The organism is Variovorax sp. KBS0712 (assembly GCF_006323185.2).
Classification (GTDB): domain Bacteria; phylum Pseudomonadota; class Gammaproteobacteria; order Burkholderiales; family Burkholderiaceae_C; genus Variovorax; species Variovorax boronicumulans.
On the sequence record NZ_VCCD02000002.1, the window covers coordinates 1 to 54,018 of the forward strand.

Below are 54,018 nucleotides of genomic sequence, written 5' to 3' on the forward strand. Positions count from 1 at the left end.
TGAACAGGCCCTAGTCGGCCTTCTGCGTGGCGCGGCGCAAGGCCGCACGCGCCAGCAGCCGCGTCGAATCCAGCGTCGGCAACGGCGAATTCGCGTCGTTCATGATCAGCGGGATCTCGGTGCAGCCGAGCACGACCGCATCGCAGCCCTCCTCGTCCTTCAGGCGCTGCATCACGCGCTGGAAGGTGGCCACGGCCTCGGGCTTGAAGATGCCGCAGACCAGCTCGTCCATGATGATCCGGCCGATCTCGGCGCGCTCTTCGACGGTGGGGCGCACGTATTCAAGGCCGCGCGCCGAGAGCTTCTCGGGATACACCTCGCTGTCGGTCAGCCAGCGCGTGCCCGTGATGCCGATGCGGCGAAAGCCCCGGCGCACGACCTCGTCGGCCACCACCTCGGCGATGTGCAGCCAGGGCCGTGGCGAACGCGGCGCCACGTGGTCGAAGGCCTGGTGGATGGTGTTGTCGGGGCAGATCAGGAAGTCCGCGCCCGCAGCGGCGAGCTTGTGCGCGGAGCCGAGCATCAACTCGCCCACGCCCGCCAGGTCGCCCGCATCCAGGCAGCGCGTGTACTCCGCGAGCGAGGGCGTGTGCATCGACACCTCGGGGTGCGCATGCGGGCCGAGCAGCGCCGCGCCCTCGATGCAGATGGTCTTGTAGCAAAGGGCCGCGCCTTCGGCGGAGCAGCCGACGATTCCGATGTGCAGGGTCATGGGGCGCATCCTACAAAAGCCGGCGCGGTTTATCCGGCCTGCGGATATGCAAGCGCGCAAATCTTCGTTCGCGGCGCACAGCGTGCGTCCTAGAGTGCCCGACTCCCCTTGCCGTCTCCCGGAGTTGTCGCCATGCCTTCCCTTTCGCGCGCGCCCTCGTGGCTGCGCCGCCTTGCCCCGCTGTCCGGCGGGCTCGCACTGAGCCTGCTGCTGCTGGCACCCGCCCACGCGGACGACCTGCGCATCGGCTTCATGCCGGGCCCCTACCGCGACGCCTTCACCCACGGCATCGAGCCCCAGCTGAAGAAGCTGGGCTACAGCATCAAGTACGTCGAGTTCAGCCAGGGCGTGCAGCCCAACGACGCGGTGGAACGCGGCCAGATCGACGCCAACATCTTCCAGCACTCGCTGTACCTGAACGCCACCAACAAGCAGCAGGGCTTCGACCTCGTGCCCGTGGTGCATGTGCCGACGCCGCCCATGGGCCTGTATTCGCGGCGTCACAAGACGCTCGACGCCGTGCCCGACGGCGCCACCGTCACGCTGCCGGCCGACCCGGTGAATGCGGCGCGCGCGCTCAACATCCTCGCGGCCATCGGCTGGGTCACGCTCAAGCCGGGCGTGAGTCCGCTGAGCGTGTCGGAGCGCGACATCGCGAGCAACCCCAAGCGACTGAAGATCGTGCCGCTGGACGCCGCGCAGGCGCCGCGCTCGCTGGCCGACGCCGACCTCGCGGCCGTGCAGGGCAACTTCGCCGTGGCCTCGGGCCTGAAGCTCACGGAGGCGCTCAAGCTCGAAGACATGACGCTGCCCTACGTCAACGTGGTGGCGGTGAAGCGCAGCAACGAAAACGCGAAGTTCGCGAAGGACATCGCCACCGCCTACCAGTCGCCCGAGTTCCAGAAGTTCTTCAAGGCCAACCCCGTGTGGGCGGGCTACCGGCTGCCGGACTACTTCAACCAATGAGCAACCACAACACCACCGCGCCGCGCCGGCAGCTGCACCTCAACGTCAACATCCTGCATTCGGGCTTCGTGCCTTCGGCCTGGCGCCTGCCCGAGAGCGACCCGTGGGCGTTCGCCGACATCCAGCACTACATCCGCACCGCGCAGATCGCCGAGGCCGCCAAGCTCGATGCCGTGTTCCTGGCCGACAACGCCGCCATCGTCGACCAGATCCATTTCCGCCCGATCACCGCGCTGGAGCCCACCATCCTGCTGGCCTGCGTGGCCGCTGCGACCACGCACATCGGCCTCATCGCCACCGCTTCCACCAGCTACAACGAGCCCTACAACCTCGCGCGCCGCTTCGCCACGCTCGACCACGTGAGCGCCGGCCGTGCCGGCTGGAACATGGTGACCACGGCCGACCTGCCCTCGGCGCGCAACTTCGGCCTGGACACCACGCCCGACCACGCGAAACGCTACGCCCGCGCCTCGGAGTTCGCCGACATCGTCAAGGCGCTGTGGGACAGCTGGGAAGACGACGCCTTCGTCGGCGACAAGGCCGCCGGCCGCTTCATCGACCCCGCCAAGGTGCACGCCCTCGCACACCGCGGCGAGCACTTCGCGGTGCAGGGCCCGCTCAACCTGCCGCGCCCGCCGCAAGGCCACCCGGTGCTGGTGCAGGCCGGCGCCTCGGCGGATGGACGCGAGCTCGCGTCGCGCCATGCCGAAGCCGTGTTCTCCGCCTCGCAATCGTTCGAAGAATCGCAGGCCTACGCACGCGCCCTCAAGACCCGCGCCGCCGAGCTGGGCCGCGGCCCCGACGCGGTGAAGGTGCTGGCCGGCCTCACCACCATCGTCGGCGCCACCGAAGCGCAGGCGCTTCGCCGCCGCGACGCGCTGGTCGATTTGATCCCCTGGGACTACAGCCTCACGCGCCTGGCCGGCACGCTGGGCATCACGCCCGACCGCCTCAAGCTCGACGAGCGCCTGCCCGACGACCTGCCGCTGCCCGGCAATGGCAACGGCAACCACACCTTCTTCAACGCCGTGGTCGCGGCCGGGCGCACGCACGGCTACACGGTGCGCCAGCTGATCCGCGAGCTCGCGGGCGGCGGCGGGCACCGCGTGATCGTCGGCACGCCCGAGCAGATCGCCGACGACATCGAACGCTGGTTCAAGGGCGGCGCGGCTGATGGTTTCAACCTGATGCCCGATGCGCTGCCGCACGGGCTGCAGGACTTCGTGGAGGGCGTGGTGCCGATCCTGCAGAAGCGAGGCATCTTTCGCACGGAATACGAGGGGCGCACGTTGCGCGATCACCTCGGGTTGGCGCGGCCTGCTGGGCGGGCGGCACAACGGCTGGCAGCCTGAGGGTTCCGCTCCCCCACAGCGTGCCCTGTGCCCAGGACACTGGGTGCTTCCCGCAGCGAAATCAAGGAGGAGGCCGCAGGCCGGGGGACATTCGCGGAGGGAAGTACCCGGTGGCCTGGGCACGCGCCCCGAACAGTCGGCTCAGGCTTCCCACCACCCCTCGTCGAACCGCCCCTGCAAGAAGGCCACGAACCCCGACACCTTCCCCGGCACCAACTTCGGTGAGGGAAACACCGCGTGGATCTCCTGCTCCGGCAACGCATGGTCCCCCAGTACGGCGTTCACCTTGCCCGCCGCCAGCGACTCACTCGCCACATAGCGCGGCATCAACGCAATCCCCAACCCGTCGCGCGCCGCAGCCAGCACAGCCGACAGGTTGTTCGACCGGAAGCGCCCCGACACCGGCACCGTCACCGGATCGCCCTTGGGCGTGTGCATGCGCCAGAACTCGTCGCCCACCACGCTGCTGTAGATGAGCGCTACATGTGCGCTCAGGTCCTGCGCGCGTTTGGGCGTGCCGTGCTTCTTCAGGTAGGCCGGCGACGCCACCATGACCCACGGGTTCGCGCCGAGGTAGCGCGCGCCCAGTGACGAATCGGCCAGCTTGCCCATGCGGATCGCCACGTCGATGCCCTGCGCGATGAGGTCGACATAGCGATCCTCGAAGCTCAGGTCCAGCTGCACCTGCGGATGCCGGCGCATGTACTCCAACGCCAGCGGCACCACCACGCGCCGCCCGAAGGCCACCGACGTGCCCACGCGCAAGAGGCCCTGCGCCTGGTTCTGGCGCAGCTGCACGATGCTGTCGGCCTCCTCGGCGTCGCGCACGATGGTCTTGCACTTCTCGTAGTACAGCGCGCCCGGTTCCGTGAGGCTCACGCCGCGCGTGTTGCGGTTGAGCAGCCGCACCTTCAGGCGCGCCTCCGTGGCCGCGACCTGCTTGGTCACGGTAGGTTGCGTGGTGTTGAACTCGCGCGCCGCTTTCGAGAAGCTCCCCGTCTCGACGACCCGCACGAACATTTCCATAGCCAGTAGACGGTCCATGGCCGGATGGTAGTCACTTATTCCGCCATGGAATAGGTTTTATGGCCCCCAGCCGTCTTCTTGGAATGCGCCCCGCTTCCTACAGTGAGGCCACCTCAAGGAGACTTTCAAATGGCAAAGATGACAGCGGTCCAGGCCGCAGTTCTGGTGATGGAAAAAGAAGGCGTGACGCAGGCCTTCGGCGTGCCGGGCGCAGCAATCAACCCGTTGTACTCGGCCCTGCGCCAGCGCGGCAGCATCTCGCACATCCTCGCGCGCCACGTCGAGGGCGCCTCGCACATGGCCGAGGGCTACACCCGCGCCGTGGCCGGCAACATCGGCGTGTGCATCGGCACCTCGGGCCCGGCGGGCACCGACATGATCACGGGCCTGTACTCGGCCTGGGCCGATTCCATTCCCATTCTCTGCATCACCGGCCAGGCACCGCGCGCCCGCCTGTACAAGGAAGACTTCCAGGCGGTCGACATCGAGTCGATCTCCAAGCCCGTCACCAAGTGGTCGGTCACCGTGCGCGAACCCGGCCAGGTGCCGCAGGTGTTCCAGCAGGCCTTCCACCTCATGCGCTCGGGCCGCCCGGGCCCCGTCCTCATCGACCTGCCCTTCGACGTGCAGATGGCGCAGATCGAATTCGACATCGACGCCTACGAGCCCCTGAAGCCCTACAAGCCGGCCGCCACGCGCGCCCAGATCGAGAAGGCCATCGGCATGATGCAGGCGGCCGAGCGCCCGCTGATCGTGGCCGGCGGCGGCATCATCAACGCCGACGCCTCCGAGCTGCTCGTGCGCTTTGCCGAAGCCACCGGCGTGCCGGTGATCCCCACGCTCATGGGCTGGGGCGCCATTCCCGACGACCACCCGCTCATGGCCGGCATGTGCGGCCTGCAGACCAGCCACCGCTACGGCAACGCCACCGTGCTCGCTTCGGACTTCGTGCTGGGCATCGGCAACCGCTGGGCCAACCGCCACACCGGCTCGGTCGACGTCTACACCAAGGGCCGCACCTTCGTGCACGTGGACATCGAGCCCACGCAGATCGGCCGCGTGTTCACGCCCGACTTCGGCATCGTCTCCGACGCCAAGGCCGCGCTCGAACTCTTCGTCAAAGTGGCCGAGGAAATGAAGGCCGCAGGCAAGCTCACCGACCGTGGCGCCTGGGCCGGCGAATGCCGAGAGCGCAAGAAGACCTTGCTGCGCAAGACCAACTTCGACACCGTGCCGATGAAGCCGCAGCGCGTGTACCAGTGCATGAACAACCACCTGGAACGCGACACCTGCTACGTGAGCACCATCGGCCTGTCGCAGATCGCGGCCGCGCAGTTCCTGCACGTGTACAACCCGCGCCACTGGATCAACTGCGGCCAGGCCGGCCCGCTGGGCTGGACCATTCCCGCCGCGCTGGGCGTGCGCGCCGCCGACCCGACGCGCAAGATCGTCGCGCTCTCGGGCGACTACGACTTCCAGTTCATGATCGAAGAGCTGGCCGTGGGCGCGCAGTTCAAGCTGCCCTACCTGCACATCGTGGTCAACAACTCCTACCTCGGCCTGATCCGCCAGTCGCAGCGCGGCTTCGAGATGGACTACTGCGTGCAGCTGGCCTTCGACAACATCAACGCACCGGCCGACGCCGGCATCGAAGGCAGCTACGGCGTCGATCACCTCAAGGTGGTCGAGGGCCTGGGCTGCAAGGCGATCCGCGTGCACAAGCAGGAAGAGATGGCGCCCGCCATCGCCCGCGCCGAAGCGCTCATGGCCGAGTTCCAGGTGCCGGTCGTCATCGAGGTGATGCTGGAGCGCGTGACCAACATCGCGATGGGCACCGAGATCGACGCCATCAACGAATTCGAACCGCTGGCCGAAAGCACGGCCGACGCACCCACCGCCCTCGCCGTGGCGATGCTGGATTGATCGAGGAGACGAAAGACATGCCCAAGTTCGCAGCCAATCTCACGATGCTCTTCACCGAGCTGCCGTTCATGCAGCGCTTCGAGGCGGCCGCCAAGGCCGGCTTCAAGGCGGTGGAGTACCTCTTCCCCTACCCCTTCGACAAGAAGGAACTCGCGGCCGCCCTGCGCGCCAACGACCTGCAGCAGGTGCTGCACAACCTGCCGGCCGGCGACTGGGACAAGGGCGAGCGCGGCATCGCCTGCCACCCGGACCGCACCGGCGAGTTCCGCGAAGGCATCGCGCTGGCCATCGACTACGCCACGGCGCTGGGCTGCCCGCAGCTCAACTGCCTGGTCGGCAAGGTGCCGGCGGGCGTGAGCGCCGACGCCGCGCACAAGACCGTGGTCGAGAACCTGCGCCTGGCAGCGCGCGAGCTCGAAGCCGCGGGCCTGCGCCTGCTGATCGAGCCGATCAACACTTTCGACATCCCCGGCTTCTTCCTCACGCGCACCGACCAGGCACTGGCGCTGATCGACGAGGTGGGCTCGGACAACCTGCGCGTGCAGTACGACATCTACCACGCACAGCGCATGGAAGGCGAGCTGGGCAACACGCTCACCAAGCAGCTGGCGCGCATCGGCCACATCCAGCTGGCCGACAACCCGGGCCGCGGCGAGCCGGGCACGGGCGAGATCAACTACCCGTGGCTGTTCCAGCACATCGATGCGCTGGGCTACGACGGCTGGATCGGCTGCGAATACAAGCCCCGCGCCACCACGGTGGAAGGCCTGGGCTGGCGCGAAGCCCTCACGAAGAAGCAATGAACGTTCACGAAGGAAACAGAGACATGACCACTGCAGCAGCACAAAAAATCGGATTCATCGGCCTGGGCATCATGGGCGCCCCCATGGCGGGCCACCTGCTCGACGCAGGCCACGAGCTCTTCGTGAACACGCACGGCAACACGCCGGAGCCCTTCGTCTCCAAGGCCACCATCTGCGGCTCGGCCGCCGAAGTGGCGCGCAAGGCCGACATCGTTTTCATCATGGTGCCCGACACGCCGGACGTGGAGAAGGTGCTGTTCGGCGCACCCGGCGCGGAAGGCGTGGCCGACGGCCTGAAGGGTTCGCAGGGCAAGATCGTGGTGGACTGCAGCTCCATCGACCCGATCGCCACCAAGGAATTCGCGCGCCGCATCGTGGCGCTGGGCGCCGGCTACATCGACGCGCCGGTCTCGGGCGGCGAAGTGGGCGCCAAGGCCGCGAGCCTGACGATCATGTGCGGCGGCGACGAAGGCACCTTCGGCCGCGTGAAGCCGCTGCTGGACAAGATGGGCAAGAACGTGACGCTGGTGGGCGGCGCGGGCGATGGCCAGGTCTGCAAGGTGGCCAACCAGATCATCGTGGCGCTGAACATCGCCGCCGTGAGCGAAGCCCTGGTGTTCGCCTCGAAGGCCGGCGCCGACCCAGCCAAGGTGCGCCAGGCGCTGATGGGCGGCTTCGCCAGCTCGCGCATTCTGGAAGTGCACGGCGAACGCATGATCAAGCGCACCTTCGCGCCGGGCTTCCGCATTTCGCTGCACCAGAAGGACCTGAACCTGGCGATGCAAAGCGCCCGTTCGCTGGGCGTGGCGCTGCCGCAGACCGCGAACGCAGCGCAGCTGATGAACGCCTGCGCGGCGATGGGCTACGGCCAGCTGGACCACTCGGCGCTGGTGAAGGCTTTGGAAGCCCTCGCCCAGCACACGGTCACTCCAGACTGAACCTAGCTCTTTGCAGCTTCCAGCGATTCCTTCAGATTGCGTCGGCGCCATGCCCAGGTCTTCACGGCCTGCGGCAGGATGCCCAGGCACGACGCGTAGTACGTCACCTTGAAGCCCCAGAAGCGCGGCCCGATGGGCGTGTTGCGGAACAGGTCGCCGGCCAGGATGGACAACAGCGCCTCCTGCATGCGCCAGATGTTGCGCGGCGCCATGAACAGGCGGCGGATGGCGGGCGAGGTGATGCGGTAGATGAACCACGAGAACATCTTCGGCCCGTGCTTCATCACCTTCTCGTAATGGCGGAAGGCCTTCTCGGCCTCCTTCGCCTCGCCCTTGAGCCAGTGGTCGGCGCAGGTCGCGGCCTCGAAGCCGCTGTTCATCGCCAGGTACACGCCCGAGGAGAACATCGGATCGACAAAGGCGTAGGCGTCGCCCACCATCATGAAGCGGTCGCCGCGGCAGAACTTGGAGTCGTAGGCGTAGTTGCCGGTGGTGGTGGCGCCTTCCATGAGCGTGGCGTTCTTCAGCCGCGCGGCCAGCTTGGGCGCCAGCGCGATGGTCTGCATCAGGAAGTCCTCGAGCGAGGCGCCCTGGCGCCGCTTGAAATAGGCCGGCGAGGCCACGGCGCCCACGCTCACGGTGCCGTCCTTCAGCGGGATGTACCAGAACCAGCCGTGGTCGAACCAGAAGAGCGAGATGTTGCCCTCGAAGCGGCCCGGCCGGCGCTCGGCGTTGGCGAAGTGGCCGTACAGCGCCGCGCTCGCATGCTTGCGGTTGCGCTGCTTGGCGTCGAACTGGTTCGACAGCAGCGTGTCGCGCCCGCTGGCGTCGATCACGAAGCGCGGGCGCCATTCGGTCTCGGTGCCGTCGTCGGCCTTGACCTTCACCAGCGCCCGGTTGTCGGGCGTGCCCTTGCCCGCGTCCATGTCGACGCCGGTGACGCGCCGGCCCTCGAAGGTGCGCGCACCGCGCTTGCCGGCGTGGCGAAACAGCAGCTCGTCGAATTCCGAACGGCGCACGTGCACCGCATAGGGAAAACTCTTGTCCATCGCCTGGCCGAAGTCGAAGTGGCTGCTGTGGTCGTGCCAGGGCGAGACGAACTCGGCGCCGTGCTTGCGCAGGCCGATGGCCTCGACCTCGGTGCGCACGCCGAGCCGGTCGAACAGCGGCATGTTCATCGGCAGCAAGGATTCGCCGATGTGAAAGCGCGGGTGCTGCGCCTTCTCGAGCAGCACCACGTCGTGGCCCTTGTCTGCGAGCAAGGCAGCCACCGTGGAGCCCGAAGGGCCTCCGCCGATGACCACGACATCCGGCTCGGTGCCGGTGAAAGGTCCGGGTGTCATTCGATGTCCCTCCGTGTTGTTCTGTGGTTGTGGACGTTGGTTCGCCGCACCGCCCGTGCGGCACGGATTTGCCCCCCGGAAACGGGGGTGTTGAAGTTTAGCGAGTCGGCAGACCCTCTCGATCAGGCGGAAGATAGAGGGTCTCGTCGTTCCCCCCGAGAGAAGAGGCCGCGCTTTTGCGGTAGCCTCATTGCCCGCCAGAACCTAGGAGACTTTTCAAATGGCTGCATCCCTGTCCCCCGCTGAAGAAGCACTTCGAGAAGCAGCGCGCGAATACCACCGCTCGCCCGTCAAGGGCAAGATCTCGATCACCCCCACCAAGCCCCTGCTGAACCAGCGCGACCTGTCGCTGGCTTACTCGCCGGGCGTGGCCTACCCCTGCCTCGACATTGCGGAAGATCCCGCGCTCGCGGCCGAATACACCGCCCGCGGCAACCTCGTGGGCGTCATCACCAACGGCACCGCCGTGCTGGGCCTGGGCAACATCGGCCCGCTGGCGTCCAAGCCCGTGATGGAAGGCAAAGGCTGCCTGTTCAAGAAATTCGCCGGCATCGACGTGTTCGACATCGAGCTGGCCGAGAACGACCCCGACAAGCTGGTCGACATCATCGCGGCGCTGGAGCCCACGCTGGGCGGCATCAACCTCGAGGACATCAAGGCGCCCGAGTGCTTCTACATCGAGAAGAAGCTGCGCGAGCGCATGAACATCCCCGTGTTCCACGACGACCAGCACGGCACGGCCATCATCTCGGCCGCAGCATTGCTCAACGGCCTGGAACTGGTCGGCAAGAAGATCGAAGACGTCAAGATCGCCGTCTCGGGCGCGGGCGCCGCCGCCATCGCCTGTCTGGACGTGATGGTCGGCCTGGGCGCCAAGCCCGCCAACATCTACGCCTGCGACTCCAAGGGCCTGATCTACATGGGCCGCGCAGGCGGCTTCGACGAATCGAAGGCCCGCTACGCCCAGAAGGACACCGGTGCGCGCACCCTGGCCGACGTGGTGAAGGACGCCGACGTGTTCCTGGGCTGCTCGGCCCCCGGCGTCATGAGCGCCGAGATGGTCAAGACCATGGGCACGCAGCCGATCATCCTGGCGCTGGCCAACCCCGAGCCCGAGATCCGCCCCGAGCTGGCCAAGGCCGTGCGCCCCGACTGCATCATCGCCACGGGCCGTTCGGACTACCCGAACCAGGTCAACAACGTGCTGTGCTTCCCGTACATCTTCCGCGGCGCACTCGACTGCGGCGCGAGCAAGATCACGGAAGAAATGAAGCTGGCCTGCGTGCGCGAGATTGCCGACCTCACCAAGGCCGACATCAGCGAAGAAGTGGCCACCGCCTACGCCGGCCAGGAGCTGGCCTTCGGCCCCGACTACATCATTCCGAAGCCCTTCGACTCGCGCCTGATCTTGCGCATCGCGCCGGCCGTGGCCAAGGCGGCGGCCGCCTCGGGCGTGGCCTCGCGCCCGATCGAGGACATGGAGGCCTACCGCCAGCACCTGACGCGCTTCGTCTACCAGACGGGCATGTTCATGCGCCCGGTGTTCAGCGCCGCCAAGATCTCCACCACCAAGCGCGTGGCCTACGCCGAGGGCGAGGACGAGCGCGTGCTGCGCGCCGCGCAGTGGGCGGTCGACGAAGGCCTGGCCCAACCCATCCTGGTGGGCCGCCCCGCCGTGATCGAGGCACGCATCCAGAAGGCCGGCCTGCACATCCGCCCCGGCACCGACTTCGAGATCGTGAACCCCGAGGACGATCCGCGCTTTCGCACCTACTGGGAGAGCTTCCACAAGCTCATGGGCCGCCGCGGCGTCACGCCCGAGGCCGCCAAGACCATGGTGCGCCGCTCCAACACCACCATCGCCGCGCTGATGCTGCACCTGGGCGATGCCGACGCGATGATCTGCGGCCTGGTCGGGCGCTTCGACGTGCACCTGGAGCACATCCGCAACCTGATCGGCCTGAAGCGCGGCGCGCCCGGCTTCGCCACGCTGAACGCGCTCACGCTCGAGAAGCGCACGGTGTTCATCACCGACACCAACGTGAACGAAGACCCGAGCGCCGAACTGCTGGCCAGCATCGCCGTGATGGCCGCCGAAGAGGTCCGCCGCTTCGGCCTGCCGCCGAAAGTGGCCTTCCTGTCGCACTCGAACTACGGCACCTCCAGCCGCGGCTCGGCGCGCAAGATGCGCCTGGCGCGTGACCTGTTCTCGCAGATGGCGCCCGACATCGAGTGCGACGGCGAGATGCACGGCGACGCCGCGCTGTCCGACGAGATCCGCCGCACCGCCCTGCCCGAGACCACGCTCACGGGCGAGGCCAACCTGCTGGTGTGCCCGAACCTCGACTCGGCCCACATCCTCTACAACGTGCTGAAGATGACCGGCGCGAACGGCATCACGGTGGGCCCGATCCTGCTGGGCGCCGCGAGCTCGGCCCACGTGCTGACGCCCTCGGCGACGGTGCGCCGCATCATCAACATGACGGCGCTGGCCGTGGCGAAGGTGAAGGCGCAGGACTGACGTCGACGTTTCTTCCATGAAACACAACGCCCCGTCGCGGTCTCCGCGGCGGGGCGTTTTTCATGGATGGCCGTGTTCAGGCGTGGACAGGCGACACGACGGGAACGTCCGCCGGATCGAACACGTTCCAGGCCAGCAGCTCCCTGTCTTCGGGCGGCGGCTCGCAGCCGCCGACGCGGCTGGGCTTCCAATCGAAACGCTGTTTCGTATCGGCCAGCGCCTCGGCGCGCTTGAAGGCGGCCAGCGCCGAATCGATGACGGGCACGCCCAGCGCGTCCTGCAGCTGGCGGTAGAAGCCGAACTCGAGCGTGCAGCCCAGGATGAGCGCCTCGGCGCCGTCCTCGTCGATGGCGCGGCGGCCCTGCGCGATCATGCGGCGCACGGTTTCGTCGCGGTCGCGCTGGAAGTCTTCCACGCCGAGTTCCAGCGCGCGGAACGAGGCGATCAGGTGCGCATGGCCGTACTCGCGCACGCGCGCCTCGATGCGCGGCACCCACTTGCGCCGCCCGACGATCACCGACACCTTCTGCGCCAGGTTGGACGCGACCTCGAACGAGGCCTGGCAAGGCGCGACCACCACCGTCTGACCGGAGATCTCGCGTGCCTCGACCAGCACCGGGTCGTAGAAGCAGCCGACCACCACGGCGTCGAAGCCCTGCTGCGCGGTGTCGCGCACGGCGCGCACGATGTCGGCGCCCAGCAGCGCCTCGTAGCTCTGGTACTCGACATGGTGCTGCACCGACGCGTTGCGCAGCGACACCACCTCGACCTCGGTGCCGGGGTTCTTCACCTCGGCGAACTCCTGCGCGAAGCGCGCGTTGTAGGTGTCGTTGCCGACGGCCCGGATCCAGCGGATGCGCAGTGCCATGTGGTTTCTCCGTTCAGGCCGGTGCGAAGGCTTCGCCCAGCGACTTCTCGAGCGGCCGGTACAACTCGGGCATGAACATAGTGCGCGACAGCAGCAGCCGCGCGCGCGGTGCCACCAGCACGCGCAGCCGCGCGCCCTGGCGCACATGGGCCGACACCACGGGCTGGCCGTCTTCCGAGAAGGTCATGATCAGGTCGGGAAAGCGCGCGATGCGCTCGCCGCCCTGCGCCAGCAGCATGTACTCGTTGATGAAGCGCAGCGTGGTGCCGGCCGCATCGTCGAGCTCGACCACGCCGACGTCCAGCCCTTCCTGCTGCTCGCAGCGGTAGCTGCGCACCGTGCCCTCGGCCACGAGGCGCCCGTCGAGCGAACGGGCCACGGCATCGACGCCGCCGTCGAGAAAGGTCTGGCCCAGCGCGATGGCGTGGCTGATGGCGCCCGGTGCGCCGTGCTGGCGCGCATAGCCCACGGTCACGGGGTTGCGCGCCACGGCCACGAGGCCGCCCGCCTCCACCGAGGCGCGGCGCACCACGGCCGAGGTCTGCTCGAGCCGGCCCGACACCACGCCTTCGACGTAGCGATGCGGCTCGCCGCCCGCGTAGGCCTGCACCGAGAGGTAATCGGGCTCGGTGTGCAGGCCCAACGCGCCCATCACGCTCGAGGGGTGGGCACGGCCGTTGCACGCGAGGTCGATCACGGGCAGGCCGGTCATGGCGGCATGGAACCAGCCGTTGACCGTGGTCTCGGCGCCGTTCTCGTTGGCATGCAGCGCGACCAGCTTCTGGCCCGCCGGCAGCTCGCACCGCAGCAGCTCCAGCGTGCGCAGCAGGTGCGCCGGCTGCACATGCGGGTCGGGCGCGGCCGGCGCGCCCACGAGGGCCATGGTGGCGGTGAGCGCGCCCTCGTCGAACTCGTCGACGCTCCACAGCTGCGGCGTGCCGACCTGCAGCGCCAGCCGCGCGGCGCGCTCGCCGGCCGCGATGAGCCCGCCGCCCCCGCCGCCGAGGATGGCGCCGCCCCAGATGGCCGCGCGGACGTCGTCGCTGGTCAGATTGCGTTTCATGGATTCGATTCCTGTGTGTGTGATGAAAGGAAAGAAGGAGAACTACTTGCGCAGGCTCTTCACCGCGCCCGAGAAGAAGCTGTACAGCGCATCGCCCGCGATCACGCCGCCGGCGAACACCTCGAGCCGTTCGCGCGCAGCGGCGCCGAGCACGGCATGCACCGCGAGCCGGCAGGCGATGCCGGCCGCGACCATCCAGCCGGCCATCGGGCTGGCGATGAGCAGGCCGGTGGCGAACAGCACACCGAGTTGCTGGCGCGGGCCGCCCGCCAGCTGCAGCAGCGCGCCGGGCACGGCCCACAGCGCGAGGTTGCGCGCGGTCTCGCCCGAGATGCCGGCCTTGATCGCGGCCACGTAGGCGGCGTTGATCGGCGCGGTCTGGTGGTTGGCGAAGAACAGCGGGTAGGCGCAGGCCACCACCACGATCGCCACACCGAAGCCGACCATGCCGGCGATCATCTGTTCGCGCCGGCCTTCGAGTTCGAAGGCCGAGCCCGAGGCCTCGCCGCGCAGCAGGTGGCCGGCCTTGAGGTCGTAGCCCATGTCGGCAAAGGCCGGGCCGGTGGCGGCCGAGAAGCCGGCCAGCACCACCAGAGCCTCGGGCGGAAAACCGATCAGGATGCCCAGCAGCAAAGAGATCAGCGCCACCGCGAAGGCCGGGAACCAGCCCGAGTGCATGGCCGCGATGCCCACGATGAGCTCGTGCACGAAGGCCGCGAAGGTGCCGTACACGATGAACAGGGCCAGCATGCCCGGCGACATGCCGGTGTAGATGCCGGTGCCCGCGCACAGCAGCACCATGATCGCGAGGTAGCCCGCGCCGCCCAGCTTGAGCGAGCGGCCGAGCACGCTGGCGCCGCGCGCCTCGGCCAGCGCCTCTGTCGTCGCGGCGGTGCTGTCGGTGTCGGCCGCGCGCCCGTGCTTCTTCAGCACCACGCGCGCCACCTGCACCAGCGCGACGAGACCGGCGCCGATCATCATCCCGTGCGGCACATAGCGCGTGCCGATGTCGAAGCCGAACAGCGGCGCCGAGTAGCCGCGCACCAGCAGCCCGATGCCGAAGGCGGTCATGGCGCCGAGCCCGCCGATCAGCGCCACGCCGAAGGCCGACATCGGCAGCTTGAACACCGCGCCCGCCACGCCGGTGGCCAGCCCGCCCAGCAGCAGCCAGGCCTGCTTGCCGCCGCCGTCGCCCGCCTTGATGGCCTCGGCCGCGGCGATGCCCAGCGGCCACGGGTTCTTCGCCGGGAAGGCCGGCGTGTCGAACATGCGGTACAGCAGCCACGCATCGAGCAGCATCGCCAGGCTCACACCGACGAGCATCGGCACCACCATCTGCGGCAGGCCGAACAGGAAGGGAATGCCGATCGGCAGGAACAGGCTGTTGGCCGCGCCGAAGGTGGCCGATGAAATGCTCGTCTGCGCCAGGTTCTGCGCATGCACCGAGCGGAAGCCCCGGAACATGGCCAGCGGCACGCGCGCCAGCGTCATGGCCGCGAGCGCGCCGATCAGCGAGGTGCTCGGCGTGATGCCCAGGCTGGCCAGCATCTGGATGCCGACGATGGCGCCGAACACGCTCAGCACCACCGTGAGGATCAGGTTGGCGGGCGCGAGCGCCTTGGGATGCAGCGCGGCCGGCGGCAACGCGGTGTGCCCGGCGCCCTTGTCTTCCAGCGGCGCGACGGCGGTCACTTCATGGTGCATGGTCATTCCTTGTTAGTTCCATATTTTGGAACCATGTCCAATAAACTTGGACTGAATGATAAAACCGTACTTTCGGCTGTCAAGCGGGCGTTCACCCGGGTCGGCCGAAAAGACGCACCGGCGCCGAACCTATGATTCCCACCCCAACCTACCGAACACGATGAGCACCCTTGCCAACGCCATGGACGTCCTGAAGCTGATCGCGCGGCTGCGCCGCGACATCACGGTGACGGACGTCGTGACCGAGCTGGGCCTGCCCAAGAGCTCGGCCTCCCGCACGCTGAGCATGATGGCCGGCTACGGCTTCCTGGACCGCGACGCGGCCACGCGCGCCTACCGCCCGGGCGGCGTGATCATGGAAGCCTCGTACCACTTCCGCGCCTCGCGCAACACGGCCTCGCTGGTCGAGGAGGCGCTCGACGCGCTGGTGCGCGAGACGGGTTACACGGGCTACATCAACGTGCTCGATGGGGCCGACACGCTCGTGATCCAGATGCGCACCGGCGCCGGCGCGCTGCAGATCTACACGCCGCCGGGCAGCCGCGCACCCGCCTATTCCAGCGCCATGGGCCGCGCCCTGCTGGCCCGGCTGGACGACGACGAAGTGGGCGCCCTGATCGGCAGCCGGCTCGACCAGGGCCGCGGCCACGCACCGAAGACACGCAAGGACCTGCTCGCGCGCCTGGCCGTGATCCGCGACACCGGCTGGGCCCTGTCGCGCGGCGAGTACGTGACCAACGTGGCGGGCATCTCGTCGGCGGTGCTCGACCCCGCCACGCGCCAGACCTACGCCTTCGGCATCGCGTTGCCCGCGGAGCAGCTGTCGGAGGCGCTGGTGGAACGCTTCGGCGCCACCGTGCGCGATGCCGCCAGCAGCGTGGGCAAGCGCGTGGGCGATCCGTACTGGCTGGGCTTCGGAGCGACGATGCCGACCTGAGCACCGCGCCGGCGCCAGCCGCACGCCCCGCCGCGTTCGCCGCTGCGGGGCTTTTTTTCGCCTGCCGCACCGTGAGGCGCCTCGGTGCGCGGGGTGCGCCAAGGCGGTGCTTCCGGGCGCCCAAACGCCCTTTCCAGAAGCCTCCAACCACCATTTCGGCTGGCATGCAATCTGCTAATACCCTGAGCAGATATTTTTCATATCTTACTAATATATTTAAAAACCAAGCCTTCAAGCCCTGGTTTCGACCGCTGTCCGCAGCGCCCTTTTCTTCTTTTTTTCGAGGTACGCACCCATGAGCAATCCCCGCTGGCAAGGCATCTTCCCCGCCATCACCACCAAGTTCCACGCCGACGAAAGCATCGACGCCGAGGGCACCGCCCGCCACATCGACTTCCAGATCCGCAACGGCATCCACGGCCTCGTCACCTGCGGCTCGCTGGGCGAAGCCAGCACGCTGACGCTGGAAGAAAAGCTGCAGGTCGCGAAGATCGCCCTGGAAGCCGCCGACGGCCGCATCCCCGTGCTGGCCAACGTGTCGGAGACCAGCACCCGCGAAGCCCTGCGCTACGTGGACGGTGCCAACAAGCTGGGCGTGGCCGGCTACATGGTCATGCCCTCGGTGATCTACGTGGCCGACGCGCGTGAAGCCATGCTCAACGTGCGCACCATCGCCAACGCAGCCCAGAAACCCATCATGGTCTACAACAACCCGGTGGCCTACCGCGTGGACCTCAAGCCCCAGCACATGGTCGAGCTGGCCGATTGCGAATGGATCGCCGCCATCAAGGAAAGCACCGACGACATCCGCCGCATCACCGACCTGCGCAACACGGTGGGCGACCGCTACCAGCTGTTCCTGGGCGTGGACGACCTGGCCTACGAAGGCCTGGCGCTGGGCTGCGACGGCCTGCTGGCCGGTGTGGGCTGCGCCTTCCCGCGCGAGACGGTGGCGCTGTACGACCTGATGAAGGCCGGCAAATTCGCAGAGGCCCTGAAGCTCTACCAGTGGATGACGCCGATGCTGCACCTGGACGTGTCGACCAAGCTGGTGCAGAACCTCAAGCTCATCGACCTGCTGGTCGGCGTGGGCACCGAGCACATGCGCCGCCCGCGCCTGCCGCTCATCGGCGAGGAGCGCGCCTTCATCGAGAAGGTCGTCGCCAAGGCGCTGGCCACGCGGCCCGCGCAGTACCAGTCGGTCATGTAATCGCCGCACGCACGACGCACCGCAAGGCCCAGAACACCATGCAAGAAAACGCCTTGAAAGGAAGCGGCGGCCTGTCCCGCCGCGTGCTCGACGCGTCGGACCTCGTCCTGCGCTGCGAGCGCCACCTGCTCAGCAGCCTCATGGGGCTGCTCATCGTGCTGGTGCTGCTGAACGTGGTCACGCGCTACGGCGGCTTTCCGCTGTACTGGGTGGACGAGGCCTCGGTGTACTGCGTGGTCTGGCTCACCTTCATCGGGGCGTCGGCGATGACGCGGCTGCGGCTGGACTTTGCGGTGACCCTGCTCACCGACAAGCTCGGTACCCGGGCCGCGCGCATCGCCAAGGCCAGTGCCTCGGGCGGCGTGCTGCTGCTCGGGCTGGCCCTGCTCGCGATGTGCTGGCTGTGGATGGACCCGGCCGGCATCGTGCGCCACGGCTTCGACGCGAAGGAGTTCGCGGCCGAGAGCTTCAACTTTCTCTACACCGAGCGCACGCAGACGCTCGACTGGCCGACGTGGGTGGTGCAGCTCATCCTGCCGATCTTCGCGCTCACCCTCAGCGTGCATGCGCTGGCCAACCTCTTCGAAGACCTCGGCCTGCAGCCCAAGCGCACGCACGACGAGTTCCATGTCGCCAACGCGGACGCCGTGAACTGAAATGCTGACCTCTGCCTTCTTCCTGCTGATCATGCTGGTCGGCGTGCCGATCGGTGCCTGCCTGTGCCTGTCGGGCATCGTCTACATCCTCAACTCGGGCGACACGGTGCTGTTCCAGTCGTTCCCGGTGCAGATGTTCGGCGGCGTCGACAGCTACAGCCTCATCGCGATTCCGCTGTTCATCCTCATCGGCGAGATCATGAACGGCGGCGGCATCACGCGCCGCCTCGTCGACCTCGCGCTCGCCTTCATCGGCTCGGTGAAGGGGGGTCTCGCATACGTGAACATCCTGGCGAACATGCTGGTGTCGTCGATCATCGGCTCGGCCACCGCGCAGGTGGCGATCATGAGCCAGATCATGGTGCCCGAGATGGAGAAGCAGGGCTACGACAAGACCTTCGCGGCCGGCATCACGGTGTACGGCGGCATGCTCGGCCCGATCATTCCGCCCTCGGTGATGTTCGTGGTGTACAGCGTGCTCGCGCAGGTGGCGGTGGGCGACATGCTCATCGCGGGGATCATCCCCGGCGTGATCCTCACGGTGCTGTTCTTCATCGTGATCGCCGGCATGGGCGTGATCTACAACTACCCGCGCACCGAGAAGCGCACCGCCCGCCAGCGGCTGCACACGATCCTCACGGCCTGCCCGACGCTGCTCATTCCCATCGTGATCGTCGGCTCGATCCTCGGCGGCCTGGCCAACCCCACCGAATCGGCGGCGGTGGGCGCGGTGGCGGCGGTGCTGGTGGGGCGCTACGTGACCAAGGAATTCCGCTTCGCGATGATTCCGCAGATCCTGCTGAAGTCGGCGATCTACTCGGCGGTGGTGCTGTTCCTGGTGGCGGCGGCCGCGGTGTTCTCGTGGCTGCTCATCTACGGCAAGGTGCCGCAGGCCACGGCCGCGTGGATACAGACCGTGGCGAAGGACCCGATCGCCTTCCTGCTGCTGGTGAACGTGATCCTGCTGGTGATCGGCACCGTGATCGACGGCATTCCCGGTCTCATCATGACCGTGCCGATCCTCTTGCCCATCGCGACGGAAATCTACGGCATCGACCCGCGCCACTTCGGCGTGGTGGTGGTCATCAACCTCGTGCTCGGGCTGATGACGCCGCCGGTGGGGCTGAGCTTCTTCGTGGCGTCGGCGGTGACCGGGGCCAAGCCCGGAAAGATGTTCATCGTCACGCTGCCCTTCTTCCTGATCTGCTGCGTGGCGCTGGTGCTGCTGTCGCTGTTCCCGAGTCTTTCTCTCGCGCTCATCAAGTAAGCGCTGATCCGCGTTCCCGTTCCTTCACCTCACCCCACAGGAGCTTCGCATGCCCCTCTCCCGCCGCCAGTTCGTCCAGGCCGCCGCCGGCACCGCCGCCGCGTCGACCGCCCTCTTCGGCACCGTGTCGCGTGCCGCCGCCGCCAAGGAATTCCGCCTGGGCCTCATCACGCCCGCGGGGCACTCGTGGAACCGCGCCGCGGTGAGCTTCGGCGAGGCACTGAAGAAGGCCACCGACGGCCGCCTGAGCGCCACGGTGTTCCACTCGGGCCAGCTCGGCAACGAGTCGGCCATGATGCAGCAGCTGCAGTCGGGCGCGCTCGACATGGGCTGGATCCAGGCGGCCGAACTCGGCTCGCGCGTGGCGAGCGTGGCGGCCATCAACGCACCGTACCTCGTGCGTTCGACCACCAACGTCGCCTCGCTCGTGCGCACGCCCGCGGCGCTCAAGCTGCTCGACGTGCTGCCGCGCGAGACCGGCACCATCGGCCTGGGCTGGGGCATCACCGGCATGCGCGTGGTGTTCGCCACCAAGGACATCGCCTCGCCCACCGACCTGAAGGGCATGAAGCTGCGCATCAACCCCACGCCGGTGTACCGCGACTTCTACCAGCTGCTGGGCGCCGCGCCCACGCCCATTCCCACGCCGGGCGTGTTCGACGCGATGTCCAACGGCCAGGTCGACGGGCTCGAAGCCGACATCGAGTTCTCGTGGAACCAGCGCTTCGACCGCGTCTCGAAAACGCTGCTGCCGATGAACGCGCTGTTCATGCCCTTCGCCCCGCTGGTGTCGGGCCGCATCTGGCAGACGCTCGACGCGAAAGACAAGGCGCTCATCACCGACCTCGTGAAGCAGCAGCTCGACGCGCAGATCAAGGACATCGTGACCACCGAGCTGGGCCTCATCGACAAGTTCAAGGCCAGCGGCATCGCGATCAAGAATGCCAGCAACTACAACCCCGCGCCGGTCATCGCCGAATTCGACAAGGTCTGGCTGCCCAAGGCGCCGCAGATCGCCGAGCTGCGCAAGATCGGCGCCGCGCTCTGACGGCGGTCCACGGCCCGGATTCCCAGGCGCGGTGCACGCCGCACACGCCCTGGGCGGGCCACGCACCTCGGTGATTCACCGGAAGGGTTCGCACCAATCGCGTGCGGGCACCGTTTTTGCTTGAATGCCGAAGCATTCACCTTCACGGAACCCGCATGAACAAGCGTCAACTGATCCAGTCCTTCCTCGCCGCCTCGGCCCTCAGCTTCGGCCTGTCTTCGGCCATGGCCCAGAGCCCGACGCCGATCAAGTTCCAGCTCGACTGGCGTTGCGAAGGACCGGCCGCGCTGTTCCTGCATCCCGCGGCCAAGGGCTACTTCAAGGCCGCCGGCCTGGACGTGACCATCGACGCCGGCAACGGCTCGGGCGGCACCGTGACGCGCGTGGCCTCGGGCGCCTACGACATGGGCTTTGCCGACCTCGCGGCGCTGATGGAGTTCCACGCCAACAACCCCGACAGCCCGAACAAGCCGGTCGCCGTGATGATGGTCTACAACAACACGCCGGCCTCGGTCATGGCACTCAAGAAGAGCGGCATCACCAAGCCGGCCGACCTCGCCGGCAAGAAGCTGGGCGCGCCGGTGTTCGACGCCGGCCGCCGCGCGTTCCCGATCTTCGCCAAGGCCAACAACATCGGCGCCGTGAACTGGACCGCCATGGACCCGACGCTGCGCGAGACCATGCTGGTGCGCGGCGACATCGACGCCATCACGGGCTTCACCTTCACCTCGCTGCTCAACCTGGAGGCGCGCGGCGCCAAGGCGGCCGACGTGGTGATCCTGCCCTACCCCGACTACGGTGTGAAGCTGTACGGCAACGTGATCATCGCCTCGCCCAAGCTGCTCAAGGACAACCCGGCGGCGGTGAAGAAGTTCCTTTCGGCCTTCGCCAAGGGCGCCAAGGAAGTCATCGCCAACCCGGCGTTGGGCATCGAGTCGGTGAAGGCGCGCGACGGCATCATCGACAGCAAGCTCGAGACGCGCCGCCTGCAGCTGGCGATCGACACCGTCATCAACAGCGCCGACGCGCGCACCGACGGCTTCGGTGCCGTCAACGCGGGCCGCATGTCGCTCATGGCCTCGCAGGTCTCGGACGCCTTCAACACCAAGACGCGCGTGAGCCCCGACGCCGTGTGGACCGCGGCCCTGCTCCCGCCCGCGGCCGAGCTCAGCGGAATCCTGCGCAAGTGATGGCGGCCGGCGCAACGACACCCGACGCGGCCGCCCCCTTCGTCGATTTCCAGGACGTCTGGCTCGCCTACAACGAAGAGCTGCTGCGCGCCAACCACTTCGCGGTCGAGGCCATCGACCTGAAGGTGACGCGCGGCGAGTTCATCGCCATCGTCGGCCCCTCGGGCTGCGGCAAGTCGACCTTCATGAAGCTCACCACGGGGCTGAAGATGCCCTCGATGGGCAAGATCCGCATCGACGGCCAGCCCGTGACCGGGCCGCTGAAGATCTCGGGCATGGCCTTCCAGGCGCCCTCGCTGCTGCCGTGGCGCACCACGGTCGACAACGTGCTGCTGCCGCTGGAAATCGTCGAGCCCTACCGCTCGAACTTCAAGGCCAAGCGCAAGGAATACGAAGAGCGCGCCCGCCGCCTGCTGCAGAAGGTGGGCCTGGGCGGCTACGAGGACAAGTTTCCGTGGCAGCTCTCGGGCGGCATGCAGCAGCGCGCGAGCATCTGCCGCGCGCTCATCCACGAGCCCAAGATGCTGCTGCTGGACGAGCCCTTCGGCGCGCTCGACGCGTTCACGCGCGAAGAGCTGTGGTGCATCCTGCGCGACCTGTGGACCGAGCAGCAGTTCAACGTGATCCTGGTCACGCACGACCTGCGCGAGTCGGTGTTCCTGGCCGACACGGTGTACGTGATGAGCAAGAGCCCGGGACGCTTCGTGGTGAAGCGCGAGATCGACCTGCCGCGCCCGCGCGAGCTGGAGCTGACCTACACCAAGGAGTTCACCGACATCGTGCTCGAGTTGCGCGGCCACATCGGCGCCATCCGCGGCAACGCCACCACAACCTCCGCCGCGGCGGCGGCAGCGCACTGAGGAGGCGGCGATGAAAAACAGCAAACAACTCGAGCGCTGGTCGCCGTGGCTGCTGCTCGTGGCGGTGCTCCTGCTGTGGCAGGTGATCTGCGCGGGCTTCGGCGTGTCGGACTTCATCTTTCCGAGCCCGCTGCGCATCTGGGAGCAGTTCTGGGAGTTCAAGGAAATCATCGCGGGCCACGCGTGGCGCACCTTCTGGGTCACGATGGCAGGCTTCGGCCTGGCGATCGTGGTGGGCGTGCTGCTGGGCTTCGTGATCGGCAGCTCGCGCCTGGCCTATGCGGCGATCTACCCGCTGATGACGGCCTTCAACGCCCTGCCCAAGGCGGCCTTCGTGCCGATCCTGGTCGTGTGGTTCGGCATCGGCATCGGGCCGGCGATCCTCACGGCGTTCCTGATCAGCTTCTTCCCGATCATGGTGAACATCGCGACCGGCCTGGCCACGCTCGAGCCCGAGCTGGAAGACGTGCTGCGCGTGCTGGGCGCCAAGCGCTGGGACGTGCTCATCAAGATCGGCCTGCCGCGCTCCATGCCCTACTTCTTCGGCTCGCTGAAGGTGGCGATCACGCTGGCTTTCGTCGGCACCACAGTGTCGGAGATGACCGCCGCCAACGAGGGCATCGGCTACCTGCTGATCTCGGCCGGTTCGGCCATGCAGATGGGCCTGGCCTTCGCGGGGCTGATGGTGGTGGGCGCGATGGCGATGATCATGTATGAGCTGTTCAGCCTCATCGAGAAACACACGACAGGCTGGGCACACCGCGGCTCGCAGAACGCATAAATAATGGGGGCATGACCCCCGAACAGATCACCCGCGCGTTGCGTCGCGCCGACGCCGTGGCACGACGCGCCATGGCCATGGGCCGCCACCCCTTCGGCGCCGTGCTCGTCGCACCCGACGGCGAGACCATCCTCGCCGAGCAGGGCAACATCGACACGGTGCACCACGCGGAGGCCACGCTCGCGCGCCACGCGGCGCAGAACTGGCCGCCCGAGTACCTGTGGCAGTGCACGCTGGTGACCACCTTCGAGCCCTGCGCCATGTGCGCGGGCACGAGCTACTGGGCCAACATCGGGCGCGTGGTGTACGGCGCGGAAGAATCGGCGCTGCTCGCCCTCACCGGCGACCACCCCGAGAACCCCACGCTGAGCCTGCCCTGCCGCGAGGTCTTCGCACGCGGACAGAAACCCGTCGAGGTGATCGGCCCCGTGCCCGAGGTGGCCGACGAGATGATCGCCACGCACCGGGGGTTCTGGGAATCGCGCTAGTGGACCCGCAGGGCGTGTTCGCGCCTTACCTGGCACGTTGGCATCTCACACCCGACGGCGAGGCCTTCACCTCGCTGAGCGGCACGCTGCTGCCCGTGCGCCAGCAGGGCGTGGCGGCCATGCTCAAGGTGTCGCACGAGGCCGAGGAGCAGGCGGGCAGCCTGTTGATGGCTTGGTGGAACGGCGATGGCGCCGCCCCCGTGCTGGCCCATAGCGACGAGGCCTTGTTGATGGTGCGCGCACAGGGCACGGCCTCGCTCGCGCAGCTGGTTTACGAAGGCCGCGACGACGAGGCCACGCGCATCCTGTGCGCCGCCGCCGCGCGCCTGCATGCCCCGCGCCACACGCCACCGCCCCCGACGCTGGTGCCGCTCGCGCGCTGGTTCGAATCGCTGTGGGCCGGCGCGGCCACGCACGGCGGCGTCTTCGACCACAGCGCACACACCGCACGCGAGCTGCTGGCCGCGCCGCGCGATGGGGTCGTGCTGCATGGCGACATCCACCACGGCAACGTGCTCGACTTCGGCCCGGCCGGCTGGCTCGCCATCGACCCCAAGGGCCTGCACGGCGAGCGCGGCTTCGACCACGCGAACATCCTGTGCAACCCGGACGGCGAGAGTGCATTAGCGCCCGGGCGCTTCGCGCGTCGCATCGAGGTCATCGCGGAGGCCACGGGCATCGAGCGGCTGCGATTGCTGCAATGGGTGCTGGCGTGGGCCGGGCTGTCGTCGGTGTGGATGCTGGAAGATGGCGAAGCGCCTGGGAGCACGCTGGAGGTGGCGAAGCTGGCGGCCGCGGCGCTCGGGATCGCCGGCTAGATTCGGACGCATGTCTCGCCCTCACTCCTACCTCGATGTCCTCGCGCGGGTTCTGGCGCTGCCGGTGTCGGAAGGCCTTGCGTCTTCTGACGAGCGCTTTCATGCGGCATCGGCGGGTGCGGACACGCTGATCGTCGACGTCGAGAAGCGCCGCTACCACCGCGTGCCCGATGCGCGTCCTCTGAGCTTTGAAGACGCGACGCAGGACGGCGTCACGCAGGCCGCGCTGCAGCTTGAACACCGCGATGGCATCCGCACGATCGCGCTGGCCGCGCAGGACGACAGCTTCTGGACACCGCTGCCCGATCCGCGCGTGATCGGCCTGCCGCGCATCGTGCAGCGGCACGACACGGCGTGGACGTCTCCGGCACCGCCACCTTCAGATGCTCCCCAACGGACCCGTCTCACCGACTGGCTGGCATCGCTGGTCGCGCTGGCGGTGCTGGCCTTCTTTGCCGCCTTCGGGTTCAACGCACTGCGCTGGTCGTTGGAAGGAGGCTGGAACCTGCTGTGGCTGCTGGTGGGGCTGCCGGTGTTTCCGGTCTTCACCGTGCTGACACTGTCGACCGCCTACGGCTTTTTCCGAACTGCGGTGCCACCGCGCCAGGCCCTGAACGCGATCGATGTCAGTCGCGACGAGCGCTTTCGCATCGGCGAACCCCTGGCGTTTCGCGTGGATGCCACGGTGCCAGCGTCAGTGGGCGATCAACCCGCGGAACCGCCGCCCCAAGTCTTCGCTCGCTTGGTCGTCCAGACGGTGAACGACAAGGAGGATGGCAGTTGGTCGGTGAACGATTGGGCGTGGGACGCGGACCCCGCCGACTGCGTTTCATCGACGCTCACCGGCACAGGTGAACGCCACGTGCACTATGCCGGCACCGTGACGGCATCGCGCAACATGCCGCGCAAGGCACAGGAGCGCTGGCACCTGACGTTGTCCGCCAACCAGGAAGCGGGAACCGAGCCGTTCTATGTCACCAGCCTCGCCACGCCGCCCTTGATCACGCCCCACCGGATGGTGCAACCGCCGGATCGCCTGGCACAGCTCAATGCCCTGCTGCACGGCGAGGAGCTTGCGTTGGTCCGCACGGCCTACGGCAGAAAAAACAGCAAGGCATTCTTCGAAGACTTCGCGTCGGAGGATATCCAGGCCGTGTTCACGGTCGACGTCGAGGCGCTGGTGGACCACGCGATGGCCGCTGGCTGGCACGAAGGCAAGATCAAGACCGAGCGGGTCGGCGGCGACAGCACCCTCTACCTGCTGAAGGAAGGTCCCGCCTACAAGGTGATGTTCACCGAACGCTGGTGGACCGAGTCACTGTACGAGTCGACCGATCTGCGCAGCACCGTGGCACGCTACCTCGTGGCAACCAACCTCTTTGTCCGACGCCTGCCGGGCGCGCAAGCGCTGGAGATTCCAGCGCCCTACAGCGACATGAGGCCCGACTCAGCCCCGTCGGTTTCCGCGACCGACGAGACGCCTCCTCAATCCAGCCGCAGCGACGCCTCATCCCGCCAATAAGCCACCGCCGCCAGCCACCCTTCCCACACGCACCCATTGCAGCCGCGCCCGCAGCAGGTGGTGGGCTCGGGCGGCGGCGCACGCATCGCCACCCCTTCGGCTTCGAGCATCGCCTGCACGCGCGCGATCAGCGCTTGCGCGCCGGCAAGGTTCGTGGGTTCGGGCAGCCGGTCGATGGCGTTCATGGCGGGCGGGTCTTCTTCAGGCCTCGAGGTTCATCAGTTCGAGCCGCATCTTCGCGCCGCCCGATTCGCTCGAGCCGATGCTCAGCTGGCCGCGATGCAGCCGCGCCACCTCGGCCACGAGGTGCAGGCCCAGCCCGGCGCCGCGCCCGCGCGGCACGAGCCGGTGGAACGGCGCCACCACGCGCTCGCGGTCGGCCTCGGGAATGCCGGGGCCCGAGTCGCGCACCTCGATGCACGAGGGCTCGCACAGCCGCACCTGGATGTCGCAGCCCGGCCCGCCGTGCTCGATGGCGTTCTGGATCAGGTTGGTGAGCGCGCGCTCGAGCGAGGGCGCATCGCCGCGCACCGTGAGCGGTTGCGGCGCATCGACCGACAGCGTGCAGCGGCTGCGGATGGCGAGCGGCGCGATGTCGGCCGCCACGCGCTCGCACAGCGACTTCAGCTCCACTTGCTGATCGAGCGACAGGCCGTGGTCGAGGCGCTGCAGGTCGAGCAGCTGCTCGGCCAGCGTGGCCAGCCGCGCCGAGGCCTGCATGAGCTTCATCTTCAGCGGGTCGTTGGGCAGGCCTTCGAGGTGGATCTGCAGCGTGGTGATCGGCGTGCGCAGCTCGTGCGCGGCATCGGCCAGGAAGCGCTCCTGCCGGTCGTAGCCTTCGTTGAGCCGGTCGAAGGCGCGATTGACCGCGTTGACCAGCGGACGAATCTCGCTGGCCACGTTGGCCAGCGGCAGGCGCGTGGTGCGCTCGTGCACGTCGATGCCCTCGGCATGCTCCGCCGTGGCCACCACGCCCTTCAGGCCGCGCTTCACAACGAACGGCGTCGCCAGGATCACGCCCAGGCAAGTGACGAGCGCCATCGGCGCCACCAGGAACAGGAAGGCGATGCCGGTGCCCTTGAGCGTGTTCTCCACCGTGAGCGGACCGCCGGTCTGCGCCATCACGGCCACCGGGCCGGCGCGCGATTCGATGCGCTCGAAGCGGGCCTTGGGGCGGGTGCCGTCGCTCTCGGGGTCGATGGCCACGCGCTCGGTGTCGTCGAGCGCGTCGAGCAGTCGCAGGTAGGCGGGCGGCACCTCGCCGTGGCGCAGCTGCACGCCGCGCGGGTCGCGCACGATGAACCAGAACTGCGGGTCGGCCTTCTGCAGCCGCCGCAGCGCGCTCGTGGGCTCGACCACCAGCTGGCCATCGGCGCCGCGCATCAAGGCGCGCTGGATGGCCGCCACCGTCTCGTGGCCGGTCTCGTCGACCACGCGGCCCAACGCCCACGCCAGTCCGAGGAAGCCGCCCATCACCAGCAGGCCGACCACCACCTGCAAGAGGATCAGGCTCCAGATCAGCCGCCAGCGCAGCGAAAGCAAGCTGAGGCTCATGCCGACTGCGGCGCGCACATCAGGTAGCCCACCCCACGGATCGCATGGATCTCGACCTGCGCACCCGCCTTGTCGAGCTTGGAGCGCAGGCGCGAGACGTGCGTGTCGAGCGCGTTCGACTGGATGTCGTCCTTGTGGCCGTACACGCGGTCTTGCAGCGCCTCGCGCAGCACGGTGCGGCCGCGGTGTTCGAGCAGCGTCTCGAGCACCAGCAGCTCGCGCCGCGGCAGCGTGAGGCAGGCCTCGCCCACATGGGCCTGGCGCGTGTGGTGGTCGAAGCGCAGCTGCCCGAGCGTCATGATGAAGTTGGCGCGCACCGCGGGGCGGCGTGCCAGCGCACGCACACGGGCCAGCAGCTCGTCCATCGAGAAGGGCTTGGCCAGGTAGTCGTCGGCGCCGCCGTCCAGGCTCAGCACGCGCTCGGCCACGTCGGTCATGGCGGTGAGCACGAGCACGGCGCAGGCGATGTGGTTCTGCGCAAGGAACGCGACGAGCGAGAGGCCGTCGCCGTCGGGCAGGCCGCGGTCGAGCACGACCACGTCGTAGGGCGCGCCGAGCGCGGCCTCCTCGGCCGCGCGCAGCGAGCTCGCCACATCGACCACCGCCTGGTTCTGGCGCAGCGCCGACGCGAGCGCCTGCGCCAGGTCGGCTTCGTCTTCGACAAGCAGGATTCTCATGGGGGGATGGGGAGAGACCGGACAGGCGGGTGATTCTAGAGAGCCCCACATGAGGTAACGCAATGTTCACGCAATGCATGCGCCTACGCTGTGGCGCTTCCCTCTCCTGAAAGCGCACCGGTGACGCTGCCCTCCCGCCCGAACCCCGCCGCCCTCCCCGTCACGCCCTGGCACCTGGCGCTGGGGCAGCGCTTCGCCACGCTGTGGGTCGTGAAGATGATCGGCACCACGCTCGGCATCTCGGGCTTCTTCGTCCTGTACTTCTGGGTGATGCACCACCCGCCCTCGGTGCCCACGGTGATGCCGCTCACCGCGATCGACCACTGGGTGGAGGTGAGCGACGACGCGATGCTGCTGTACAGCTCGCTGTGGTTCTATATCTCGCTCGCGCCGGCCTTCACGAAAAACAAGGCCGAGCTGTGGGCCTGCGCGCGCGGGGCCGCACTCATGGCGGCCATCGGCCTGGCGGTGTTCTGGTGTTTTCCGACGGTGGTGCCGAGCTTTGCGATCGACTGGTCGCAGTACCCGGCGCTGCAGTTCCTCAAGAGCGCCGATGCGGGCGGCAATGCCTTCCCGTCGCTGCACGTGGCCTTCGCCGTGTTCGCTGCCGTGTGGCTCGGCCGCCAGCTGCGCAGCGTGCAGGCGCCCGCGTGGACGCAATGGGTGAACGTGCTGTGGGCCGCGGGGATCGTCTATTCGACGCTGGCCACGCGCCAGCACGTGCTGCTCGACGTGCTCGGCGGTGTGCTGCTGGCGGGCCTGGTGTGCTGGCGTCGCGCGCCGCGTGCCCGCTTGGTGCTGGCCGAGGCGTGAGCGCCGTCGGTTACCAGAAGATCCAGAGGGCGAGGCCGCCGAAGATCGTCCACTTGACCAGGTAGTACGCGCGCTTGTCCCAGGCCTTCAGCCGCTTGCCGATCACGCGGATCTGGTAGATGTACTTGAAGGCGCGGTTCAGGCCGCCCGTCTTGTCGCCTGCGTCGTTGGGCGAGGCGGCGGCGGCCAGCAGGTTCTTGGCGAACCAGCGGTTCACGGCGCTGGCCCAGCGGTACTTCAGCGGACGCTCGATGTCGCAGAACAGGATCACGCGGTCGTGGTCGGTGGTGTTCTCGGCGTAGTGGATGTAGGTCTCGTCGAACACCACGGCCTCGCCGTCGCGCCAGTGGTAGCGCTGGCCGTCGACGTCGATGTAGCAGCCTTCGACGCCCGGCGTCCACAGGCCCAGGTGGTAACGCAGCGAACCGGCGAACGGGTCGCGGTGGCGCACGAGGCGGCTGCCCGGGGGCAGTTCGGCGAACATCGCGGCCTTGATGGTGCCGATGCCCTTGAGCAGCTCGGTGGTGCGCGGGCACAGCACGGCGGCCGAAGGATGCGCATCGTCGTACCACTTCAGGTAGAAGCGCTTCCAGCCGCTCTTGAAGAAGGAGTTGAAGCCCACGTCGTTGAACTGGCTCGAGGCCTTGATGCTGCCGCCGTTGCGCATGGCCAGCGCTTCTTCGCGGATCACTTCCCAGTTTTCCTCGAGGATGCGCATCTCGGGGAACTGCGCGGGCGACAGGTACGGCGTACCGGGCACCTTCGAGAAAAGGTACATGAAGACGTTCAGCGGCGCCAGGAAGGTCGAGTGATCAGAGAGCTGTCTGAAGAACTTGTGCCGGACCTGGCCGCGGAAGTGAACGTAGAGTGCGCTGAGCACGAAGATGGCAAGAATGACCCACTTCATTGGTGAAAGTGTCCTGTAGACGAGCGCCGGGGGAGCCGGCTAGTGTAAATCCTTGCCCCGGAACAGGCCCGGCCGGGGCCTTTTCCCCCGGGCTCAGGCGCCGACGAGCAAGGGCTGCGGCACATCGGCCTGCGCCAGCGGCAGCCGCACCGTGGCCAGCAGGCCGCCGCCCGGGGCCTCCCCCAGCACCGCGTCGCCGCCGTGCCGGTCAACCACCGACTTGACGATGGCCAGGCCCAGACCGCTGCCGCTTTGCGTCTGGTCGGGGTTGCGGAAGAAGCGGTCGAACACGCGCTCGCGCAGCGCGGGCGGAATGCCCGGGCCCGTGTCGGCCACGGTCAGCAGCGCCCGCGCGCCCTCGCGCGCCACGTGCACCGTCACGGTGGCGCCGCAGGGGCTGTACTTGATCGCGTTGTCGATCAGGTTGTCGATCATCGAGACCAGGCTCTCGCGCTCGCCGAGCACCGGCACGGCGTCGTCGCACACCAGTTCGAGCTCCACGCCGCGCGCACGCGCCAGGCCCTCGATCATGGCCAGCCGGTCCTGCACCAGCCCGTCGAGCGACAACATCACGGGCAGCGCATTGGTGGCGACCGCGTCGCTGCGCATGAGCTGCAGCAGCTGCCCCACCAGCCGGGCCGCGCGGTCGTTGCTGCGCAGCAGGTTGGCCATGAGTTCGCGCTGGCCTTCGTCGCTGCTCTGCTCCTTCAGCGCCTCGACGTTCACGCGCATGGCCGCCAGCGGCGTGCGCAGCTCGTGCGCCGCATCGGCGATCAGGCTGCGCTCGCGCGTGGTGCTGTCGCGCACCCGCAGCAGCAGGCTGTTGATGCTCTGCACCATCGGCTTGAGCTCCTTGTGCGGCGGCGTGTACGACAGCGGCGTCAGGTCGTCGGGGCCGCGCTCGGCGGTCTCGCGGCTCACCTGGCGCCACGGACGCAGCGCCAGCCGCACCGACAGCCAGGCCGGAAAGACAAGGAACGGCAGGCTGATCACCAGCGGCAGCAGGTAGTAGCCGCGCGACAGCACGGTGACGGCCAGCCGCCACACGCTGGGCTCGGCCAGCACCACGCGGGTGTCGGCGATGGGCGAGGCCATCGTGCGCGCGCGCCACTCGCGGCCGCCCGCGACCACGGTCTCGTTGCGGTCGGGCACCGAGTTCAGCAGCACGGGCACGCCGGCGCGCGAGTTGTAGATCAGCTTGCCGTGCTGCCACACCTGCATGACCGCCAGGGCTTCGTTGGTTTCGTCGCCGTCGCTGAGCGCCTCGATGAGCGCGGCGTCGAAGGCCTCGAGTGCCTCTCGTTGCCGCTCGGGTTGGTCCTCCAGCTTCTGCGCGATGGAGATCGCCGCCTTGAAGATGCTGGTGAACCGGAGCAGCCCCGGGTCCTTGTACGAGTCGTACAGCAGCAGCCCCACGGCCGAGGTCCACAGCAGCGCGACCACGGCCATCTGCGCCACCAGCAGGCGGCGCATCAGGGACGGCTGGTTCCAGTTCTTCCAGCCGCGCGCCAGCTGGCGCATCATTTCGACGGGCTCCGCACCAGCGACTGGGTGTCGATCACATAGCCGATGCCGCGCACCGTGCGGATGTAGCCCTGCCCGATCTTCTTGCGCAGGTTGGAGATGTGCACCTCGAGCGAGTTGCTGCCGTTGGCCTGGCCGCCGGGCAGCACCTGCTCTTCCATCACGCGGCGCGTGACCACGCGGCCGGTGCGCTTGAGCAGGAGCGCCAGCAGGTCGAACTCGCAGCGCGACAGCTCCACCGGCTCGCCGTCGACGATCACGCCGCGCGTGGGTTCGTGCAGCGCCAGGCCGCGCATGCGGATGGTCTCGTCGTTGAAGCCGTAGCTGCGCCGCGCCAGGGCCCGCACGCGCGACAGCAGCTCGGCCAGCGCGAAGGGCTTCACGAGGTAGTCGTCGGCGCCGTCGTCCAGGCTGCGCAGGCGGTCGTTGAGCGCGTCGCGCGCGCTCAGCACCAGCACCGGCAGGATCTGGCGGGTGCGGCGCAGGCGCAGCAGCAGGTCGAGCCCGTCGCCGTCGGGCAGGCCCAGGTCGAGCAGCACCATGTCGAAGGCGCCGTTGCCGAGGGTGCGCAAGGCGTCGTCGAGCCGGCGGACCCACACCACGTCCAGGCCCTGGTTGGCGAGCGCAATGCGCACGCCGTTGCCAAGATCAAGATCGTCCTCAACAAGCAAAAGATTCATGGGAAGGATTCCAAGCGAACAAGCCCGGTTCCGGGAAGTGGCCGAAGTATCTGCCACACCCCGTCGTTGCGCTTCAGGAAGCCTTCATGAAGGCTGCAGGGCTTCTTCAGGCGGCGTGCCCACACTGCAAGGCTCCTGTTTTCCTCTTCATGCCTGGAGCCCCGACGTGCCTCGCCCCTGTCTTTCCACGGTCCGCCCGCACTGGGCGAACCCGCTTCATTTCCAGCGCCGCGACCTGCTGCGCGCCGTGCTCCTGGGCAGCGCGGCCGGGCTGGCCGCTTGCGGCGGCGGCGGTGGCGGCGGCAACGCCGGCCCCACTCCCATCGGCAACGACCTTCCCGTGGCGGCCACCGACCGCCGCGTGAAAGTGTCGACCACGCCCGACGTCTCGCTGCAGGTGCGCGACTGGCAGCACAGCGACGACGGCGGTCCCGTGCTCGTGCTGCTCGCCGGCCTGGGCGGCAACGCGCGCTGCTTCGACAGCCTGGCGCCCGCGCTGGTCGCGGCCGGCGCCGCCTCGCGCGTGCTGGCGGTGAGCCGGCGCGGCTACGGCCTGTCGGACAAGCCGCTGCCGGTGAAGAGCGCCACGCAGCATTACGAGGTCGACACGCTGGTCGACGACCTGGCCGCGCTGTGCGATGCGCTCGGCCTCACGCGCGTGGTGCTCGGCGGCCACTCGATCGCGGGCAACGAGCTCACGCGCTTCGCGGGCCGCTTTCCCGAGCGGGTGCGCGGCCTGGTGTACCTCGATACCACCTTCGACTACACGAAGGACGCCGACACCGGCGGCGAAGACCCGCCGCTGAACCGCCGGCTCGACGAACCTGCGCCCACGCCCGACGACGGCCGCTCGATGAAGGCGGCCACTGCGTACCTGCGACGCAAGTCCAAGAACTGGTGGCCCGCGCTCGAAGCCAACCTGCGCGACGCGCTCGACGAGCTGGCCGACGGCAGCGTGCGCCCCAACACGCCCGACGCCGTGGAAACTGCGATGGACACCGCGGCCCACCGCTTCTCGCCCGACTACCGGCCGGTGCGCGCGCCGGCGCTGGTGGTGACCGCGCTGCCGTTCGACCAGCGCGACCTGTTCCCCTGGCTCGAACGGCCGCTGGACGCGCAGACCGGCCAGGACGCCGCCGACTTCCTGCGCATCTTCCGCCGCGTGCGCCGCGCCGACGCCGACCGCCTCGCGGCCGCGCTGCAGACCTCGCACCGGCTCACGCTGGACCACTGCAACCACACCGACTTCTTCATGGAACGCGAGGCCGAGGTGGTGCGCGCGATCCAGTCGATGCGCTGGGCCTGATCCTTACTTGCGCAGCAGCTTGATCAGCGCCGCCAGTTCCTCGCCGCCGAGCCCCGCCGCATCGGCGCGCTGGAAAAGGCCCGCGGCAAAGGCCGGGAACTCGGAGTTGATGCCGGCCTCTTGCGCGGTCTGCAGGATGCGCTGCGTGGCCTCGACCGAAATGCGCATCGGGCTCTGCGTGATCGCGAAGTCGCCCGACTGAATCACCGCGCCCTCGTGCTGAAGAAAGCCCGCGAAGGTCGGCATGATGCCCGCCACGATGCGGCCGAACTCGGCCACGTCGAAGCCTTCGTGCTCGGCGATGCGCGCACCGTGCAGGAAGCCGAGCATCGTGCCGTAGATGCTGGACAGCGTGGCGAGGTCCATGGCCGCGGCCGCGCTGGCTTTCTCGCCGAGGTAGACGATGCCGCCGGCCAGCACCTTCAGCAAGGGCTCGGCCTCGGTGAACACGGCCTGCGCACCCGACACCAGCAGCGGCGTGTCGGGCCGGCCCATCTGGTCCGGTGCGGCCTGGATCGCGCCTTCGAGGTAGGCGGCGCCGTGGCGGTGCGCCCAGGCCTCGGCTTCGCGCGCGTCCTTCGGGCTGCCGGTGGTGAGCTGTGCGAGCAGGCGGCCGTCCATGGCGGCGGCCACGCCGTCCATCGCGAAGATCGCGTCGGCGGCGCGGTAGTCGTACACGCACATCACGGCCATGCGACTCGCGCGCAAGGCCTCGGCCGCGCTGCGCGCCAGCACGGCGCCGCGGGCGACCAACGCGTCGGCCTTGTCGGCCGTGCGGTTCCACAGCGTGACCTTGTAGCCCTGGTCGAGAAAGAGCCGCGCGATGACGACGCCCATGGCGCCCAGGCCCAGAACCGAAACTTCCTTGTTGGTGTTGCTCATGGCAATCCGATGCAGTGGTGGTTGATGACGCCTGCATGGTAGAAATTACACTTCCACATGGTCAAGTACCTACGATAAAGTAAGGTACTTACCAAATGGGAAGTATTGGAATCGCAAGGAGCAAGAGATGGCAGCGAAGAAGCCCTACAACTGCGGCATCGGCCCCGCGTTCGAGGTCATCGGCGGCAAGTGGAAAGCCGTCATCCTGTGGGAGCTGCACCTGCAGCCCTACCGCTTCGGCGAGCTGAAGCGGCTGCTGCCCGAGGTCAGCGAGAAGATGCTGATCCAGCAGCTGCGCGAGATGGAAACCGACGGCCTCGTGCACCGCGAGGTGTTCCACGAAGTGCCGCCGCGCGTCGAGTATTCCGAGACCTCGCTCGGCGCCACGCTCAATGCGGCGCTGGGGCCGCTGGCCGACTGGGGCGACCGCTATGCCAAGCGCGTGGCGGCAGCGCGCAAGCAGGCCGAAGCGGCGAAGTAAGACCGGCGCCTCTGAAGGCGCGAAGAAACCGTAGCGAGCGCCCCGAGGTCGCGTCGAGGACCGGAACCGTACTCCCGTACGGTGAGGACCGCAGATGCGAGATCGGGACGCGCAGTAGGTTTATTGCGCCTTCAGTCGGCCCAGCCGGTTTCGATTTCTGTTTTCACTTCGGTCATCAGCTTGTGCACCGGGCACTTGCCCGCCACGCGCAGCAGCTCGTCGCGCTGCGCCTCGGTCAGCTCACCCGTCAGGCGCAGGCCCGATTTCAGGCGGTAGATGCCCTTGCGTTCCTCGCTGTCGTCGCGATCGATCACGACCTCGATGTCTTCCACCGGAATGCCCTTGCGGCGCGCGTAGAGCAGCACCGTGAGCGCCTTGCAGGCCGCCAGCGACGCGTCGTACAGGTCGTGCGGCTCGGCACCGCCGTCGCCGCCACCGCCCGCGGGCGAGGCATCGACGGGGATCTCGTGGTTGCGGATCTTGAGGATGTGGCGCGTGCCGGTGGTGCCGTCGCGGCGGATCGAGAGGGTCATGCCGATGTCCTTGAAGGGGTGAAAAGAAAGCTCAGGCCAAGTCTTTCACATACAGGATGGTCGTGAATCCGCTGTGCCATTCGAGGTCGGGGTAGCGGCCGGCTTCGCGGTAGCCGAGCGCGCCATACAGGCCCTTGCTCTGCGTGTTGAAGGTGTCGGTCTCCAGCCGCGCCTGCGCCACGCCGTCGGCGCGCATGCCGGCTTCGGCAAAGGCCATGAGCGCGCGGGCGATGCCCTTGCGCTGGTGCGCGGCGGGCACGTGCAGGGCCTGCACGAAGTCGTGCTCCCAGTGCACCATGCCGACCACCTCGCCCTCGAGTTCCGCCACGAAGAAGGCCGGGCCGCTCTCGTCGATGTAGCCCACGGGCTCGCCGCTGTCGGCATAGGCATTGGCGGCCTCGGGCGTGAGCTGCGGCAGCCAGGTGCTCGCGAAGGTGTCGTCGAGGATGGCCTTCACCGCATCGAAGTCGGCCAGGCGCCAGGGCCGGATGGCAATGACGGCGGCGCTCACCGGTCCACCGCCAGCATCAGCGTTTCCTTGATCTCTTCCATCACCACGTAGCTGTGCGACTCGGCCGCCACCGGCAGCTTCTTGAGGATGTCGCCCAGCAGGTGCCGGTACTCGCTCATGCCGCTCAGGCGCGCCTTCACGAGGTAGTCGAAGCTGCCCGACACCAGGTGGCATTCGAGCACCTCGGGCATGTGCAGCAGCTCCTGCTTCACCTTGTCGAACACGTCGCCCGACTTGGCCGAGAGCTTGATCTCCACGAACACCAGTAGCGTCTTGCCCAGCGCCTCGGGCGACACGTGCGCGTGGTAGCCGGTGATGACGCCGTCGCGCTCCATGCGCTTGACGCGCTCGGCGCAGGGCGAGGCCGACAGGCCGATGCGCTCGGCCAGTTCGGTCATGGAAATGCGGCCCTGGCGCTGCAGCAGGTCGAGGATCTTGCGGTCGATTCGGTCGAGTTCGGGCATTTCACTCCGCGCGGGGCCTTGGACGGTTTTCGGCAGCGATTTTCACGGCCAAAGACCTAAAAACAATGGAATCCACTGCATTGTGCACTTTAGATTCACATCATTCCATTCAGATCAGCGGATACACCATGAAAGTCATCGTTCTCGGCGGCGGCGTGATCGGCACCACCACGGCGTACTACCTCGCGCGCTCCGGCGCCGAAGTCACCTTGCTCGACCGGCAGGCCGGCGCGGCCGAGGAAACGAGCTTCGGCAACGCCGGCCAGGTGTCGCCCGGCTACTCGACGCCGTGGGCCGCGCCCGGCATTCCGCTGAAGGCGATCAAGTGGATGTTCCAGAAGCACGCGCCGCTGTCGATCCGACCCGACGGCACGCTGTTCCAGCTGCGCTGGATGGCCGCGATGCTGCGCAACTGCTCGCCCGAGCGCTATGCGGTCAACAAGGAACGCATGATGCGCGTGGCCGAATACAGCCGCGGCTGCCTGCAGCAGCTGCGCGCCGACACCGGCCTGCAGTACGAGCACCGCACCGGCGGCACGCTGCAGCTGTTCCGCACGCAGGCGCAACTCGACGCGGTGCAGCGCGACATCGCCGTGCTCGAGGAATGCGGCGTGCCTTATGAACTGCTCGACCGCGACGCTCTGGCGCGCGTCGAACCCGGCCTGGCCGGCGCGCGCGAGCGCCTCACGGGCGGCCTGCGCCTGCCCAACGACGAAACCGGCGACTGCCACCTGTTCACGCGCGGCCTCGCCGAGATCGCGCACGGCCTGGGCGTGGACTTCCGCTTCGGCCAGACCATCGACGGCCTGGAGACCGACGGCGGCCGCATCACCGGCGTGCGCACGCGCGCCGGCAAGGTCCTCACGGCCGACCGCTATGTGATGGCCTTCGGCAGCTACTCGCGCGCCGCCATCGCCTCGCTGGGCCTCGACATCCCCGTGTACCCGGTCAAGGGCTACTCGCTCACGGTGCCGCTGCTCGACGAATCGCTCGCACCGCAATCGACCGTGCTCGACGAAACCTACAAGGTGGCCGTCACGCGCTTCGACAACCGCATCCGCGTGGGCGGCATGGCCGAGCTCGGCGGCTTCGACCTGCGCCTGAACCCGGCGCGTCGCGCCACGCTCGAGAAGGTCGTGAGCGACCTGTTCCCGGGCGGCGACCTGCCCAACGCCAGCTTCTGGACCGGCCTGCGCCCGATGACGCCCGACAGCACGCCCATCGTCGGCGCCACGCGCTACCCCAACCTGTTCCTGAACACAGGCCACGGCACGCTGGGCTGGACCATGGCCTGCGGCTCGGGCAAGCTGATCTCGGACCTCGTGACGGGCCAGCGGCCGGAGATCCGCACGGACGGGTTGGCGATGGACCGCTACACGCAAGGGCCGTCGCGTTCGGCGCGCCCGAACCCGACGACGGCGCCGGCCTGACCGACGCCTGGGAGGCGACGGGCCGCGCAGGCCCGCGCTGACCTACTCGTCGCTCGCGTCGTTGCCCGTCATCGCGAGCACCTCTTCGACAAAGGCCTCGAAGCGCGGCAACGCGGCAGGCAGCCCGTCGGGCGAAGCCGCCTCGCCCGCATCGAAAAAATGCGGCGCATCGGCGGGCATGGCAACCCATTCCCCGCCCTCGACCAACAGCCCCAGATACCCCTGCGCCGTCGGCAGGTAGAACAGCCCCGCGCTCTCGAGCGTGCGCTGGCCTTCAGCCTCGCCGCGCCCCCAGCGCACGCCGTGGCGCGCGAGGTGGTCGCTGATCCAGCCGTCGCACACGTGCGTGTCGCGCCAATTGGCCTGGCCATCGAATACGGCGAGCACGGGCATGGGGCGTCCTTCACTGAAGCGTGGTGGATTACTGCAGGAAGCTGGGCTTGGCGTAGCCCTGGAACTTGCTGTCGACCACCGTCTTGAACTCCTTCGAGCGGTAGGCGTCGGCGATGTCCTTGGCCCAGGCGGCGTTCTTGTCGGCGCTCTTCACGGCGACCACATTCAGGTAGTAGTCGGGCGTCTTCTCGAGCACCACGGCCTCGGTGAGCTTCAGGCCCGACGAGATCGCGAAGTTGCCGTTGACGATGGCGTACTCGGTGTCGCCCAGCGAACGCGGCAGCTGCGCGGCCTCGAGCGGAATGAACTTGAGCTTCTTCGGGTTCTCGGCCACGTCCTTCTCGGACGCGCGCAGCGGATCGATGCCGGCCTTGATCGTGACCAGCTTGTTCTGCTCCAGCAGCACCAGCGCGCGCGCTAGGTTGCTCGGGTCGTTCGGCAGCGTCACGCGGTCGCCTTCCTTCACGTCGGCCAGCGTCTTGCGCTTGGTCGAGTACACGCCCATGGGCGCGATCGGGCCCTGCACCAGCTCGGCGAGGTCCAGCTTCTGGTCGGCCGAGAACTTCTGCAGGTAGACCCGATGCTGGAAGAAATTGGCGTCGAGCGAGCCCTGGGCCAGCGCGAGGTTGGGCTGCACGTAGTCGTTGAACTCGACCAGCTTCACCTTGTAGCCCTTCTTCTCGAGGATCGGAATGATGCCGGCCTTGAGCTGGTCGGCGTTGGAGCCGGCGGTGCCGCCGATCACGAGGTTCTTCTTGGCGTCCTGCGCCTGCGCCGACAGCGAGAGGCCGCCGAGCGACAGCGCGACGAGGGAAACGGCGAGGACGGAACGGCGCAGCAGTGCGGTTTTCATGGAATGAGCAGAAAAATGAAGGGGAAAAGAAGGAAACGAATCAACGCTTGTCGAGCCGGCGCGCCGTGGTGTTGCCCACGAACTGCAGGATCTGCACCAGCACCACGAGCAGCGCCACGGTGAGCACCATCACGTCGGTCTGGAAGCGGTAGTAGCCGTAGCGGATCGCCAGGTCGCCGATGCCGCCGCCGCCCACCACGCCGGCAATCGCCGAGTACGACAGGAAGCTCACGGCCAGCACGGTGAGCGCGAGCACCAGGCCCGAGCGCGCCTCGACGATCAGCACGCGCCAGACGATCTGCAGCTCCGACGCGCCCATGGCATGCGCCGCCTCGATCACGCCGCGCGGCACCTCGCGCAGGCACTGGTCGACCAGCCGCGCAAAGTACGGAATGGCCGCGAACGACAGCGGCACCGCGGCCGCCAGCGGCCCGATGGAGGTGCCCGCGATGATCCGCGTGAACGGCACCAGCGCCACCAGCAGGATGATGAACGGGAAGGAACGCACCGTGTTCACGATCCAGTTGAGGACGTGGAACGCCGGCTTGTTCTCGAGCGACTGGCCGGGCCCCAGCAGGAACAGCAGGATGCCCAGCGGCCCGCCGATGAGCACCGCCGCCGACAGGCCGATGGCCAGCATCAGGAAGGTCTGGCCCGTGGCCGTCCACAGCTCGGGAAGGATGGGGGTGATGTTCTCAAACATAGGCCAGCTCCTGCGCGTTGCGCTGTGCGGTCGCCACGCGCGGCGCCACGGGTTCGCGCGCCTCGCGTTCGCGGCGGCGCACCAGTTCGTCGATCTCGCGGCCCAGCGCGGTCTTGCGTTCCTCGCTCGGCGCATCGACGGCGAACTGCTCGATGAGCCGGCCCTTTTCGAGGATGGCCACGTTGCGGCACAGCACCTCGACCACCGAGAGCTCGTGCGTGACGATCACGATGGTCACGCCGATCTTCTGGTTGATGTCGCGCAGCGTCTCGAGCAGTGCGCGGGTGGTTTCGGTGTCGAGCGCCGAGGTCGGCTCGTCGCACAGCAGCACCTGCGGGCGCGGCGCCAGCGCGCGGGCGATGGCCACGCGCTGCTTCTGGCCGCCCGAGAGCTGGGCCGGGTAGGTGTCGATCTTCTCGGCCAGGCCGACGAGGTCGAGGCACTCGCGCACCCGCTCGTTGATCTCGGCCTTCGAATGACGACCGTGGATCTTCAAGGGGAAGGCCACGTTGTCGAACACCGTGGCGTTCTGCAGCAGGTTGAACTGCTGGAAGATCATGCCGATGTTCTGGCGCGTGTCGCGCAGCTCGCGGCGCGAGAGCGTCGTGAGGTCGCGCCCGCCGACGAACACCTGGCCCGCGTCGGGCCGCTCCAGCAGGTTGATGAGGCGCAGCAAGGTCGACTTGCCGGCGCCGCTCTTGCCGATCAGGCCGAACACGTCGCCCTGCTGGATATCGAGCGAGAGCGATTGCACGGCGTCGAACACCTCGCCGCTGGGCAAGGCAAACGACTTCTGCACCGATTGAAGACGGATGACCGGCGCCGCGTTGCCGCGTGCCGCATCAGGCGAAGGGAAGGTCATGAAAGAAGGCGCGGGCCGCACAGGCGCGACCGCGCAGGTTCGCAAAAAGGTGCCGAGTATGAAAAGAAACAAGCCGAAAGGGAACGAACAAATCGGCTCGTGCTTATATGAAAAATCGGATAAGAAAGACCACATGAGGCGAGTGGACGCCATATCGATATGAGGATTGGTTCGTTCCCGATCCGCGGCGGCAATGCCACATTCGGCGCCTTCATTTCTTCGATTTCGCGCCACCATGCATTCCACTTTCCGCCGCCGCGGCCTCACGCTCGCCACCCTCGCCACCCTCGTCACCGCCCTTTTCGCTGGCAACGCCGCCTTTGCGCAGGACAACAAGAACACCGTCAAGGTCGGCATTTCCGTCGGCAGCGCCGAGCAGGTGTTCGAGGTGGTCAAGAAGGTCGCCGCCAAGGACGGCCTGACCGTCCAGGTCGTGGTGTTCAACGACTACCAGCTGCCCAACGCGGCGCTGGCCGCCGGCGACCTGGACGCCAACGCCTTCCAGCACCAGCCCTTCCTGGACAACCAGATCAAGGCGCGCGGCTTCGACCTCGTGCCCGTGGGCCTGACCATCACCGCGCCGCTGGGCTTCTACTCGCGCAAGATCAAGTCGATCGACCAGCTGGCCGACGGCGCCTCGGTCGGCATCCAGAACGACCCCTCGAACGGCAACCGCGCCCTGCTGCTGCTGCAACAGGCCAAGCTCATCACCCTCAAGCCCGAGGCCGTGAAGAACAACAACGCCACGCCGCTGGACGTGGTGACCAACCCCAAGAAGCTCAAGCTGGTGTCGCTGGACGCCGCCCAGCTGCCGCGCTCGCTCGACGACCTGGCCATTTCAGCCATCAACAACGACTACGCCGAGAAGGCCGGCTTGTCCTTCGGCAAGGACGCCGTCATCAAGGAATCGGCCCAGAGCCCCTACGCCAACCTGATCGCCGTGCGCCGCGCCGACAAGGACAAGCCCTGGGCCAAGCGCCTCGTGGCGGCCTACCAGTCGCCGGAGGTGCGCAGCTTCATCGAGACGCAGTTCAAGGGGTCGTTGATTCCGGCGTTCTGATTTCGGTGCCCGCGCCTTCCCCCCGAGAGGGAAGGCGCAATACAGGGGCGCTGCCTGGCGGGTTGGCGGACCGTGAGAAAATGACGGGTTCCCCCGAACACCAACCTCACACAGTCAGGACACCCCATGGACGCAGAACAGATCAACCAAATCGGCGCAATGCTCGCGGACCTGAGCGTCCGTACGGTCGATTTACGGAGGTATCTTTGACTACGATGCCAAAGCTGAACGACTGAGGACAGTCAACGCATCGCTCGAAGACCCGAACGTCTGGAACGACCCCAAGAAGGCCCAGGAACTGGGCAAGGAAAAGAAGTCGCTCGACGACGTGGTCGTCACGCTCGACCGGCTCACCAACGGGCTGTCGGACAACACCGAGCTCTTCGAAATGTCGAAGGAAGAAGGCGACCTCGACGGCCTGCAGGCCATTGCCGATGACGCCGCCACGCTCGAAGCCGACATCAAGCAGCTCGAATTCCGCCGGATGTTCAACAACCCGGCCGACCCGCTGAACGCTTTCGTCGACATCCAGGCCGGCGCCGGTGGCACCGAGGCCTGCGACTGGGCCAGCATGCTGCTGCGCCAGTACCTGAAGTACGCCGAGCGCAAGGGCTTCAAGACGCAGATCGAAGACGAAACGCCCGGCGACACCGCCGGCATCAAGGGCGCGACCATCAAGGTCGAGGGCGACTACGCCTTCGGCCTGCTGCGCACCGAGACCGGCGTGCACCGCCTGGTGCGCAAGTCGCCGTTCGACTCGTCGGGCGGGCGCCACACCAGCTTCGCATCGATCTTCGTGTACCCCGAGATCGACGACTCGATCGAGATCGAGATCAACCCTTCCGACGTGCGCACCGACACCTTCCGCGCCTCGGGCGCCGGCGGCCAGCACATCAACAAGACCGACTCGGCCGTGCGCCTGACGCACATCCCGACCGGCATCGTGGTGCAGTGCCAGGACGGCCGCAGCCAGCACAGCAACCGCGACGTGGCGTGGAAACGCCTGCGCTCGCGCCTGTACGACCACGAGATGCGCAAGCGCCAGGAAGAGCAGCAAAAGCTCGAGGACAGCAAGACCGATGTGGGCTGGGGCCACCAGATCCGCAGCTACGTGCTGGACAACAGCCGCATCAAGGACCTGCGCACCAACGTCGAAGTCTCGGCCACCCAGAAGGTGCTCGACGGCGACCTCGACGTGTTCATTGAAGCGTCGCTCAAGCAAGGCGTCTGACCGATGAGCCTGAACACCGGCAGGGTCGAAGCCCTGATCTTCGACATGGACGGCACCATGATCGACTCCATGCCCTGGCATGCGCGCTCGTGGGTGACCTTCGCGCAGCGCCACGGCGTGCAGCTCGACGTGAGCGAGATCCTCGCGCGCACCACGGGCCGCACCGGCACCGAGAGCATGCGCGAGTTGTTCGAGCGCGAGCTCTCCGATGCCGAGTGCCAGGCGATGGTGCACGAGAAGGAAGAGATCTACCGCGAGCTCTTTCACGACAACTTCACCGAAGTGGCGGGCTTCACCGCCTTCGCCAAGGCCGCGGTGGCACGCGGCCTGAAGGTGGCGGTGGGCACAGCCGGCGACAGGCACAACATCGCGTTCGCCATGTCGCGCCTGAAGATGGACCCGCTGCCGCTGGCCATCGTCGGCGGCGACGAAGGCTTTTCGGGCAAGCCCACGCCCGCGATCTTCCTGGAAGCCGCACGCCGCATCGGTGTGGCGCCCGAGCGCTGCATCGTCTTCGAAGACGCGCCCTTCGGCATCGAAGCCGCCCGCCGCGGCGGCATGCGCGCCGTGGCCGTGTGCAGCACCCATACGGCCGCCGAGCTGGCCGGCCCCCACGTGATCGCCGCCGTTCGCGACTACAACGAACTGGCCCATTCGAATTTTCTGGAGACCCTCGATGCTGCTTCAGCGTGACGCCCAAGGGCAACCCATTGCCATCCGCCGCGAAGACTATGCCGCGCCGGCGTTCTGGATCGACACCGTCGACCTGACCTTCGACCTCGACCCCGCCAAGACCCGCGTGCTCAACCGCATGCAGCTGCGCCGCAACCCCGAGGTGCCGGCCCAGCCGCTGCGCCTGGACGGCGACGAGCTCAACCTGGCGCGCGTGCTCGTGAACGGCCAGGGCGCCTCGTTCCGCATGGAAGGCGACCAGCTCGTCATCGACGGCCTTCCCGATGCGTTCGAGCTCGAACTCTTCACCACCTGCTGCCCCATCAAGAACACCAAGCTGATGGGCCTGTTCGTGAGCGAAGACACCTTCTTCACGCAGTGCGAGGCCGAGGGCTTTCGCCGCATCACCTACTTCCTCGACCGTCCCGACGTGATGGCGATGTACACCGTCACGCTGCGCGCCAGCAAGGCCGCCTACCCGGTGCTGCTGTCGAACGGCAACCTGGTCGACCAGGGCGAGCTGCCCGAGGGCCGCCACTTCGCCAAGTGGGTCGACCCCTTCAAGAAACCCAGCTACCTGTTCGCCCTGGTGGCGGGCAAGCTCGTGGCGCGCGAGCAGCGCATCACCGCGCGCAGCGGCAAGGAACATCTGCTGCAGGTGTACGTGCGCGCCGGCGACCTCGACAAGACCGAGCACGCCATGAACTCGCTGGTCAACTCCGTGCTGTGGGACGAAGCCCGCTTCGGCCTGCCGCTGGACCTGGACCGCTTCATGATCGTGGCCACCAGCGACTTCAACATGGGTGCCATGGAGAACAAGGGCCTGAACATCTTCAACACGAAGTACGTTCTGGCCAACCAGGCCACCGCCACCGACGCCGACTACAGCAACATCGAAAGCGTGGTCGGCCACGAGTACTTCCACAACTGGAGCGGCGACCGCGTGACCTGCCGCGACTGGTTCCAGCTGTCGCTGAAAGAAGGCCTCACCGTCTTCCGCGACCAGGAGTTCAGCCAGGACCTGTGCGCCGACGCCTCGGCCCGCGCCGTCAAGCGCATCGAAGACGTGCGCGTGCTGCGCACCGCCCAGTTCCCCGAAGACGCAGGCCCCATGGCCCACCCGGTGCGGCCCGACAGCTACATCGAGATCAGCAACTTCTACACCGTCACCATCTACGAAAAGGGTGCCGAGGTCGTTCGCATGATGCAGACGCTGGTCGGCCGCAAGGGCTTCGAAAAGGGCATCACCCTGTACTTCGAGCGCCACGACGGCCAGGCCGTGACCTGCGACGATTTCGCCCAGGCCATTGCCGACGCCAACCCCGATTCCGAACTGGCCCGCCTGCTGCCCCAGTTCAAGCGCTGGTACAGCCAGGCCGGCACGCCCCGCCTGGCCGCGCACGGCGTGTACGACGCGCAGAACCGCAGCTACACCCTGAGCGTGGTGCAAAGCTGCCCGCCCACGCCGGGCCAGCAGACCAAGGAACCCTTCGTCATTCCGCTGAACATCGGCCTGCTCGACGCCGCCACCGGCCGCGAGCTGCCCATGCAGCTCGAGGGCGAAAGCGACGTCGCACGCGGCACCCGCACCATCGTGCTGTCGCGCGCCGGCGAGCAGATCACCTTCGTGGGCCTGGACGCCGAGCCCGTGCCGTCGATCTTGCGCGGCTTCAGCGCGCCGGTGATCCTCGACTTTGCGTACACCGACGCCCAGCTGCTCACCCTGCTGGCCAACGACCCCGATCCGTTCAACCGCTGGGAAGCCGGCCAGCGCCTGGGCCTGCGCGCCGCGCTGCAAGCCATTGCCGCGCACGCCACCGACACCACGCCGGTGCTCAACGACGCCTACCTCGACGCCATGCGCGGCGTACTGCGCCACCCGCAGCTCGACGCCGCCTTCAAGGAACTGGTGCTCACGCTGCCGTCGGAAACCTACATTGCCGAACAGCTCGACGTGGTCGATCCGCAGCGCGTGCACCTCGTGCGCGAAGCCATGCGCGCCCAGCTCGCCACCGCCCTCTTCGCCGACTGGGAACAGGCCTACGAAGACAACAAGGACACCGGCGCCTACACGCCCGACCCGACCTCGTCGGGCCGCCGCGCGCTGGCCGGCATGGCGCTCAACTTCCTGTGCCTGGCGGCGCGCGCCTCGGGCGACACCGTGTGGCCCGGCAAGACCCTGCAGCGCTTCAAGGACGCGGGCAACATGACCGACCGCTTCAACGCGCTCAACGCCCTCGTGTCGTCGGGCCACACCCTGGCGGCGCAGGCGCTCGCGCGCTTCCACGCCATGTTCAAGGACGAGGCGCTGGTCATCGACAAGTGGTTCTCGCTGCAGGCCGGTGCCAGCGACCGCGGCGGCGACATCCTGCCGCTGGTGAAGCAGCTCATGAAGCACCCCGACTTCTCGCTGAAGAACCCCAACCGCGCACGCAGCGTGATCTTCAGCTACTGCAGCGGCAACCCCGGCGCCTTCCACCGCGCCGACGCCGCCGGCTACGTGTTCTGGAGCGAGCGCGTGATCGAGCTCGACGCCATCAACCCGCAAGTGGCCGCACGCCTGGCGCGCGCGCTCGACCGCTGGAGCAAGCTGGCCGAGCCGTACCGCAGTGCCGCACGCGAAGCGATTGCCCGCGTGGCCGCCAAGCCCGACCTGAGCAAGGACACCCACGAAGTCGTCACTCGCGCCCTTGCCGGTAATTGAGCTCTCCCCCAGGCTTCGCGCACTTCGTGTCGCTTCTCCAACCCCCTCACCGGGGGCAACACCAGCGGCCCGGCAAAGCCGGTTCCGCGGTGTTCCACGAACAGACCCTCTCATTTGGATAGGACAGATCCCATGACACAGCAAAAAATCTCCTTCACCCGCTACCTCGTCGAGCAGCAACGCGCCGACGGCCTCATTCCCGGCCAGCTGCGCCTGTTGCTCGAAGTGGTCGCCCGCGCCTGCAAGAGCATCAGCCAGGCCGTCAACAAGGGCGCGCTGGGTGGCGTGCTCGGCACCGCCGAGAGCGAGAACGTGCAGGGCGAAATCCAGAAGAAGCTGGACATCATCGCCAACGAAGTGCTCATTGAAGCCAACGAATGGGGCGGCCACCTCGCGGCCATGGCCAGCGAAGAGATGGAAACCATCCACGTGGTGCCCAACCGCTACCCGCAGGGTGAATACCTCCTGATGTTCGACCCGCTCGACGGCAGCAGCAACATCGACGTCAACGTGAGCATCGGCACCATCTTCAGCGTGCTGAAGAAGCCCGACGACACCCCCGGCGTGCAGGAAGCCGACTTTCTGCAGCCCGGCAGCCAGCAAGTGGCCGCCGGCTACTGCATCTACGGCCCGCAGACCACCCTGGTGCTCACCGTGGGCAACGGCGTGGCCATGTTCACGCTCGACCGCGAGCAAGGCAGCTTCGTGCTCACGCAGGAAGACATCCAGATTCCGGCCGACACCAAGGAATTTGCCATCAACATGAGCAACATGCGCCACTGGGACGAGCCCGTGAAGCGCTACATCGACGAATGCCTGGCCGGCAAGGAAGGCCCGCGTGGCAAGGACTTCAACATGCGCTGGATTGCCAGCATGGTGGCCGACGTGCACCGCATCCTGATGCGCGGCGGCGTCTTCATGTACCCGTGGGACAAGCGCGAGCCCGAAAAGGCCGGCAAGCTGCGCCTGATGTACGAGGCCAACCCCATGAGCTGGCTCGTCGAGCAGGCCGGCGGCGCCGCCACCAACGGCAAGCAGCGCATCCTCGACCTGAAGCCCACCAAACTGCACGAGCGCGTGAGCGTGATGTTGGGTTCGCGTCACGAAGTGGAGCGTTTGACGCAGTACCACGCCGAGAAGCCTTGATTTCTTGGCTATAATCTGAGGCTTCGCCGGTGTAGCTCAGTCGGTAGAGCAGCTCATTCGTAATGAGAAGGTCGGGTGTTCGATTCATCTCTCCGGCACCAAATAAAAAGCCCCTGATTCGCAAGGATCAGGGGCTTTTTGCTGCGCGGACTAGAAATTACGGCCGATAAGGGCCCGAAATCAATGCGGCCCCACCGGCTCAAGGCTGCGAAGTCGTTCTATCAGAGCCAGATTCTTCGTATGAGCGTGTTCGCCATAGTGCACTTCGCGATGGCACGCTGGGCACAGCGCGGCCACGAACTGCGGATGATCCGGCCCTCCATCAGATACACGCGTGGTGTGATGCGGCTCTAAGTACGGCGACCCGCCACTTCGATGAAACGGCGCCGGCTCCTTGCAAAGCTCACATTTCCCTGCTGCACGCAAAAGCACATAGTCCCGCACCGCGCGGCTACGGTCATAGACCGTCCGGCTTCCCTTTGTGCTGTCTTTTGCGCCATCGACCTTGGACGCGGCAATTGCCCTGTTTCGAGACTCTTGCAGCGTCAGCTCCTCAGCAGAATCCTCCGCTGCAGCAAGCTCCAGTTGTTCAAGACGCGTGACCGGCACCAGCCGAAAAATGATTGCATCTCGAAGCGCTTTCTTCTTGTCCAGCGCACGAACCCAGTCATGCCCCTGGTACACAAATTCGCCGAGATACTTTTGGCCCTTGCCTTTGCCAATGGTCCGAAACAAGTGCAGCGCTTTTCCTCTGGCTGAGTGGTCGCGAACTGCCTTGTTGCCGCGAACAAACTGCATGTCGCCTTCTTGGCCTTCGCCTGAGAAAAAGAAGGTGCCCTCGTCGTCGAATCGATCGGCATAGCCATACTGCTCGCCGCTATCGCCAGTGAACAAGAACGTCACCGGTGCTTGCGCCGAATCAGAAATTCCGCCTTGCCGACCGCCGCCAAACGGGTCATTGAGGTCTGGCCAGCGCCGATAAATCTTCCCAAGAACAAAAGATGGAAGCGGCCCGGCGATTGGGAGTGAAGGTGTTTTGCTAGCCACGTCGGCTCACCGAGAAACCGATTTGGCTGTTCCCAATTCGACACTGGTCCTTCGATTTGGAAGAAATCGCAGCGCACTGCACTCCGCGATTTACACCGAAATAGCCTGGCATCACCCGCCCCTCGTTAACGATTGACTACACTTTAACGTCAATCACTTGGCAGTTAACGATTGGGCGCCTTTCAGGCAACCATTGTTTCCTCGTTTCTTGGGTGGTCGCTTGCTTGCGAATTCATGGAGCAACGTTGCAGAGCCGAAGGCCCGCGATCGGCGTGACAAGACCTTGCGCGGCTACAAGGCCCGGCTCAAGGCAGACCCGAAGAACGCCACTGCAGAGGCGGACCTGATCATCAAGAACACCTACCGCACGCTGATGACGCGAGGCATGAAGGGGTGCTACGTCTACTGCAGCGACGAGGAGACCGCGAGCGACTTCCGCGCGCGGTTGTCGTCCCCCGCCGCGCTCACGTAGGCGCCGACGCGTCCGCTGCGTTGATCCGTCTCAGCAGTTGCTGCGCAAGCTCTGCGACTTCGCCAGCCAGGTCTGATGCGATCCACATCACGTGGTCTCGGTGCACGGCACCGATCGCGTCGAACCATTCACTGCAGTCTCCGTAGCAACAGCTCAGCAGCGATTGCAGCTGGGACAACTTCTTCTCGAGAAGGTCGGCGGCGTCGGGGCAGGTTGCCCTGAGGGAATCGGGCGTGGTTTGCCCGGCGATAATTTGATCAGCCATTTGGTGTGCGTCCTTTCCGAGGTGTTGCACGTCACTTGGTCAGACGGTCAGGGTGTTAGCGCACCCTGGCCGTCGCCTTTTGTGCCTCACATCGACATCGCTGCGGTGTGCATCGATGTCCCGCCGTGAGGCGCGGCGGTCGTTCAAATGTAGGGAGAGAAGCGCGTCAGCGGAAGCCTCTCACGGTGAACAAATGAGGACTCGCGTCGACTTGTAGTGGCACACGCAAAGACGATCGCCGTGCGAATCGCGCACCGGCCTCAACCAGCCCCCGCAGCCCACGCCTCCACCCGCCGCACCAACGCATCCCGCCGCGCCGCCACCTCCGCCAGCAGGTACTGCCGCGCCTGCTCTTGCGCCACATCGCTCGACAGAAACCACTGCTCGCGCTCGGCGCTGCCTTGCGGTGGCGGAGTGCCCCACCCTGCTTCGCCATTCGCGCCTCTGAACGCTTCGGTCATGGGCAGGCGGCCGTCGGTCTTGCCGATGCTCGACAGCGCATCGGGCGGACCGTCGAGCGCGATGCGCACGTGCACGACGCTCTCGCCTTCGGTGCGGATCGATGCGCCCAGCCCGCCCTCGCGGTGCACGCGCCACAGCTCGGCCGCGGAGGCGTTGCGGACCCAGCTCTCCAGGGCGCGGACCAGGCTCTCGAGAATGATTTGTTGGTTCATGAGGAATATTTCACACGTTTCTGTCTGGTGTCGGCAAGCGGCCACGGTGCGATGGGGCCAAAAAGCCGTTGTAACTTCTTGCCTTGGCGCCTGCGCTATATTTCTTGGCATGGAAAAGGCATCCGACATAGGCAAACCCACGGTTCCGATCGATCTGATCGGGCCGGAGCATTGGGTCCGTTCACGGCGCGGCCCTCGCCGTACGACGAAGGTGCTCTTCATCTTGCTCGGCGGGCTCGCAGCAGCCACAGCAGTGGCTTACAGCTTCTTCGGCGCGGGGCGCTGAACACAAACAAGCAAGCCACTCGCGCCTTCATTCACCCACACACGCATCGCTCGCACACCGCGAGCCGCACAAGGCAAAGCCCGCTGTCCGTTGATCCAACGGGCAGCGGGCTTTTCTCTTTGTGCGCGCAGCGCTACTGCAGCCGCGAGCCGCGCGGCAGGCGCTTTGCCAGCCACTCGTGCACGTCCGCGCGGATGTTGCGGCCTTCGAGCAGGAAGTTCTCGAAGCGGCTCGGCACGTACGGCAGGTAGACCAGCGGCATGCCCGCTTCTTCGGGCGTGCGCGCGGCCTTGCGGTTGTTGCAGACAGCGCAGGCGCTGACGAGGTTGGTCCAGCTCCACGGGCCGCCGCGCGACTCGGGCATGACGTGTTCGCACTGCAGGTCGCGGTCGGCGAACACCTGTGCGCAGTAGGCGCAGGTGTGGCGGTCGCGGCGCAGCAGCTTGGCCTTGGTCACGCCGGGCACGACGTCGAAGAGGTTGATCTTCGACGCACCGCGCAGCGCGATGATGGGCGCGACGTCGATGCGCGACTGCACACCGCGCGCCACGTTGAAGCCGCCGCGCAGCGTGGCCAGCGGCAGCGCGCCGTCTTCCCAGGCCACGTTGCCGGTGGCGTAGTGCAACACCGCCTGCTCCAGCGAGATCCAGGCTTGCGGCGTGCCCTGAATATCGAGTTGCAGGACGTGTGAATGCATGACGAATCGCCTCCCTTCGTGGCGATGGCTTGTGGTGAACGGATGGGGTGCACGAACGGAATCGAACCGTTGTCAGCGGGACCACAACCCGCGGCTCTGCCATTGAGCTACACGCACCATTGAAGAAACAGAAGACGGGCAGTGCTGAGCTGCTACCACTCGCCCGACGCGCGCACGCGCTGGTCGAGGTCGAGGCTGTCGAGTGGCGCCTCGCTGCCGCCCGGCAATGCCGACGCGCGATCCGCCACGTAGCGCGGCCCGAGCCCCACGCCGAAGCGCTGGGCCAGCGACCACACCATGTGCCTGCGCGGCAGCGGTGCCGGGTGCACGGCGATCATCCGGATCGGTGTGTTGCGCTTGCGCATGAGGGCCTCCTTGGTGAGTGACGAAAAAAGAAAGTAATAACTCGAAAAATGTCCGGTGACGGGTTCCGGCGCCGCCCTATCTTTGCGGCCGGTTTCCGCGGGCGGGCCACGCGTTGGCATGGCCCGGTCCCGCTCGGGTGTGGTCCGTGTGGCAGGAGTTGAACCTGCGACCCTCTGGTCCCAAACCAGATGCGCTACCAGGCTGCGCCACACACGGAAGAAAAACAAACAACGCCTGCCCGCGCTTTCCATTTCGGTTGTGTCCTCACGCGACGGGCCGCGCGCTGGGCGCGGCCCCGTCGAACGTCGCTGCACAGGAGTGATCAACTCATGCACATCCCGCCAGACCGTCGACGCGGCAATTTCTGGCGGTGGGGTGAAGGCACACCCGAAATGGAAAGCGGCAAAAACAAAAAGGCCCGGAACCTTGCGGTGTCCGGGCCTCTTTGCGAGAGAGCTTGAGAGATGCGCGCCTACGCGCGACCTCCACCCGGGGGCACCTGATGAGCCTCGAACTGACCGCCCACGCGCAGACGGGCTGCGGCTTTGGCGGCGTACGCGGTGTTCAGGTGCGAAGACAACGACAGGGGCGACGGCATGTCGAAACCATGGCAGAACCCGACGCGCACGAGCGGTCGGCCCGAGGCGGGTCGATGGCTGGTGAGGATCAGTGCGGTGTTCACGATGGTTCCTGGTCAAAAATTGCCGCTGTCGGCTGTAAGGGGTTGGAAAAAAGGGACGGCTGGTGCCGTGAATTGGAGGCAACTGTAAAGAGTGTTTACGGCGACGTCAACAACCGGGACAATCTTTTCTTGTCTTGTTGTTGTTTTTAAACAGTGCCCCATACCACCGTCGCGCGCCGCCGCAATGCGCTTGTGCTGCATCGCCGCTTTCTCGAGGACGCCGTCGCGGCGGGCCTGCCCGCCAAGGGGCTCGACCAGGCGTTCGCGCGCAAGCTCGAAATCTCTCCGAGCATGTGGAGCCAGATCAAGAGTGCGCGGCCCATCGGCGACAAGCTCGCACGGCAGATCGAACGGCACTGTGACGTGGCCGCCGGCTGGCTCGACGAAGACAACACTGCGCCTTCAGAAGCACCGCCCGATGCGGCGGAAGAGCGCTTCGTGGCCGCCGCGCGTGAGGCGTGGCGCCAAGCCAATGCGAAGGGAAAGCGGGAGCTCAGCGGCTGGCTGAAGAAGCACGCGCAGGAGAAGAAGGCGCTCGAGCCTGCCGACGGCCCTGCGCCGGCGCCCTAGCCTTGCTCAGGCCTTCAGGCCTTGCCAGCGGGCTCGGCAGCAGCCAGCGCCGGCGCATCGCGCAGGATGGCCGCACGCATGTCGTCCGGCACGGCGATGGCGCGGTGGGTGTCGAGCGAGGTCGTCACCAGCACCTGCCGCACCTGCATGCGCACCTCGCCCGTGGTGGGCTCGAAGCAGCGCAACGACAGCGTGATCGAGCGCGAGCCCAGCTGTGCCACCGAGAGGCCGAGCATCACCTGGTCGCCCATGCGGCTCACGGCGCGAAAGTCGGCGTCGAGCTTCACGGTCGGCAGGCCGACGCGGCGCTCGCCGATCAGTGCGTGGTAGCCCACGCCGAGCCCCTCGCTCACCCAGTCTTCGACCAGGCCGTTGAGCATCACGAAGTACTGCGGATAGAAGACGATGCCCGCCGGGTCGCAGTCGGAAAAGCGGATCAGGCGCGGGCGCTGGAACTCCACACCACCGCCCTCGCCGCTCATGCGCGGTCCTCGACCGCGCCGTCGCCGCGCATCACGTGCACGCGCAGCAGCCCGAGCTGGTTGTGCATCTGCTTGACAGTCTTCATGTCCAGGCCCGAGAACATCTCGAGGATCCACTGCTCGTGCTCGGTGGCCATGGCCTCGAAGGCGTTGCGGCCTTCGGGCGTGAGGCTCACGATCCAGGCGCGGCGGTCGTCGGGGCTGGGCGCGCGCGCCACCATGCCTTCGCGCTCGAGTTCGTCGGTCAGGCCGGTGACGTTGCCGCCGGTCACCATCAGGTAGCGCGAGAGCACGCGCATCTTCAGGCCGTCTTCGTAGCGGTACAGCTGCGCCATGTAGTCGAAGCGCGCCAGCGAGATGCCGAAGCGCTCGCGCAGCCGGCGCCGGATCTCGGCCTCGATCTGCGTGGTGCTCGCGAGCATGCGCAGCCACAGCTTGAGCATGGCGTGGTCTTCATGGCCGGCGCGGGCTTCGTGGCCGAGTTCTTCGGCGTCGCTCAGCACGGCGTGGGAGGCATCGTTGCGACTCATGTGACTTCTCCTCCGGAAACGGAGATCGACTGGCCCGTGACCGACGCGGCACCTTCGCCGCACAGCCAGCGCACGGCATCGGCCACTTCGGCCGGCTGCACGATGCGCTTTTGCGGGTTCACGCTGGAGAACTCGGCCAGCGCATCGGCTTCGCTGCGGCCGGTCTTGCCGACCACGTTGGCGACGCTGTTGCGCAGGATGTCGGTGTCGGTGTAGCCCGGGCACACGGCGTTCACGGTGATGCCCTTGCGCGCCACTTCGAGCGCCAGCGCGCGCGTGAGGCCGATCACGCCGTGCTTGGCCGCCGTGTAGGCCGACACGTAGGCGTAGCCCTTCTGCCCCGCCGTGCTGGCGATGTTGACGATGCGGCCCCAGCCGGCGTCGAGCATGTCGGGCAGTGCGGCCTGCGCGCACAGGAAGCTGCCGGTGAGGTTGACCGACAGCATGCGCTGCCACAGCTCGACCGAGGTCTTCAGGAACGGCGCGCTCTCGGCAGCGCCCGCGTTGTTGACCAGCACGGTCACCGCCCCGCGCTCGGCCCGCGCCTGCGCAAAGGCCGACTGAA

Annotated in this window: 58 protein-coding genes and 3 tRNA genes (1 of these 61 only partly in view); 31 read left to right on the top strand and 30 right to left on the bottom strand. The window is 67.4% G+C overall.

What is annotated here, in order from left to right; all coding sequences use genetic code 11:
* Positions 1-10 precede the first annotated feature (10 nt).
* The gene (locus FFI97_RS16875; protein ID WP_139702039.1) at positions 11-712 is read right to left on the bottom strand and encodes an aspartate/glutamate racemase family protein; all 702 of its coding nucleotides are present in this window, start codon (positions 710-712) and stop codon (positions 11-13) included.
* A gap of 132 nt (positions 713-844) precedes the next feature.
* On the opposite strand from FFI97_RS16875, the gene FFI97_RS16880 reads away from it, so the two are divergent.
* Together FFI97_RS16880 and FFI97_RS16885 are read left to right on the top strand one after the other, a co-directional pair.
* On the top strand, positions 845-1,678 hold the full coding sequence (locus tag FFI97_RS16880; protein ID WP_139702038.1) for a MetQ/NlpA family ABC transporter substrate-binding protein: 834 nt from the start codon (positions 845-847) through the stop codon (positions 1,676-1,678).
* On the top strand, positions 1,675-3,030 hold the full coding sequence (locus FFI97_RS16885; protein WP_139702037.1) for an LLM class flavin-dependent oxidoreductase: 1,356 nt from the start codon (positions 1,675-1,677) through the stop codon (positions 3,028-3,030). Before FFI97_RS16880 ends, FFI97_RS16885 begins: the two co-directional genes overlap by 4 nt.
* 141 nt (positions 3,031-3,171) lie before the next feature.
* Here the strand turns inward: FFI97_RS16885 and FFI97_RS16890 are convergent, their stop codons facing one another.
* Positions 3,172-4,074 carry a LysR family transcriptional regulator gene (locus tag FFI97_RS16890; RefSeq protein WP_062473378.1) on the bottom strand — a complete coding sequence of 301 codons (903 nt, stop codon included), beginning with the start codon at positions 4,072-4,074 and terminating at the stop codon, positions 3,172-3,174.
* A 111-nt stretch (positions 4,075-4,185) separates the two neighbouring features.
* On the opposite strand from FFI97_RS16890, the gene gcl reads away from it, so the two are divergent.
* The 3 genes from gcl to FFI97_RS16905 are packed head-to-tail and all read left to right on the top strand — an operon-like array spanning position 4,186 to position 7,720.
* Positions 4,186-5,979 carry a glyoxylate carboligase gene (gene gcl / locus FFI97_RS16895; protein ID WP_139702036.1) on the top strand — a complete coding sequence of 598 codons (1,794 nt, stop codon included), beginning with the start codon at positions 4,186-4,188 and terminating at the stop codon, positions 5,977-5,979.
* 17 nt (positions 5,980-5,996) lie between these two features.
* A complete protein-coding gene (gene hyi / locus FFI97_RS16900) occupies positions 5,997-6,782 on the top strand; it encodes a hydroxypyruvate isomerase (RefSeq protein WP_139702035.1) in 786 nt (261 codons plus the stop codon).
* Between the two features lie 23 nt (positions 6,783-6,805).
* Positions 6,806-7,720, top strand: coding sequence for a 2-hydroxy-3-oxopropionate reductase (locus FFI97_RS16905; RefSeq protein ID WP_139702034.1), 915 nt, complete (start codon positions 6,806-6,808; stop codon positions 7,718-7,720).
* A gap of 2 nt (positions 7,721-7,722) precedes the next feature.
* Here the strand turns inward: FFI97_RS16905 and FFI97_RS16910 are convergent, their stop codons facing one another.
* Positions 7,723-9,063 (bottom strand): NAD(P)/FAD-dependent oxidoreductase, encoded by a 1,341-nt coding sequence (locus FFI97_RS16910; protein WP_070062393.1) that lies wholly within the window; start codon positions 9,061-9,063, stop codon positions 7,723-7,725.
* 220 nt (positions 9,064-9,283) lie between these two features.
* On the opposite strand from FFI97_RS16910, the gene FFI97_RS16915 reads away from it, so the two are divergent.
* Positions 9,284-11,584 carry an NADP-dependent malic enzyme gene (locus FFI97_RS16915; RefSeq protein WP_139702033.1) on the top strand — a complete coding sequence of 767 codons (2,301 nt, stop codon included), beginning with the start codon at positions 9,284-9,286 and terminating at the stop codon, positions 11,582-11,584.
* Between the two features lie 76 nt (positions 11,585-11,660).
* Here FFI97_RS16915 and FFI97_RS16920 read toward each other — a convergent pair whose 3' ends face one another.
* From FFI97_RS16920 to FFI97_RS16930, 3 genes are read right to left on the bottom strand one after another with little or no spacing between them, the layout of a single operon-like run.
* Complete coding sequence (locus FFI97_RS16920; protein WP_139702032.1) at positions 11,661-12,452, bottom strand: aspartate/glutamate racemase family protein; 792 nt, start codon at positions 12,450-12,452, stop codon at positions 11,661-11,663.
* A 13-nt stretch (positions 12,453-12,465) separates the two neighbouring features.
* Positions 12,466-13,515 (bottom strand): DUF917 family protein, encoded by a 1,050-nt coding sequence (locus FFI97_RS16925; protein WP_139702031.1) that lies wholly within the window; start codon positions 13,513-13,515, stop codon positions 12,466-12,468.
* A 42-nt stretch (positions 13,516-13,557) separates the two neighbouring features.
* Positions 13,558-15,219: an OPT/YSL family transporter gene (locus FFI97_RS16930; RefSeq protein WP_139702030.1), complete on the bottom strand. Its 1,662-nt coding sequence runs from the start codon at positions 15,217-15,219 to the stop codon at positions 13,558-13,560.
* Positions 15,220-15,379: 160 nt separating this feature from the next.
* Between FFI97_RS16930 and FFI97_RS16935 the strand changes: the two genes are divergently transcribed.
* The 11 genes from FFI97_RS16935 (at position 15,380) to FFI97_RS16985 (ending at position 25,996) form a co-directional block, all read left to right on the top strand.
* Positions 15,380-16,156, top strand: a complete 777-nt coding sequence (locus FFI97_RS16935) for an IclR family transcriptional regulator (RefSeq protein ID WP_139702029.1) — start codon at positions 15,380-15,382, stop codon at positions 16,154-16,156.
* Between the two features lie 295 nt (positions 16,157-16,451).
* Positions 16,452-17,366: a dihydrodipicolinate synthase family protein gene (locus FFI97_RS16940; RefSeq protein ID WP_062473360.1), complete on the top strand. Its 915-nt coding sequence runs from the start codon at positions 16,452-16,454 to the stop codon at positions 17,364-17,366.
* Between the two features lie 38 nt (positions 17,367-17,404).
* Positions 17,405-18,022 carry a TRAP transporter small permease gene (locus FFI97_RS16945; protein ID WP_062473359.1) on the top strand — a complete coding sequence of 206 codons (618 nt, stop codon included), beginning with the start codon at positions 17,405-17,407 and terminating at the stop codon, positions 18,020-18,022.
* Position 18,023: 1 nt separating this feature from the next.
* On the top strand, positions 18,024-19,289 hold the full coding sequence (locus FFI97_RS16950; RefSeq protein WP_062473357.1) for a TRAP transporter large permease: 1,266 nt from the start codon (positions 18,024-18,026) through the stop codon (positions 19,287-19,289).
* Positions 19,290-19,338: 49 nt separating this feature from the next.
* Positions 19,339-20,337, top strand: a complete 999-nt coding sequence (locus tag FFI97_RS16955; protein ID WP_139702028.1) for a TRAP transporter substrate-binding protein — start codon at positions 19,339-19,341, stop codon at positions 20,335-20,337.
* A gap of 155 nt (positions 20,338-20,492) precedes the next feature.
* Entirely contained in the window at positions 20,493-21,527 is a 1,035-nt protein-coding gene (locus FFI97_RS16960; protein WP_139702027.1) for an ABC transporter substrate-binding protein, read from the top strand.
* Entirely contained in the window at positions 21,527-22,387 is an 861-nt protein-coding gene (locus FFI97_RS16965; protein ID WP_095950868.1) for an ABC transporter ATP-binding protein, read from the top strand. The genes FFI97_RS16960 and FFI97_RS16965 overlap by 1 nt, the downstream gene beginning before the upstream one ends.
* Positions 22,388-22,397: 10 nt before the next feature.
* Entirely contained in the window at positions 22,398-23,168 is a 771-nt protein-coding gene (locus tag FFI97_RS16970; RefSeq protein WP_139702026.1) for an ABC transporter permease, read from the top strand.
* Positions 23,169-23,179: 11 nt separating this feature from the next.
* A complete protein-coding gene (locus tag FFI97_RS16975; protein ID WP_139702025.1) occupies positions 23,180-23,656 on the top strand; it encodes a nucleoside deaminase in 477 nt (158 codons plus the stop codon).
* A gap of 14 nt (positions 23,657-23,670) precedes the next feature.
* Complete coding sequence (locus FFI97_RS16980) at positions 23,671-24,474, top strand: aminoglycoside phosphotransferase family protein (protein ID WP_139702024.1); 804 nt, start codon at positions 23,671-23,673, stop codon at positions 24,472-24,474.
* A gap of 10 nt (positions 24,475-24,484) precedes the next feature.
* The gene (locus tag FFI97_RS16985; RefSeq protein ID WP_139702023.1) at positions 24,485-25,996 is read left to right on the top strand and encodes a hypothetical protein; all 1,512 of its coding nucleotides are present in this window, start codon (positions 24,485-24,487) and stop codon (positions 25,994-25,996) included.
* Here the strand turns inward: FFI97_RS16985 and FFI97_RS16990 are convergent.
* The 3 genes from FFI97_RS16990 to FFI97_RS17000 are packed head-to-tail and all read right to left on the bottom strand — an operon-like array spanning position 25,960 to position 28,227.
* Positions 25,960-26,181, bottom strand: coding sequence for an oxidoreductase-like domain-containing protein (locus FFI97_RS16990; protein WP_070062383.1), 222 nt, complete (start codon positions 26,179-26,181; stop codon positions 25,960-25,962). The two genes, FFI97_RS16985 and FFI97_RS16990, sit on opposite strands and share 37 nt — an antisense overlap.
* 16 nt (positions 26,182-26,197) lie before the next feature.
* Positions 26,198-27,550, bottom strand: coding sequence for a sensor histidine kinase (locus FFI97_RS16995; protein WP_062473387.1), 1,353 nt, complete (start codon positions 27,548-27,550; stop codon positions 26,198-26,200).
* Positions 27,547-28,227, bottom strand: a complete 681-nt coding sequence (locus FFI97_RS17000; RefSeq protein ID WP_062473345.1) for a response regulator transcription factor — start codon at positions 28,225-28,227, stop codon at positions 27,547-27,549. The genes FFI97_RS16995 and FFI97_RS17000 overlap by 4 nt, the downstream gene beginning before the upstream one ends.
* A gap of 120 nt (positions 28,228-28,347) precedes the next feature.
* Between FFI97_RS17000 and FFI97_RS17005 the strand changes: the two genes are divergently transcribed.
* Positions 28,348-29,040: a phosphatase PAP2 family protein gene (locus tag FFI97_RS17005; protein WP_260685036.1), complete on the top strand. Its 693-nt coding sequence runs from the start codon at positions 28,348-28,350 to the stop codon at positions 29,038-29,040.
* Positions 29,041-29,050: 10 nt separating this feature from the next.
* Here the strand turns inward: FFI97_RS17005 and lpxO are convergent, their stop codons facing one another.
* The 3 genes from lpxO to FFI97_RS17020 all read right to left on the bottom strand — a co-directional run bounded on the left by lpxO (position 29,051) and on the right by FFI97_RS17020 (position 32,151).
* Positions 29,051-29,947 carry a lipid A hydroxylase LpxO gene (gene lpxO / locus FFI97_RS17010; RefSeq protein WP_095746352.1) on the bottom strand — a complete coding sequence of 299 codons (897 nt, stop codon included), beginning with the start codon at positions 29,945-29,947 and terminating at the stop codon, positions 29,051-29,053.
* Positions 29,948-30,040: 93 nt separating this feature from the next.
* Entirely contained in the window at positions 30,041-31,471 is a 1,431-nt protein-coding gene (locus FFI97_RS17015; protein ID WP_070062381.1) for a sensor histidine kinase, read from the bottom strand.
* The gene (locus FFI97_RS17020; RefSeq protein ID WP_139702022.1) at positions 31,468-32,151 is read right to left on the bottom strand and encodes a response regulator; all 684 of its coding nucleotides are present in this window, start codon (positions 32,149-32,151) and stop codon (positions 31,468-31,470) included. Before FFI97_RS17020 ends, FFI97_RS17015 begins: the two co-directional genes overlap by 4 nt.
* A 166-nt stretch (positions 32,152-32,317) precedes the next feature.
* Here FFI97_RS17020 and FFI97_RS17025 point away from each other — a divergent pair, with 166 nt between their 5' ends.
* On the top strand, positions 32,318-33,457 hold the full coding sequence (locus FFI97_RS17025; RefSeq protein WP_185993652.1) for an alpha/beta fold hydrolase: 1,140 nt from the start codon (positions 32,318-32,320) through the stop codon (positions 33,455-33,457).
* A 3-nt stretch (positions 33,458-33,460) separates the two neighbouring features.
* Here FFI97_RS17025 and FFI97_RS17030 read toward each other — a convergent pair whose 3' ends face one another.
* Complete coding sequence (locus FFI97_RS17030) at positions 33,461-34,339, bottom strand: NAD(P)-dependent oxidoreductase (RefSeq protein ID WP_139702020.1); 879 nt, start codon at positions 34,337-34,339, stop codon at positions 33,461-33,463.
* 127 nt (positions 34,340-34,466) lie between these two features.
* Between FFI97_RS17030 and FFI97_RS17035 the strand changes: the two genes are divergently transcribed.
* A complete protein-coding gene (locus FFI97_RS17035) occupies positions 34,467-34,820 on the top strand; it encodes a winged helix-turn-helix transcriptional regulator (protein ID WP_062473331.1) in 354 nt (117 codons plus the stop codon).
* A gap of 131 nt (positions 34,821-34,951) precedes the next feature.
* Here FFI97_RS17035 and FFI97_RS17040 read toward each other — a convergent pair whose 3' ends face one another.
* From FFI97_RS17040 to FFI97_RS17050, 3 genes are read right to left on the bottom strand one after another with little or no spacing between them, the layout of a single operon-like run.
* On the bottom strand, positions 34,952-35,353 hold the full coding sequence (locus FFI97_RS17040) for an OsmC family protein (protein ID WP_139702019.1): 402 nt from the start codon (positions 35,351-35,353) through the stop codon (positions 34,952-34,954).
* A gap of 31 nt (positions 35,354-35,384) precedes the next feature.
* Positions 35,385-35,864 (bottom strand): GNAT family N-acetyltransferase, encoded by a 480-nt coding sequence (locus tag FFI97_RS17045; protein ID WP_139702018.1) that lies wholly within the window; start codon positions 35,862-35,864, stop codon positions 35,385-35,387.
* On the bottom strand, positions 35,861-36,328 hold the full coding sequence (locus tag FFI97_RS17050) for a winged helix-turn-helix transcriptional regulator (RefSeq protein WP_062473326.1): 468 nt from the start codon (positions 36,326-36,328) through the stop codon (positions 35,861-35,863). The genes FFI97_RS17045 and FFI97_RS17050 overlap by 4 nt, the downstream gene beginning before the upstream one ends.
* 128 nt (positions 36,329-36,456) lie before the next feature.
* On the opposite strand from FFI97_RS17050, the gene FFI97_RS17055 reads away from it, so the two are divergent.
* Complete coding sequence (locus FFI97_RS17055) at positions 36,457-37,758, top strand: D-amino acid dehydrogenase (RefSeq protein ID WP_139702017.1); 1,302 nt, start codon at positions 36,457-36,459, stop codon at positions 37,756-37,758.
* A 42-nt stretch (positions 37,759-37,800) separates the two neighbouring features.
* Here the strand turns inward: FFI97_RS17055 and FFI97_RS17060 are convergent, their stop codons facing one another.
* The 4 genes from FFI97_RS17060 to FFI97_RS17075 are packed head-to-tail and all read right to left on the bottom strand — an operon-like array spanning position 37,801 to position 40,569.
* Positions 37,801-38,151, bottom strand: a complete 351-nt coding sequence (locus tag FFI97_RS17060) for a hypothetical protein (protein ID WP_144004475.1) — start codon at positions 38,149-38,151, stop codon at positions 37,801-37,803.
* Between the two features lie 28 nt (positions 38,152-38,179).
* Positions 38,180-39,004, bottom strand: a complete 825-nt coding sequence (locus FFI97_RS17065) for a MetQ/NlpA family ABC transporter substrate-binding protein (protein WP_070062374.1) — start codon at positions 39,002-39,004, stop codon at positions 38,180-38,182.
* A 40-nt stretch (positions 39,005-39,044) separates the two neighbouring features.
* Positions 39,045-39,707: a methionine ABC transporter permease gene (locus FFI97_RS17070; protein ID WP_095746360.1), complete on the bottom strand. Its 663-nt coding sequence runs from the start codon at positions 39,705-39,707 to the stop codon at positions 39,045-39,047.
* A complete protein-coding gene (locus FFI97_RS17075; protein ID WP_139702016.1) occupies positions 39,700-40,569 on the bottom strand; it encodes a methionine ABC transporter ATP-binding protein in 870 nt (289 codons plus the stop codon). The genes FFI97_RS17070 and FFI97_RS17075 overlap by 8 nt, the downstream gene beginning before the upstream one ends.
* 235 nt (positions 40,570-40,804) lie before the next feature.
* Between FFI97_RS17075 and FFI97_RS17080 the strand changes: the two genes are divergently transcribed.
* From FFI97_RS17080 to FFI97_RS17105, 6 genes are all read left to right on the top strand, one after another.
* Positions 40,805-41,629 (top strand): MetQ/NlpA family ABC transporter substrate-binding protein, encoded by an 825-nt coding sequence (locus FFI97_RS17080; protein ID WP_070062372.1) that lies wholly within the window; start codon positions 40,805-40,807, stop codon positions 41,627-41,629.
* Positions 41,630-41,755: 126 nt separating this feature from the next.
* A protein-coding gene (gene prfB / locus FFI97_RS17085) for a peptide chain release factor 2 (RefSeq protein ID WP_139702015.1) occupies positions 41,756-42,860 on the top strand; the annotation gives its coding sequence in 2 pieces (ribosomal slippage) (positions 41,756-41,836 and positions 41,838-42,860; 1,104 coding nt in all).
* Between the two features lie 3 nt (positions 42,861-42,863).
* Positions 42,864-43,553 (top strand): HAD family hydrolase, encoded by a 690-nt coding sequence (locus FFI97_RS17090; protein ID WP_070062371.1) that lies wholly within the window; start codon positions 42,864-42,866, stop codon positions 43,551-43,553.
* Complete coding sequence (gene pepN, locus FFI97_RS17095) at positions 43,537-46,236, top strand: aminopeptidase N (protein ID WP_139702014.1); 2,700 nt, start codon at positions 43,537-43,539, stop codon at positions 46,234-46,236. The genes FFI97_RS17090 and pepN overlap by 17 nt, the downstream gene beginning before the upstream one ends.
* Positions 46,237-46,368: 132 nt before the next feature.
* Positions 46,369-47,382 carry a class 1 fructose-bisphosphatase gene (locus FFI97_RS17100; protein ID WP_139702013.1) on the top strand — a complete coding sequence of 338 codons (1,014 nt, stop codon included), beginning with the start codon at positions 46,369-46,371 and terminating at the stop codon, positions 47,380-47,382.
* A 25-nt stretch (positions 47,383-47,407) separates the two neighbouring features.
* Positions 47,408-47,483: transfer RNA gene (locus FFI97_RS17105), tRNA-Thr, on the top strand.
* A gap of 79 nt (positions 47,484-47,562) precedes the next feature.
* On the opposite strand, the gene FFI97_RS17110 is transcribed toward FFI97_RS17105, so the two are convergent.
* A complete protein-coding gene (locus tag FFI97_RS17110; RefSeq protein ID WP_260685037.1) occupies positions 47,563-48,429 on the bottom strand; it encodes an HNH endonuclease signature motif containing protein in 867 nt (288 codons plus the stop codon).
* Positions 48,430-48,649: 220 nt separating this feature from the next.
* On the opposite strand from FFI97_RS17110, the gene FFI97_RS17115 reads away from it, so the two are divergent.
* The gene (locus FFI97_RS17115; RefSeq protein WP_260685038.1) at positions 48,650-48,901 is read left to right on the top strand and encodes a DUF2075 domain-containing protein; all 252 of its coding nucleotides are present in this window, start codon (positions 48,650-48,652) and stop codon (positions 48,899-48,901) included.
* Here the strand turns inward: FFI97_RS17115 and FFI97_RS17120 are convergent.
* Positions 48,894-49,166: a hypothetical protein gene (locus FFI97_RS17120; protein WP_139702011.1), complete on the bottom strand. Its 273-nt coding sequence runs from the start codon at positions 49,164-49,166 to the stop codon at positions 48,894-48,896. The genes FFI97_RS17115 and FFI97_RS17120 overlap by 8 nt on opposite strands.
* A 260-nt stretch (positions 49,167-49,426) precedes the next feature.
* The gene (locus tag FFI97_RS17125; protein ID WP_139702010.1) at positions 49,427-49,840 is read right to left on the bottom strand and encodes a hypothetical protein; all 414 of its coding nucleotides are present in this window, start codon (positions 49,838-49,840) and stop codon (positions 49,427-49,429) included.
* Between the two features lie 109 nt (positions 49,841-49,949).
* On the opposite strand from FFI97_RS17125, the gene FFI97_RS33615 reads away from it, so the two are divergent.
* Positions 49,950-50,126: a hypothetical protein gene (locus tag FFI97_RS33615; RefSeq protein WP_157627325.1), complete on the top strand. Its 177-nt coding sequence runs from the start codon at positions 49,950-49,952 to the stop codon at positions 50,124-50,126.
* Positions 50,127-50,259: 133 nt separating this feature from the next.
* Here the strand turns inward: FFI97_RS33615 and FFI97_RS17130 are convergent, their stop codons facing one another.
* The 4 genes from FFI97_RS17130 to FFI97_RS17145 all read right to left on the bottom strand — a co-directional run bounded on the left by FFI97_RS17130 (position 50,260) and on the right by FFI97_RS17145 (position 51,405).
* Positions 50,260-50,823: an HNH endonuclease gene (locus FFI97_RS17130; RefSeq protein WP_062473294.1), complete on the bottom strand. Its 564-nt coding sequence runs from the start codon at positions 50,821-50,823 to the stop codon at positions 50,260-50,262.
* A 43-nt stretch (positions 50,824-50,866) separates the two neighbouring features.
* Positions 50,867-50,940: transfer RNA gene (locus FFI97_RS17135), tRNA-His, on the bottom strand.
* 35 nt (positions 50,941-50,975) lie between these two features.
* On the bottom strand, positions 50,976-51,188 hold the full coding sequence (locus FFI97_RS17140; RefSeq protein ID WP_139702009.1) for a short-chain dehydrogenase: 213 nt from the start codon (positions 51,186-51,188) through the stop codon (positions 50,976-50,978).
* Positions 51,189-51,328: 140 nt separating this feature from the next.
* A tRNA-Pro gene (locus tag FFI97_RS17145) sits at positions 51,329-51,405 on the bottom strand.
* Positions 51,406-51,691: 286 nt separating this feature from the next.
* On the opposite strand from FFI97_RS17145, the gene FFI97_RS17150 reads away from it, so the two are divergent.
* Together FFI97_RS17150 and FFI97_RS17155 are read left to right on the top strand one after the other, a co-directional pair.
* Entirely contained in the window at positions 51,692-52,021 is a 330-nt protein-coding gene (locus tag FFI97_RS17150; RefSeq protein ID WP_139702008.1) for a hypothetical protein, read from the top strand.
* 3 nt (positions 52,022-52,024) lie between these two features.
* Positions 52,025-52,441: a hypothetical protein gene (locus tag FFI97_RS17155; protein ID WP_139702007.1), complete on the top strand. Its 417-nt coding sequence runs from the start codon at positions 52,025-52,027 to the stop codon at positions 52,439-52,441.
* A gap of 14 nt (positions 52,442-52,455) precedes the next feature.
* Here FFI97_RS17155 and FFI97_RS17160 read toward each other — a convergent pair whose 3' ends face one another.
* The 3 genes in view from FFI97_RS17160 to FFI97_RS17170 are tightly spaced (each overlapping or abutting the next) and all read right to left on the bottom strand, a layout consistent with a single transcriptional unit that may run on beyond the window.
* Positions 52,456-52,923, bottom strand: a complete 468-nt coding sequence (locus FFI97_RS17160; RefSeq protein WP_139702006.1) for an acyl-CoA thioesterase — start codon at positions 52,921-52,923, stop codon at positions 52,456-52,458.
* The gene (locus tag FFI97_RS17165; RefSeq protein ID WP_062473285.1) at positions 52,920-53,453 is read right to left on the bottom strand and encodes a MarR family winged helix-turn-helix transcriptional regulator; all 534 of its coding nucleotides are present in this window, start codon (positions 53,451-53,453) and stop codon (positions 52,920-52,922) included. The genes FFI97_RS17160 and FFI97_RS17165 overlap by 4 nt, the downstream gene beginning before the upstream one ends.
* Positions 53,450-54,018 carry the 3' portion of an SDR family NAD(P)-dependent oxidoreductase gene (locus FFI97_RS17170; RefSeq protein WP_139702005.1) on the bottom strand. It continues 208 nt past the right edge of the window, so the window shows 569 of its 777 coding nt (coding positions 209-777); its start codon lies beyond the right edge, outside the window; it ends in the stop codon at positions 53,450-53,452. The genes FFI97_RS17165 and FFI97_RS17170 overlap by 4 nt, the downstream gene beginning before the upstream one ends.

Coding starts and splice junctions, on each gene's coding strand:
- FFI97_RS17150 (WP_139702008.1), top strand. CDS start 51,692: ATGAGCCTCGAACTGACCGCCCACGCGCAGACGGGCTGCGGCTTTGGC.
- FFI97_RS16910 (WP_070062393.1), bottom strand. CDS start 9,063: ATGACACCCGGACCTTTCACCGGCACCGAGCCGGATGTCGTGGTCATC.
- hyi (WP_139702035.1), top strand. CDS start 5,997: ATGCCCAAGTTCGCAGCCAATCTCACGATGCTCTTCACCGAGCTGCCG.
- FFI97_RS16885 (WP_139702037.1), top strand. CDS start 1,675: ATGAGCAACCACAACACCACCGCGCCGCGCCGGCAGCTGCACCTCAAC.
- FFI97_RS16915 (WP_139702033.1), top strand. CDS start 9,284: ATGGCTGCATCCCTGTCCCCCGCTGAAGAAGCACTTCGAGAAGCAGCG.
- FFI97_RS16930 (WP_139702030.1), bottom strand. CDS start 15,219: ATGCACCATGAAGTGACCGCCGTCGCGCCGCTGGAAGACAAGGGCGCC.
- lpxO (WP_095746352.1), bottom strand. CDS start 29,947: ATGAAGTGGGTCATTCTTGCCATCTTCGTGCTCAGCGCACTCTACGTT.
- FFI97_RS17000 (WP_062473345.1), bottom strand. CDS start 28,227: ATGAGAATCCTGCTTGTCGAAGACGAAGCCGACCTGGCGCAGGCGCTC.
- FFI97_RS17120 (WP_139702011.1), bottom strand. CDS start 49,166: ATGGCTGATCAAATTATCGCCGGGCAAACCACGCCCGATTCCCTCAGG.
- FFI97_RS16990 (WP_070062383.1), bottom strand. CDS start 26,181: ATGAACGCCATCGACCGGCTGCCCGAACCCACGAACCTTGCCGGCGCG.
- gcl (WP_139702036.1), top strand. CDS start 4,186: ATGGCAAAGATGACAGCGGTCCAGGCCGCAGTTCTGGTGATGGAAAAA.
- FFI97_RS17070 (WP_095746360.1), bottom strand. CDS start 39,707: ATGTTTGAGAACATCACCCCCATCCTTCCCGAGCTGTGGACGGCCACG.
- FFI97_RS17130 (WP_062473294.1), bottom strand. CDS start 50,823: ATGCATTCACACGTCCTGCAACTCGATATTCAGGGCACGCCGCAAGCC.
- FFI97_RS16960 (WP_139702027.1), top strand. CDS start 20,493: ATGAACAAGCGTCAACTGATCCAGTCCTTCCTCGCCGCCTCGGCCCTC.
- FFI97_RS17100 (WP_139702013.1), top strand. CDS start 46,369: ATGACACAGCAAAAAATCTCCTTCACCCGCTACCTCGTCGAGCAGCAA.
- FFI97_RS17090 (WP_070062371.1), top strand. CDS start 42,864: ATGAGCCTGAACACCGGCAGGGTCGAAGCCCTGATCTTCGACATGGAC.
- FFI97_RS16975 (WP_139702025.1), top strand. CDS start 23,180: ATGACCCCCGAACAGATCACCCGCGCGTTGCGTCGCGCCGACGCCGTG.
- FFI97_RS16875 (WP_139702039.1), bottom strand. CDS start 712: ATGACCCTGCACATCGGAATCGTCGGCTGCTCCGCCGAAGGCGCGGCC.
- FFI97_RS16880 (WP_139702038.1), top strand. CDS start 845: ATGCCTTCCCTTTCGCGCGCGCCCTCGTGGCTGCGCCGCCTTGCCCCG.
- FFI97_RS16965 (WP_095950868.1), top strand. CDS start 21,527: ATGGCGGCCGGCGCAACGACACCCGACGCGGCCGCCCCCTTCGTCGAT.
- FFI97_RS16890 (WP_062473378.1), bottom strand. CDS start 4,074: ATGGACCGTCTACTGGCTATGGAAATGTTCGTGCGGGTCGTCGAGACG.
- FFI97_RS17125 (WP_139702010.1), bottom strand. CDS start 49,840: ATGAACCAACAAATCATTCTCGAGAGCCTGGTCCGCGCCCTGGAGAGC.
- FFI97_RS16995 (WP_062473387.1), bottom strand. CDS start 27,550: ATGAGCCTCAGCTTGCTTTCGCTGCGCTGGCGGCTGATCTGGAGCCTG.
- FFI97_RS17030 (WP_139702020.1), bottom strand. CDS start 34,339: ATGAGCAACACCAACAAGGAAGTTTCGGTTCTGGGCCTGGGCGCCATG.
- FFI97_RS17160 (WP_139702006.1), bottom strand. CDS start 52,923: ATGAGCGGCGAGGGCGGTGGTGTGGAGTTCCAGCGCCCGCGCCTGATC.
- pepN (WP_139702014.1), top strand. CDS start 43,537: ATGCTGCTTCAGCGTGACGCCCAAGGGCAACCCATTGCCATCCGCCGC.
- FFI97_RS17140 (WP_139702009.1), bottom strand. CDS start 51,188: ATGCGCAAGCGCAACACACCGATCCGGATGATCGCCGTGCACCCGGCA.
- FFI97_RS17050 (WP_062473326.1), bottom strand. CDS start 36,328: ATGCCCGAACTCGACCGAATCGACCGCAAGATCCTCGACCTGCTGCAG.
- FFI97_RS16940 (WP_062473360.1), top strand. CDS start 16,452: ATGAGCAATCCCCGCTGGCAAGGCATCTTCCCCGCCATCACCACCAAG.
- FFI97_RS16955 (WP_139702028.1), top strand. CDS start 19,339: ATGCCCCTCTCCCGCCGCCAGTTCGTCCAGGCCGCCGCCGGCACCGCC.
- FFI97_RS17015 (WP_070062381.1), bottom strand. CDS start 31,471: ATGATGCGCCAGCTGGCGCGCGGCTGGAAGAACTGGAACCAGCCGTCC.
- FFI97_RS17080 (WP_070062372.1), top strand. CDS start 40,805: ATGCATTCCACTTTCCGCCGCCGCGGCCTCACGCTCGCCACCCTCGCC.
- FFI97_RS17035 (WP_062473331.1), top strand. CDS start 34,467: ATGGCAGCGAAGAAGCCCTACAACTGCGGCATCGGCCCCGCGTTCGAG.
- FFI97_RS17065 (WP_070062374.1), bottom strand. CDS start 39,004: ATGAAAACCGCACTGCTGCGCCGTTCCGTCCTCGCCGTTTCCCTCGTC.
- FFI97_RS17040 (WP_139702019.1), bottom strand. CDS start 35,353: ATGACCCTCTCGATCCGCCGCGACGGCACCACCGGCACGCGCCACATC.
- FFI97_RS16935 (WP_139702029.1), top strand. CDS start 15,380: ATGAGCACCCTTGCCAACGCCATGGACGTCCTGAAGCTGATCGCGCGG.
- FFI97_RS17055 (WP_139702017.1), top strand. CDS start 36,457: ATGAAAGTCATCGTTCTCGGCGGCGGCGTGATCGGCACCACCACGGCG.
- FFI97_RS16970 (WP_139702026.1), top strand. CDS start 22,398: ATGAAAAACAGCAAACAACTCGAGCGCTGGTCGCCGTGGCTGCTGCTC.
- FFI97_RS16920 (WP_139702032.1), bottom strand. CDS start 12,452: ATGGCACTGCGCATCCGCTGGATCCGGGCCGTCGGCAACGACACCTAC.
- FFI97_RS16985 (WP_139702023.1), top strand. CDS start 24,485: ATGTCTCGCCCTCACTCCTACCTCGATGTCCTCGCGCGGGTTCTGGCG.
- FFI97_RS16905 (WP_139702034.1), top strand. CDS start 6,806: ATGACCACTGCAGCAGCACAAAAAATCGGATTCATCGGCCTGGGCATC.
- FFI97_RS33615 (WP_157627325.1), top strand. CDS start 49,950: ATGGAAAAGGCATCCGACATAGGCAAACCCACGGTTCCGATCGATCTG.
- FFI97_RS16925 (WP_139702031.1), bottom strand. CDS start 13,515: ATGAAACGCAATCTGACCAGCGACGACGTCCGCGCGGCCATCTGGGGC.
- FFI97_RS17020 (WP_139702022.1), bottom strand. CDS start 32,151: ATGAATCTTTTGCTTGTTGAGGACGATCTTGATCTTGGCAACGGCGTG.
- FFI97_RS17165 (WP_062473285.1), bottom strand. CDS start 53,453: ATGAGTCGCAACGATGCCTCCCACGCCGTGCTGAGCGACGCCGAAGAA.
- FFI97_RS17060 (WP_144004475.1), bottom strand. CDS start 38,151: ATGCCCGTGCTCGCCGTATTCGATGGCCAGGCCAATTGGCGCGACACG.
- FFI97_RS17075 (WP_139702016.1), bottom strand. CDS start 40,569: ATGACCTTCCCTTCGCCTGATGCGGCACGCGGCAACGCGGCGCCGGTC.
- FFI97_RS16950 (WP_062473357.1), top strand. CDS start 18,024: ATGCTGACCTCTGCCTTCTTCCTGCTGATCATGCTGGTCGGCGTGCCG.
- FFI97_RS16945 (WP_062473359.1), top strand. CDS start 17,405: ATGCAAGAAAACGCCTTGAAAGGAAGCGGCGGCCTGTCCCGCCGCGTG.